At 62.3% G+C, this 56010-nt stretch carries 58 protein-coding genes and 1 tRNA gene (2 of these 59 running past the window's edge); 46 read left to right on the top strand and 13 right to left on the bottom strand.

Going from position 1 to position 56010, the window contains the following annotated elements; translation table 11 throughout:
- Positions 1-1126: the 3' end of a DNA gyrase subunit A gene (gene gyrA, locus AC0L3H_RS08650; RefSeq protein WP_473585170.1), read on the top strand. It extends 1685 nt beyond the left edge of the window; 1126 of the gene's 2811 nt are visible here — the last part of the coding sequence; its start codon lies off the left edge, out of view; the stop codon is at positions 1124-1126.
- A 57-nt stretch (positions 1127-1183) separates the two neighbouring features.
- Here the strand turns inward: gyrA and AC0L3H_RS08645 are convergent, their stop codons facing one another.
- Positions 1184-1336 carry a hypothetical protein gene (locus AC0L3H_RS08645; RefSeq protein WP_473585169.1) on the bottom strand — a complete coding sequence of 51 codons (153 nt, stop codon included), beginning with the start codon at positions 1334-1336 and terminating at the stop codon, positions 1184-1186.
- Positions 1337-1661: 325 nt separating this feature from the next.
- Between AC0L3H_RS08645 and coaD the strand changes: the two genes are divergently transcribed.
- The 20 genes from coaD (at position 1662) to glpK (ending at position 22269) form a co-directional block, all read left to right on the top strand.
- Positions 1662-2162, top strand: coding sequence for a pantetheine-phosphate adenylyltransferase (gene coaD / locus AC0L3H_RS08640; protein WP_027151950.1), 501 nt, complete (start codon positions 1662-1664; stop codon positions 2160-2162).
- A gap of 74 nt (positions 2163-2236) precedes the next feature.
- Positions 2237-2827, top strand: a complete 591-nt coding sequence (locus AC0L3H_RS08635; RefSeq protein WP_473585168.1) for a peptidylprolyl isomerase — start codon at positions 2237-2239, stop codon at positions 2825-2827.
- 29 nt (positions 2828-2856) lie between these two features.
- A complete protein-coding gene (locus AC0L3H_RS08630) occupies positions 2857-3369 on the top strand; it encodes a peptidylprolyl isomerase (RefSeq protein ID WP_091593716.1) in 513 nt (170 codons plus the stop codon).
- Positions 3370-3491: 122 nt separating this feature from the next.
- Complete coding sequence (queA, locus tag AC0L3H_RS08625) at positions 3492-4604, top strand: tRNA preQ1(34) S-adenosylmethionine ribosyltransferase-isomerase QueA (RefSeq protein ID WP_473585167.1); 1113 nt, start codon at positions 3492-3494, stop codon at positions 4602-4604.
- Positions 4601-5731 (top strand): tRNA guanosine(34) transglycosylase Tgt, encoded by a 1131-nt coding sequence (gene tgt, locus AC0L3H_RS08620; RefSeq protein WP_473585166.1) that lies wholly within the window; start codon positions 4601-4603, stop codon positions 5729-5731. Before queA ends, tgt begins: the two co-directional genes overlap by 4 nt.
- A 219-nt stretch (positions 5732-5950) precedes the next feature.
- Complete coding sequence (locus tag AC0L3H_RS08615; protein WP_473490237.1) at positions 5951-6187, top strand: Lrp/AsnC ligand binding domain-containing protein; 237 nt, start codon at positions 5951-5953, stop codon at positions 6185-6187.
- A gap of 171 nt (positions 6188-6358) precedes the next feature.
- A complete protein-coding gene (locus tag AC0L3H_RS08610; protein ID WP_473585165.1) occupies positions 6359-7771 on the top strand; it encodes a circularly permuted type 2 ATP-grasp protein in 1413 nt (470 codons plus the stop codon).
- Positions 7772-7968: 197 nt separating this feature from the next.
- The gene (locus AC0L3H_RS08605) at positions 7969-8910 is read left to right on the top strand and encodes an alpha-E domain-containing protein (RefSeq protein ID WP_473508495.1); all 942 of its coding nucleotides are present in this window, start codon (positions 7969-7971) and stop codon (positions 8908-8910) included.
- 61 nt (positions 8911-8971) lie between these two features.
- Positions 8972-9766 (top strand): transglutaminase family protein, encoded by a 795-nt coding sequence (locus tag AC0L3H_RS08600; RefSeq protein ID WP_023801178.1) that lies wholly within the window; start codon positions 8972-8974, stop codon positions 9764-9766.
- 32 nt (positions 9767-9798) lie between these two features.
- The gene (locus AC0L3H_RS08595) at positions 9799-10530 is read left to right on the top strand and encodes a proteasome-type protease (RefSeq protein ID WP_128172385.1); all 732 of its coding nucleotides are present in this window, start codon (positions 9799-9801) and stop codon (positions 10528-10530) included.
- A gap of 55 nt (positions 10531-10585) precedes the next feature.
- Entirely contained in the window at positions 10586-11995 is a 1410-nt protein-coding gene (locus AC0L3H_RS08590; RefSeq protein WP_473585164.1) for a pyridoxal phosphate-dependent decarboxylase family protein, read from the top strand.
- A gap of 127 nt (positions 11996-12122) precedes the next feature.
- A complete protein-coding gene (locus AC0L3H_RS08585; protein WP_128172387.1) occupies positions 12123-12890 on the top strand; it encodes a DeoR/GlpR family DNA-binding transcription regulator in 768 nt (255 codons plus the stop codon).
- Positions 12891-13029: 139 nt separating this feature from the next.
- Complete coding sequence (gene glpD, locus AC0L3H_RS08580; RefSeq protein ID WP_473520476.1) at positions 13030-14556, top strand: glycerol-3-phosphate dehydrogenase; 1527 nt, start codon at positions 13030-13032, stop codon at positions 14554-14556.
- 28 nt (positions 14557-14584) lie between these two features.
- A complete protein-coding gene (locus AC0L3H_RS08575) occupies positions 14585-15667 on the top strand; it encodes an ABC transporter ATP-binding protein (RefSeq protein ID WP_473585163.1) in 1083 nt (360 codons plus the stop codon).
- Positions 15668-15679: 12 nt separating this feature from the next.
- Positions 15680-16750: an ABC transporter ATP-binding protein gene (locus tag AC0L3H_RS08570; RefSeq protein ID WP_023801184.1), complete on the top strand. Its 1071-nt coding sequence runs from the start codon at positions 15680-15682 to the stop codon at positions 16748-16750.
- A 2-nt stretch (positions 16751-16752) separates the two neighbouring features.
- Complete coding sequence (locus AC0L3H_RS08565) at positions 16753-17619, top strand: carbohydrate ABC transporter permease (protein WP_473585162.1); 867 nt, start codon at positions 16753-16755, stop codon at positions 17617-17619.
- A 43-nt stretch (positions 17620-17662) separates the two neighbouring features.
- Positions 17663-18541: a carbohydrate ABC transporter permease gene (locus AC0L3H_RS08560; RefSeq protein ID WP_473585262.1), complete on the top strand. Its 879-nt coding sequence runs from the start codon at positions 17663-17665 to the stop codon at positions 18539-18541.
- Between the two features lie 67 nt (positions 18542-18608).
- The gene (locus AC0L3H_RS08555) at positions 18609-18890 is read left to right on the top strand and encodes a DUF2160 domain-containing protein (RefSeq protein ID WP_128183044.1); all 282 of its coding nucleotides are present in this window, start codon (positions 18609-18611) and stop codon (positions 18888-18890) included.
- Between the two features lie 72 nt (positions 18891-18962).
- Positions 18963-20687, top strand: coding sequence for an ABC transporter substrate-binding protein (locus AC0L3H_RS08550; RefSeq protein ID WP_473517047.1), 1725 nt, complete (start codon positions 18963-18965; stop codon positions 20685-20687).
- An 88-nt stretch (positions 20688-20775) separates the two neighbouring features.
- The gene (glpK, locus tag AC0L3H_RS08545; protein ID WP_473585161.1) at positions 20776-22269 is read left to right on the top strand and encodes a glycerol kinase GlpK; all 1494 of its coding nucleotides are present in this window, start codon (positions 20776-20778) and stop codon (positions 22267-22269) included.
- Between the two features lie 65 nt (positions 22270-22334).
- Here the strand turns inward: glpK and AC0L3H_RS08540 are convergent, their stop codons facing one another.
- Positions 22335-22940: a BA14K family protein gene (locus AC0L3H_RS08540; RefSeq protein WP_473585160.1), complete on the bottom strand. Its 606-nt coding sequence runs from the start codon at positions 22938-22940 to the stop codon at positions 22335-22337.
- Positions 22941-23203: 263 nt separating this feature from the next.
- On the opposite strand from AC0L3H_RS08540, the gene AC0L3H_RS08535 reads away from it, so the two are divergent.
- A tRNA-Lys gene (locus AC0L3H_RS08535) sits at positions 23204-23279 on the top strand.
- 118 nt (positions 23280-23397) lie between these two features.
- Here AC0L3H_RS08535 and dprA read toward each other — a convergent pair.
- The 4 genes from dprA to AC0L3H_RS08515 all read right to left on the bottom strand — a co-directional run bounded on the left by dprA (position 23398) and on the right by AC0L3H_RS08515 (position 27494).
- The gene (gene dprA, locus AC0L3H_RS08530) at positions 23398-24522 is read right to left on the bottom strand and encodes a DNA-processing protein DprA (protein ID WP_473585159.1); all 1125 of its coding nucleotides are present in this window, start codon (positions 24520-24522) and stop codon (positions 23398-23400) included.
- Positions 24519-25103, bottom strand: a complete 585-nt coding sequence (gene plsY, locus AC0L3H_RS08525) for a glycerol-3-phosphate 1-O-acyltransferase PlsY (protein WP_473585158.1) — start codon at positions 25101-25103, stop codon at positions 24519-24521. The genes dprA and plsY overlap by 4 nt, the downstream gene beginning before the upstream one ends.
- A 145-nt stretch (positions 25104-25248) precedes the next feature.
- The gene (locus tag AC0L3H_RS08520; RefSeq protein ID WP_473585157.1) at positions 25249-26535 is read right to left on the bottom strand and encodes a dihydroorotase; all 1287 of its coding nucleotides are present in this window, start codon (positions 26533-26535) and stop codon (positions 25249-25251) included.
- The gene (locus tag AC0L3H_RS08515; RefSeq protein WP_473490223.1) at positions 26532-27494 is read right to left on the bottom strand and encodes an aspartate carbamoyltransferase catalytic subunit; all 963 of its coding nucleotides are present in this window, start codon (positions 27492-27494) and stop codon (positions 26532-26534) included. Before AC0L3H_RS08515 ends, AC0L3H_RS08520 begins: the two co-directional genes overlap by 4 nt.
- 158 nt (positions 27495-27652) lie before the next feature.
- On the opposite strand from AC0L3H_RS08515, the gene AC0L3H_RS08510 reads away from it, so the two are divergent.
- The 3 genes from AC0L3H_RS08510 to AC0L3H_RS08500 all read left to right on the top strand — a co-directional run bounded on the left by AC0L3H_RS08510 (position 27653) and on the right by AC0L3H_RS08500 (position 30532).
- Complete coding sequence (locus AC0L3H_RS08510) at positions 27653-29281, top strand: DNA alkylation response protein (protein ID WP_473490222.1); 1629 nt, start codon at positions 27653-27655, stop codon at positions 29279-29281.
- A 152-nt stretch (positions 29282-29433) separates the two neighbouring features.
- A complete protein-coding gene (locus AC0L3H_RS08505; RefSeq protein ID WP_473585156.1) occupies positions 29434-29853 on the top strand; it encodes a UPF0158 family protein in 420 nt (139 codons plus the stop codon).
- Positions 29854-30220: 367 nt separating this feature from the next.
- On the top strand, positions 30221-30532 hold the full coding sequence (locus AC0L3H_RS08500) for a DUF6105 family protein (protein WP_023801196.1): 312 nt from the start codon (positions 30221-30223) through the stop codon (positions 30530-30532).
- On the opposite strand, the gene ruvX is transcribed toward AC0L3H_RS08500, so the two are convergent.
- Positions 30499-30984, bottom strand: coding sequence for a Holliday junction resolvase RuvX (gene ruvX / locus AC0L3H_RS08495; protein ID WP_128183032.1), 486 nt, complete (start codon positions 30982-30984; stop codon positions 30499-30501). The two genes, AC0L3H_RS08500 and ruvX, sit on opposite strands and share 34 nt — an antisense overlap.
- 100 nt (positions 30985-31084) lie before the next feature.
- On the opposite strand from ruvX, the gene AC0L3H_RS08490 reads away from it, so the two are divergent.
- The 4 genes from AC0L3H_RS08490 to AC0L3H_RS08475 all read left to right on the top strand — a co-directional run bounded on the left by AC0L3H_RS08490 (position 31085) and on the right by AC0L3H_RS08475 (position 34287).
- Positions 31085-31792 carry a metal-dependent hydrolase gene (locus AC0L3H_RS08490; protein ID WP_473585155.1) on the top strand — a complete coding sequence of 236 codons (708 nt, stop codon included), beginning with the start codon at positions 31085-31087 and terminating at the stop codon, positions 31790-31792.
- Between the two features lie 176 nt (positions 31793-31968).
- Positions 31969-32256 (top strand): Asp-tRNA(Asn)/Glu-tRNA(Gln) amidotransferase subunit GatC, encoded by a 288-nt coding sequence (gatC, locus tag AC0L3H_RS08485; RefSeq protein ID WP_027151920.1) that lies wholly within the window; start codon positions 31969-31971, stop codon positions 32254-32256.
- Between the two features lie 7 nt (positions 32257-32263).
- Complete coding sequence (locus tag AC0L3H_RS08480; RefSeq protein WP_023801201.1) at positions 32264-32722, top strand: GNAT family N-acetyltransferase; 459 nt, start codon at positions 32264-32266, stop codon at positions 32720-32722.
- A complete protein-coding gene (locus AC0L3H_RS08475; RefSeq protein WP_473585154.1) occupies positions 32722-34287 on the top strand; it encodes an amidase in 1566 nt (521 codons plus the stop codon). Before AC0L3H_RS08480 ends, AC0L3H_RS08475 begins: the two co-directional genes overlap by 1 nt.
- Before the next feature lie 34 nt (positions 34288-34321).
- Here AC0L3H_RS08475 and AC0L3H_RS08470 read toward each other — a convergent pair whose 3' ends face one another.
- Positions 34322-35077, bottom strand: a complete 756-nt coding sequence (locus AC0L3H_RS08470; protein WP_473585153.1) for a DUF599 domain-containing protein — start codon at positions 35075-35077, stop codon at positions 34322-34324.
- Between the two features lie 159 nt (positions 35078-35236).
- Here AC0L3H_RS08470 and AC0L3H_RS08465 point away from each other — a divergent pair, with 159 nt between their 5' ends.
- The 4 genes from AC0L3H_RS08465 (at position 35237) to AC0L3H_RS08450 (ending at position 38726) form a co-directional block, all read left to right on the top strand.
- Positions 35237-36640, top strand: a complete 1404-nt coding sequence (locus AC0L3H_RS08465; RefSeq protein WP_023801204.1) for an L-serine ammonia-lyase — start codon at positions 35237-35239, stop codon at positions 36638-36640.
- 121 nt (positions 36641-36761) lie between these two features.
- Positions 36762-37199, top strand: a complete 438-nt coding sequence (locus tag AC0L3H_RS08460; protein ID WP_023801205.1) for a DUF1489 family protein — start codon at positions 36762-36764, stop codon at positions 37197-37199.
- A 97-nt stretch (positions 37200-37296) separates the two neighbouring features.
- Complete coding sequence (locus AC0L3H_RS08455) at positions 37297-38028, top strand: vWA domain-containing protein (RefSeq protein ID WP_027151914.1); 732 nt, start codon at positions 37297-37299, stop codon at positions 38026-38028.
- A complete protein-coding gene (locus AC0L3H_RS08450; RefSeq protein WP_473585151.1) occupies positions 38025-38726 on the top strand; it encodes a DnaJ domain-containing protein in 702 nt (233 codons plus the stop codon). The genes AC0L3H_RS08455 and AC0L3H_RS08450 overlap by 4 nt, the downstream gene beginning before the upstream one ends.
- Before the next feature lie 44 nt (positions 38727-38770).
- On the opposite strand, the gene AC0L3H_RS08445 is transcribed toward AC0L3H_RS08450, so the two are convergent.
- Positions 38771-40093, bottom strand: a complete 1323-nt coding sequence (locus AC0L3H_RS08445; RefSeq protein ID WP_473585149.1) for a D-alanyl-D-alanine carboxypeptidase — start codon at positions 40091-40093, stop codon at positions 38771-38773.
- Here AC0L3H_RS08445 and AC0L3H_RS08440 point away from each other — a divergent pair.
- From AC0L3H_RS08440 to clpA, 7 genes are all read left to right on the top strand, one after another.
- On the top strand, positions 40071-40196 hold the full coding sequence (locus AC0L3H_RS08440; protein WP_280809885.1) for a hypothetical protein: 126 nt from the start codon (positions 40071-40073) through the stop codon (positions 40194-40196). The two genes, AC0L3H_RS08445 and AC0L3H_RS08440, sit on opposite strands and share 23 nt — an antisense overlap.
- A 344-nt stretch (positions 40197-40540) precedes the next feature.
- Positions 40541-40870 (top strand): phasin family protein, encoded by a 330-nt coding sequence (locus AC0L3H_RS08435; RefSeq protein WP_023801209.1) that lies wholly within the window; start codon positions 40541-40543, stop codon positions 40868-40870.
- 157 nt (positions 40871-41027) lie between these two features.
- A complete protein-coding gene (locus tag AC0L3H_RS08430; RefSeq protein WP_473585148.1) occupies positions 41028-42092 on the top strand; it encodes an ABC transporter ATP-binding protein in 1065 nt (354 codons plus the stop codon).
- 115 nt (positions 42093-42207) lie between these two features.
- Positions 42208-43233, top strand: a complete 1026-nt coding sequence (locus AC0L3H_RS08425; protein WP_473508474.1) for an extracellular solute-binding protein — start codon at positions 42208-42210, stop codon at positions 43231-43233.
- 134 nt (positions 43234-43367) lie between these two features.
- Complete coding sequence (locus AC0L3H_RS08420; protein ID WP_473585147.1) at positions 43368-44972, top strand: ABC transporter permease; 1605 nt, start codon at positions 43368-43370, stop codon at positions 44970-44972.
- Positions 44973-45320: 348 nt separating this feature from the next.
- Complete coding sequence (clpS, locus tag AC0L3H_RS08415; protein ID WP_023801212.1) at positions 45321-45647, top strand: ATP-dependent Clp protease adapter ClpS; 327 nt, start codon at positions 45321-45323, stop codon at positions 45645-45647.
- A gap of 6 nt (positions 45648-45653) precedes the next feature.
- Entirely contained in the window at positions 45654-48119 is a 2466-nt protein-coding gene (gene clpA, locus AC0L3H_RS08410; RefSeq protein WP_473585146.1) for an ATP-dependent Clp protease ATP-binding subunit ClpA, read from the top strand.
- An 88-nt stretch (positions 48120-48207) separates the two neighbouring features.
- Here clpA and AC0L3H_RS08405 read toward each other — a convergent pair whose 3' ends face one another.
- From AC0L3H_RS08405 to AC0L3H_RS08390, 4 genes are all read right to left on the bottom strand, one after another.
- The gene (locus AC0L3H_RS08405) at positions 48208-48642 is read right to left on the bottom strand and encodes an HIT family protein (RefSeq protein WP_473585145.1); all 435 of its coding nucleotides are present in this window, start codon (positions 48640-48642) and stop codon (positions 48208-48210) included.
- Positions 48643-48760: 118 nt separating this feature from the next.
- The gene (locus AC0L3H_RS08400) at positions 48761-49978 is read right to left on the bottom strand and encodes a GNAT family N-acetyltransferase (protein ID WP_473585144.1); all 1218 of its coding nucleotides are present in this window, start codon (positions 49976-49978) and stop codon (positions 48761-48763) included.
- A gap of 56 nt (positions 49979-50034) precedes the next feature.
- Positions 50035-50763, bottom strand: coding sequence for a glycerophosphodiester phosphodiesterase (locus tag AC0L3H_RS08395; protein ID WP_473585143.1), 729 nt, complete (start codon positions 50761-50763; stop codon positions 50035-50037).
- Between the two features lie 7 nt (positions 50764-50770).
- Complete coding sequence (locus AC0L3H_RS08390) at positions 50771-51235, bottom strand: RidA family protein (protein ID WP_292398119.1); 465 nt, start codon at positions 51233-51235, stop codon at positions 50771-50773.
- 138 nt (positions 51236-51373) lie between these two features.
- On the opposite strand from AC0L3H_RS08390, the gene AC0L3H_RS08385 reads away from it, so the two are divergent.
- From AC0L3H_RS08385 to tsf, 6 genes are all read left to right on the top strand, one after another.
- A complete protein-coding gene (locus tag AC0L3H_RS08385; protein WP_023801218.1) occupies positions 51374-52201 on the top strand; it encodes a cell envelope integrity EipB family protein in 828 nt (275 codons plus the stop codon).
- 99 nt (positions 52202-52300) lie between these two features.
- On the top strand, positions 52301-53599 hold the full coding sequence (locus AC0L3H_RS08380) for a hypothetical protein (protein ID WP_473585142.1): 1299 nt from the start codon (positions 52301-52303) through the stop codon (positions 53597-53599).
- A 101-nt stretch (positions 53600-53700) separates the two neighbouring features.
- Positions 53701-53979 carry a DUF4031 domain-containing protein gene (locus AC0L3H_RS08375; protein ID WP_473585141.1) on the top strand — a complete coding sequence of 93 codons (279 nt, stop codon included), beginning with the start codon at positions 53701-53703 and terminating at the stop codon, positions 53977-53979.
- Positions 53976-54587: a LysE family translocator gene (locus AC0L3H_RS08370; RefSeq protein WP_473585140.1), complete on the top strand. Its 612-nt coding sequence runs from the start codon at positions 53976-53978 to the stop codon at positions 54585-54587. Before AC0L3H_RS08375 ends, AC0L3H_RS08370 begins: the two co-directional genes overlap by 4 nt.
- Before the next feature lie 177 nt (positions 54588-54764).
- Positions 54765-55562 (top strand): 30S ribosomal protein S2, encoded by a 798-nt coding sequence (rpsB, locus tag AC0L3H_RS08365; protein ID WP_027151898.1) that lies wholly within the window; start codon positions 54765-54767, stop codon positions 55560-55562.
- Between the two features lie 117 nt (positions 55563-55679).
- Positions 55680-56010 carry the start of a translation elongation factor Ts gene (gene tsf, locus AC0L3H_RS08360; RefSeq protein ID WP_023801220.1) on the top strand. 593 nt of this gene lie beyond the right edge of the window, so only the first 331 of its 924 coding nucleotides appear in the window; the start codon lies at positions 55680-55682; its stop codon lies beyond the right edge, outside the window.

The following is a 56010-nucleotide window of genomic DNA, read 5'->3' as shown; positions in this document are numbered from 1 at the left end:
CGGCGGCAAGGGCCGCTCCGGCATGTCGACCAAGGAAGAGGATTTCGTCACCCGGCTGTTCGTCGCCAATACGCACACGCCGGTGCTGTTCTTCTCCTCGCGCGGCATCGTCTACAAGGAAAAGGTGTGGCGCCTGCCGATCGGCAACCCGCAGTCGCGCGGCAAGGCGCTGATCAACATGCTGCCGCTGGAGCAAGGCGAACGCATCACCACCATCATGCCGCTGCCCGAGGACGAGACCAGCTGGGGCGAACTCGACGTGATGTTCGCCACGACGCGCGGCACGGTGCGCCGCAACAAGCTGTCGGATTTCGTCCAGGTCAACCGCAACGGCAAGATCGCCATGAAGCTGGAAGAGGAGGGCGACGAGATACTCGGCGTCGAGACCTGCACTGACAATGACGACGTGCTTTTGACCGCAAGCTCCGGCCAGTGCATACGCTTCTCGGTCAGCGACGTGCGCGTTTTCCAGAGCCGCAACTCGGTCGGCGTGCGCGGCATCGCCATGGCTGCCAGCGACCGGGTGATCTCGATGGCGGTGATCGAACATGTCGATGCGTCGCCGGCCGAGCGCGCCGCTTATCTCAAGCGGGTGGCGGCCGAACGGCGGCTCGCCGCCGGCATTGCGGCGGGCGAGGACGGAGACTTCCAGCTCACCAATGAGGAGGTCGGCGAGGAGACGGAGCTTTCCGACGAGCGCTACGAATTCCTCAAGGCACACGAGCAGTTCGTGCTGACGGTGACGGAATATGGCTACGGCAAGCGCTCGTCTTCCTATGATTTCCGCCAGATAGGGCGCGGCGGCAAGGGCATCCGCGCCACCGATGTGTCGAAAGTGGCTGAGATCGGCCGCCTGGTGGCGACTTTCCCGGTCGGCAATGACGACCAGATCATGCTTGTCTCGGATGGCGGCACCGTCATCCGCGTGCCGGTCAACGGCATTCGCTTCGCCAGCCGCGCCACCAAGGGCGTAACCATCTTCAACACGGCCGACGGCGAGAAGGTCGTTTCGGTGGAGCGGATAACGGAACCGCAGTCGGACGAGGAAGCCGAAGAGAGTGTCGAGGGCGACGCAACTCTGGATACCGGTACTGAAGGCGCTGGCCCGGACAACAACGCCGAGTAGGTCTTGATGGGCGATGCCGGCCCGATGGACCGGCGCCGTCAACCGATAGTGGCCGGTCTAGAAGTGGCGTGAAGGGTTGCGAATACCGAAGCCTCCGAATCGCTTAGCATTGGACTTGGCGCGGACGCGCTCTGCTTCCTGATGCAGCCCGAATACGGTGGCGATCAGCATGGCGATGGTCATTGCGGTGGCGAGCATGTAGATCAGCATGTGCGTGTTCTCCTGCACCTAGCAACGATCAAATGGGGTTTTGGTTTCATCTTCTGAAGCTGCAATCTAATGAACGCTGCGTGAAGCCTTCGTGATCGTCCCATTCATTGGTCGTTCATCTCGGCCAAAAGGTTCACTCAAAGCGCATCGCGATTACCGTGGCTCAGGCGATGCGCTTTGAAACCCCGTTTGGGTGGATGCCGTTGTTCCAAACCGCTGCGCACCCTCGGGTCAGGCCCCAAAGGCAGGCGTTTGCGGCGACTTGCATTGGCGGCTCGCCGATCGGATTTGCCTTTGCGAGAGAGGCTCGCTAGAAGCACCTGCCATGACCGAACGCATCGCCCTTTATGCCGGCTCCTTCGACCCGCCGACCAACGGCCATCTCGACGTGCTGAAGGCGTCGCTGGCTGTGGCGGACACCGTCTATGCAGCGATCGGCATTCATCCCGGCAAGAAACCGCTGTTCTCGTTCGAGGAGCGGGTCGGCCTCATCGAAGCTGCGACGAAGGCCGAATTCGGCCGCGACGGCGCGCGCATCAAGGTCGTCGCTTTCGACGGGCTGGTCATCGACGCTGCCAGGAAGCAGGGCGCCTCGATCATGATCCGTGGCCTGCGCGACGGCACCGATCTCGACTACGAGATGCAGATGGCCGGTATGAACGAGACCATGGCGCCGGAACTGCAGACGGTTTTTCTGCCCGCCAGCCCTTCGGTGCGAACCATTACCGCCACACTTGTCCGTCAGATAGCCTCGATGGGCGGCGACATTCGCCCCTTCGTGCCGGCGGCCGTGGCTGGCGCACTCACCGCCAAATTTGCGAAATAATGCATGTCGCCCAAACGTGGAACCCGGTTTGGGGCAACGACATGCGTGAAACAAAGGTTTTCGGAGAAAGATCCATGCAGCTCAAAAGGCTCGCCACCTGTTTTGTCGTTCTTTTCGGTCTTGTGACCGCCTCCGTTTCGGCGTTCGCCGCCGATCCGGAAAACACGATGATCATCACGCTTAAGGACGGCGACGTGACCGTCGCGCTCAGGCCCGATCTCGCGCCGAAGCATGTCGAGCAGATCAAGAAGCTGGTGCGCCAGGGCGCTTATGACAACGTCGCTTTCCACCGTGTCATCGACGGCTTCATGGCGCAGACCGGCGACGTGAAGTTCGGCAACATGAAGAACGGCTTCAGCGCCGACGCTGTCGGCACCGGCGGTTCCGATCTTCCCGACCTTCCGGCCGAATTCTCGAAGACCGAGCGCTATCAGCGCGGCGTGCTCGGGATGGCCCGCTCGCAGGACCCGGATTCCGCCAATTCGCAGTTCTTCATCATGTTCGCGCCGGCGCCGCCGCTCGATGGCCAGTACACCATCGTCGGCAATGTCGAGAACGGCATGGAGTTGGTGGACAAGATTAGGAAAGGCGACGCGGCGCAGAACGGGGTCGTCACCGATCCCGATCGCATGATCAAGGTGCGCATCGCCGCCGACGGCAAGTAAACCCATTTATTTCAAAAGGATATTCTGACATGGCCGAGATCAAAGACCGCGAGAATGCGCTCATCATGGAAACGACCAAGGGCAAGGTCGTCATCGAACTGTTTCCCGATCTGGCGCCTGGCCATGTCGGCCGCATCAAGGAACTGGCGCGCGAAGGCGCTTATGACGGCGTGGTGTTCCACCGCGTCATCGACGGTTTCATGGCGCAGACCGGCGACGTGAAATTCGGCAATTCCAGCAAGCCCTCTTTCGCACCGGCGCGCGCCGGCACCGGCGGCTCCGACAAGCCCGACCTGAAGGCGGAGTTCTCCAACGCCAACCATGGCCGCGGCACCTGCTCGATGGCGCGCTCGCAGAACCCGAACTCGGCCAACTCGCAATTCTTCATCTGCTTCGACGATGCCGCCTTCCTCAACCGCCAATACACGGTCTGGGGCCAGGTCATCGAAGGCATGGACAATGTCGACAAGATCAAGCGCGGCGAGCCGGTGCCGGATCCCGACAAGATCGTGTCGCTGAAGGTCGCGGCCGACGTGAAATGACCTCCTCGGCTGTCGCGGCTATCACACTGATGCTTGCCGCGGCGGCCGCTCCGGCGCTGGCGACGGGGTCGATCACTGGCGCCCGGGCGGTGACCTGCCCGGGATTTTGAGGCGGGATTTTCTTGCGCGTCGATCTTTTCGACTTCGATCTGCCGGAGGAGCGCATCGCGCTTCGACCGGCAGAACCGCGCGACAGCGCCAAAATGCTGGTTGTCAGGCCGGGTGAAGGTCTCGAAGACCGGACGGTGCGCGAGCTGCCGTCGCTGCTCGAGACCGGTGACGTGCTGGTCTTCAATGACACCAAGGTCATTCCGGCACAGTTGAAGGGCATCAGGCGGCGCGGCGAAGCGGCGGCGCAAATCGAAGCCACGCTGCACATGCGGGTGGCGCCGGACCGCTGGCTGGCTTTCATGCGGCCGGGCAAGCGCATCGCCGCCGGTGACCGCATCCATTTCGGCCATGACGCCAATTCCTGCTTTCTCGGCCAGCTCGATGCCACGGTGATCGAAAAGGGCGAGGCTGGCGAGGCTTTGCTTGGTTTTGACCTCTCAGGTGCGTTTCTCGACGAGGCGCTGCACGCCGTCGGCCACATTCCGCTGCCGCCTTATATCGCTTCGAAGCGCGACGACGACGAACGCGACCGCAGCGACTACCAGACCATCTATGCCAGCGAGGAGGGGGCTGTGGCGGCCCCCACTGCCGGCCTGCATTTCACGCCCGAGCTTTTCGCCGCCCTCGATGCCAAGGGCGTCGAACGGCGCTTCGTCACCCTGCATGTCGGCGCCGGCACGTTCCTGCCGGTGAAAGTCGACGACACCGCCGATCACAAGATGCATGCCGAGATCGGTTCGGTCAGTCCGGAAACCGCCAGGGCGCTGAACGCGGCAAAGGCGCGTGGCGGGCGCATCATCGCCGTCGGCACGACATCGCTGCGCCTGCTGGAGAGCGCCGCGCGGATGGACGGCATGCTGGCTGGATGGTCGGGTCCGACCGATATCTTCATCACGCCCGGCTATCGCTTCAAGGCCGCCGATATGCTGATGACCAATTTCCATCTGCCGCGCTCGACGCTGTTCATGCTGGTTTCGGCGTTTTGCGGTCTGGAAACGATGCGTGCGGCCTATGCGCATGCCATCGAGAACCGCTACAGGTTCTACTCCTACGGAGATGCAAGTCTGCTGTTCAAGGAGGAGAACGATGGACGCGCGCCCGGTAGAGAACAAGGAATTCAATGACTAAAGCGTTCACCTTCAAGGTGCTGGCGACCGACGGCAAAGCGCGGCGCGGCTCCATCACCATGCCGCGCGGAGAAATCCGCACGCCGGCCTTCATGCCGGTCGGCACCGGCGGCACGGTCAAGACCATGTACATGGATCAGGTGCGCGGCGTCGGCTCGGACATTATCCTTGGCAACACCTATCATCTGATGCTGCGGCCGGGCGCCGAGCGTGTGGCGCGGCTTGGCGGTCTGCATGAATTCGCCCGCTGGCCGCATCCGATCCTGACCGACAGCGGCGGCTTCCAGGTGATGTCGCTGTCGAAGCTGAGGAAACTGACCGAAAAGGGCGTCACCTTCCGCTCCCATATCGACGGCGCCGCCTATGAGATGTCGCCCGAGCGCTCGATCGAAATCCAGGGACTGCTCGGCGCCGACATCCAGATGCAGCTCGACGAATGCACCGCGCTGCCGGCCATGGAGAAGGAGATCGAGCGGGCGATGGAGCTGTCGCTGCGCTGGGCCGAGCGTTGCAGGACGGCATTTGGCGACCAGCAGGGCAAGGCGATGTTCGGCATCGTCCAGGGCGGCGACATACCGACCCTGCGGCTGCGCTCGGCGCAGGCGCTGAAAGCGATGGACCTCAAGGGCTACGCGATCGGCGGGCTGGCGGTCGGCGAGCCGCAAGCGGTGATGCTCGAAATGCTCGACATCACCTGCCCGGAGCTGCCGGCGGACAGGCCGCGCTATCTGATGGGTGTCGGCACGCCCGACGACATATTGAAATCGGTGGCGCGCGGCATCGACATGTTCGATTGCGTGATGCCGACACGCGCCGGCCGTCATGGCCTCGCCTATACAAGGCGCGGCAAGGTCAATCTGCGCAACGCCCGCCATGCCGACGATCCGCGCCCGCTGGACGAGGAGAGCGACTGCCCGGCCGCCCGAGATTATTCACGCGCCTACCTGCACCATCTGGTCCGCTCGCAAGAGGCGCTGGGAGCGATGCTGCTGACTTGGAACAATCTTTCCTACTACCAGAAGCTGATGCAGGACATTCGTGCTGCCATCGAAGCCGGCGCGTTCGAGGCGCGGGCGGCGGAAATTTCCGAGGGCTGGGCCAGGGGCGATATCCCGGCGATGTGATCGAGCCCTCAGGTGCTCAGCGACGTGGATGTGCGCAGGCACAGCATGCGCTTGGCGGAGCTCCACGGTTTCAGCACCCCGCGAACATTCGCCGGTTGCCTGCAGTTAAGCTTCTTCCTCCAAGTGGGGTTCCGCCTGAGCGCTGTCCTGATGCTTGAAAGCCGGGCGGCAGTCTGCCACAAGGGCGGCCTAAGCGTGCAAGCTGAGCAGGATCGGGCAATGAAGGCATTTTTCGTGCAGATAAAGTGCGATCTGGGCAAGTCCTATGACGTTGCCGGCGCATTGGCCGATGCCGAGATCGCCTCGGAAATCTACTCGACAGCCGGCGACTACGATCTGCTCGCCAAATTTTATGTCGACGACGATGAAGACATCGGCCACTTCGTCAACGAGAAGGTGCAGACTCTTCCCGGCATCAAGGACACGTTTACGGTGGTCACCTTCCGCGCGTTCTGAGCGGCGCCTGCCACCTGCCCGGGCACAAGGCAAAGCCTGACCCAGGCTTATCGGCGCTGCCCTAATTTTAGGCAGGTCGCGACATACTGATCGCCAACATCCTCCAAATCACCGATTGCGCTTGATTTTCTCCGGTGACGCCAGTGAAATGGCCTCTCAGGGAGTAAGCGATTGGCAGCGTTCGACGAAATGCTTCCGGAAATCTCCGGATTGAGAAAACCGTATTCGGCTTACGATCGCTGGCTGAAGGAGCAGGATCCAGTCAGGCTTACCGAAAAGATGCAGGACGCCGAACGCGTCTTTCGCAAGACCGGCATCACCTTTGCCGTCTATGGCGAGCAGGAAGCCTCCGAGCGCCTAATTCCCTTCGACATCGTTCCGCGCATCATTTCCGGCAATGAATGGCGACGGCTGACGCAAGGCATCGAGCAGCGCGTCCAGGCGCTGAACGCCTTTCTCGACGATATCTACCACCGCCAGGAGATTTTGCGCGCCGGGCGCGTCCCCAAGGAATTGATCGCCAAGAACGAGGCGTTCCTGCCGGAGATGATCGGAGTGCGGCCGCCGGCCGGCGTCTATACCCATATCATCGGCGTCGATATCGTTCGCATCAGCGAGAACGAATTCTACGTGCTGGAGGACAATGCGCGCACGCCGTCCGGCGTCTCCTACATGCTGGAGAACCGCGAGACGATGATGCAGCTCTTTCCCGAGCTGTTCCAGCAGATCAAGGTGCGGCCGGTGGAAAACTATCCGCAGCTCTTGCGCCAGTCGCTGGCGGCAGTGCGGCCGCAAGGCACCAAGGGCGCGCCGACCATTGCCGTGCTGACGCCGGGCAGCTTCAACTCCGCCTATTTCGAACATGCCTTCCTTGCCGACCAGATGGGTGTGCAGCTTGTCGAGGGGCAGGATCTGCGCGTCGTCGATGGCCACGTCGCGATGCGCACGACCGAAGGCTACAAGCAGATCGACGTGCTTTATCGAAGGGTGGACGATTCTTTCCTCGATCCGCTGACCTTCCGCCCCGACTCGGCACTGGGTGTGCCCGGCATCATGGATGTTTACCGTGCCGGCAACATCACCATCGCCAATGCACCGGGAACTGGCATCGCCGACGACAAGGCGATCTATTCCTACATGCCCGAGATCGTTGAATTCTACACCGGCCGCAAAGCGATCCTCGGCAACATCCCGACCTGGCGCTGCTCGGAGCCGGACAGCCTGAAATACGTGCTCGAACATATCGACGAGTTGGTGGTGAAGGAGGTGCATGGCTCCGGCGGCTACGGCATGCTGGTCGGGCCGGCCGCTACCAAGAAGGAATGCGAGGATTTTTCCAAGAAACTTGCGGCAAGACCGTCGAACTACATCGCCCAGCCGACGCTGGCGCTGTCGACCTGTCCGATCCTGACCGACAAGGGACTGGCGCCGCGCCATGTCGATCTCAGGCCCTACGTGCTGGTATCTGATCGCATCCAGATCGTGCCGGGCGGGCTGACGCGTGTGGCGCTGAAAGAAGGCTCGCTGGTGGTCAATTCGTCCCAGGGCGGCGGGACGAAGGATACGTGGGTGCTGGATGATTAGAGTGGGAAGTAGTGAATAGTGAAGAATAGTGAATAGTGAATAGTGAATAGTGAATAGTTAATAGTGAATAGATAAGGATGACATGTCGTTGATCTTGGTGAAATGCCCTGAAATAAAGCACGCGGCGTCGTGCCCTGGAAAAATTTGGCCATTCACCATTCACCATCCACCATTCACCGTCCGAAGGACCGCGTAGAATGCTTCTCGGCCGCACCGCCAACGGGCTCTACTGGATGAACCGCTACATCGAGCGGGCGGAAAACATGGCGCGGCTGGTCGATGCCGGGCTGCGGATGGCGCTGACCCGCACCCAGAACGCCTCCGAAGAGTGGAATTCGGTGCTGCTCAGTGCCGGTTCGGACGCTGCCTTCACGCAGAAATATTCCGACTATACCGCCGCCAACGTCGCCGATTTCCTGCTGCGCGACACATCCAACCCGTCGAGCACGATGACTTCGATCGAAACGGCCCGTAACAATGCCCGCATGGTGCGCACCGCATTGACGCGCGAAACCTGGGAAAGCATCAACGAAGCCTGGATGTCGCTGAAGCGCATGCTGGCCAAGCCGATCGACGAACGCGACCTGCCCAGCGTGCTCGACGCGATCAAGCGCGAAACGGCACTGATCCGCGGCTCGTTCTACGGTACCATGCTGCGCAACGAGATCTTCGATTTCTCGCAGCTCGGCACTTATGTCGAACGCGCCGACAACACGGCGCGCATCCTGGACGTGAAATACTACGTGCTGTTGCCGTCGATCTCGTGGGTCGGCTCCACGCTCGACAACTACCAGTGGGAATCGATCCTACGCTCGGTGTCGGCGCATCGCTCCTATCGCTGGGTCTACGAGGCCGACTACAAGCCGACCAACATTGCCGACTATCTGATCCTCAACGTTCGCATGCCGCGCTCACTGACCTTCTGCTACCGTTTCCTGACGGAGCATCTCAGATTCCTGGGTGATGATTATGGTGAGCGCCATGCCTGTCATGTGACAGCCGGCAAGACCCAGGCCATGCTGGCCGCCGGCTCGATCAAGGACATATTCGACGCCGGCCTGCATGAATTCCTGGCCAATTTCATCCGCGACAACATCAGGCTCGGCGACGAGATCGCGCAGGACTACAGGTTTTATTGAGCATGATCCCGGAAAGTGGAAGCCGGTTTCCGGAAATGATCATGCTCTGGGGACGAGAGCAATGCGGCTGAAGATCACTCACCGGACCGAATACCGCTACGATGCGCCGGTGCACTATCTGTTGCAGCGGCTGCGGCTGCTTCCAGTCAGCGGACCGACACAGACCGTCTTGTCCTGGGCGCTGAAGATCGAAGGGGCGCGCGAAGAAGTGCGCTTCACCGACCATTTCGGCAACGACACGCGGCTTTTGAGCGTCGAAGGCGAGCGCGATTTCATCACTGTCGAGGCATCGGGCGAGGTGGTGACACGCGACACATCAGGCGTCAGCGGGCCACATCAGGGTTTCGCGCCGCTGTGGTTGTTTGGCCAGGAGACGCCGTTGACCACGATCGGCGGCGGTATTCGCGAACTCGCGGCCTCGGTCGGCGAGGGGGCCGATATCGAAAGGTTGCATCGGCTGATGGCGGTGATCGGCGAGCGCGTCGCCTATACGATGGGCACCACCAACGCGGCGACCCCGGCCGAGGACGCGCTGGCGCTCAAGACCGGCGTCTGCCAGGACCACAGCCACATCTTTGCCGCCGCCGCGCGCGCCATGGGGTTTCCGGCCCGCTACGTCAGCGGCTATTTGATGATGGATGCGGCGGTCGAGCAGGCGGCGAGCCATGCTTGGGCCGAAGCGCATGTTGCGGGCCTTGGCTGGGTCGCGTTCGACGTCGCCAACGGCATTTCGCCGGACGAACGCTATGTGAAGGTGGCAACCGGCCGTGATTACCGCGATGCCACGCCCGTATCAGGAATTCGGCTGGGACAAGCGGAAGAACAGCTTGCGGTGACCGTCACCGTGGAGCAGTAATCCCCGGCAAGATTTGCTGCCAAAGGGATTCGATGACCTATTGCGTCGGCTTGAAGATCGATCGCGGGCTCGTGTTCATGTCGGACACGCGCACCAATGCCGGCATGGATTCGATCTCTACCTTCAAGAAGATGCATGTCTGGGAGCAGCCGGGCGAGCGCGTCATCGTGCTGATGTCGGCCGGCAATCTGGCGACGACGCAAGCTGTCGTCAGCCTGCTCGACGAGCGCACCAAGGCGGTGGCCGATCGCCACGCCACGCTGCTTGAAACGCCGTCGATGTACCAGACGGTGCGGCTGGTCGGCGACACCGTCAAGGAAGTCATCGCCAGTTCGTCGCCGGCGGGCGAAAAGGCGGATTCCTACTTCAATGCCTCCTTCATCCTCGGCGGCCAGATCAAGGGCAGCGCGCCGCGGCTGTTCATGATCTATCCGGAAGGCAATTTCATCGAATCGACCGACGACACGCCGTTCTTCCAGATCGGCGAGACCAAATACGGCAAGCCGATCATCATCCGCGCCTATGAGAAGGCGATGAGTTTCGCCGAGACGGTGAAACTGCTGCTGGTGTCGTTCGACTCGACGCTGAAATCGAACCTGTCGGTCGGTCTGCCGCTCGACCTGCTGTTCTACGAAAAGGACGCCTTCAAGGTCAGCCTGAAGAAGCGGATCGCCCAGGACGACCAATATTATCGGACGATCTCGGACGGCTGGTCGAATGCACTGAAGGCTGCTTTTGCCAGCCTGCCTGACTTTCCCGAGTGAAAGCCTCCGTTTTTCGTGCTCTTTGATCGCTGGGCTCGATCTGACGGAGAGCAAGATGAATAGCAACGAATTCCGGGAATGGTCGCTGCGCGCGGCCGAATGGGGTGCCGACTACAGGAGCACACTTCGCGAAAGACCGGTGCGGCCGCTCGTCGAGCCGGGCGAAATCTCCAGAAGCATCGACGTCTCGCCGCCGGAACATGGCGAAACGATGCAGGCAATCTTCGCCGACTTCGAGCGCAAAATCCTGCCCGGCATGACGCATTGGCAGCATCCGCGCTTCTTCGCCTATTTCCCGGCCAATGCCGCACCGGTCTCGGTGGTGGCCGAATATCTGGTCTCGGTTATGGCCGCGCAATGCATGCTCTGGCAAACTTCGCCGGCAGCGACCGAACTCGAGACGCGCGTCGTCGACTGGATGCGTCAGGCGCTCGGCCTGCCGGAAGGGTTTTCCGGCGTCATGCAGGATTCGGCGTCGTCGGCGACACTCGCCGCCGTGCTGACAATGCGCGAGCGCGCGCTCGACTGGCAGGGCAACAAGAAGGGCCTGCAAGGCCAGCCGATATTGCGCGTCTATTCTTCCGATCAGGTCCACACCTCCATCGACCGGGCGATCTGGGTGTCGGGCGTCGGCGAGGACAATCTCGTGCGCATTCCGGTTGGCGGCCGCTTCCGCGCCATGGATGTCGCAGCTCTCGAAGCGGCTGTCGTCGCCGACCGGCAGGCGGGCATGCTGCCGGCCGGCATCATCGCCTGCGTCGGCGGCACCAGCACTGGCGGCACCGATGATATCGCCGGCGTCGCCGCGGTGGCGAAACGGCACGGCCTCTATCTGCATGTCGATGCCGCCTGGGCCGGATCGGCGATGATCTGTCCGGAATACCGGCATTTCTGGGCGGGCGTGGAGCAGGCGGATTCCATCGTCTTCAACCCGCACAAATGGCTGGGCGCGCAGTTCGACTGCTCGATGCAGTTCATCCGCCGGCCGGAAGACCTGGTGCGGACGCTGGCCATCAAACCGGACTACCTGGAGACGCATGGGCGCGACGGCATCATCAACTATTCCGAATGGTCGGTGCCGCTCGGGCGGCGCTTTCGCGCACTGAAACTCTGGTTCCTGCTGCGCGCCCACGGGCTGGAAAATCTGCGGACCATGATCCGCAACCATGTCGCCTGGAGCAAAGGGCTGGCCGAGCGGCTGGCCAGGGAACCGGATTTCGAGATCGTCTCGGAGCCGATGCTGTCGCTGTTCTCGTTCCGGCATTTGGCGGCCGGCACCGATTCGGACGAACACAACCTGCGGCTGGTCAACGCGATCAACGACGATGGCCGCATCTATCTGACGCAGACACGGGTGGACGGGCAGGTCGCGATCCGCTTTCAGATCGGTCAGTTCGAGACGACGGCGGCGGATGTCGACATCGCTTTCGAGGTGATCACCGAAATCGCCCGCCGGCTGACCTGAAAATTGGTCGGCAAAGTTGCGTCGAGGTTTGCTTTTGGACGTATGCAAATTTCGTTAGCCGCCCCATGCCTTTTCACCGCTTTCGTTTTTCGCTATAGACCAGGAAAACGAAAACGGGAGGTCACCGATGTATCTGTCGCCGCGTCATTCCGAGATCATCCAGATGGCGAAGGACAATGGCCGCGTGCTGGTCGAGGATCTGGCAACGCATTTCAACGTGACGCCGCAGACCATCCGCAAGGACCTCAACGATCTGTGCGACCAGCGCCTGCTTTCCCGTATCCATGGCGGGGCGCTGTTCCCGTCCGGCATCGAGAACATGGAATACGAGGCGAGGCGCAAGATCGCCGCCGACGAGAAGGAGGCGATCGGCCGCGCCGCAGCCAGGCTGATCCCGGACAACGCCTCGCTGTTCATCAATATCGGTACCACGACGGAGTCGGTCAGCAAGGCGCTTCTCGATCATGCCGGCCTGATGGTCATCACCAACAATATCAATGTTGCCAACAGGATGCGCATATATCCTTCCATCGAAGTTGTTATTGCCGGCGGCGTCGTGCGTGGTTCCGACGGCGGTGTGGTCGGCGAGGCGGCGGTCGATTTCATCAGGCAGTTCAAAGTCGACTACGCGGTGATCGGAGCCTCGGCGATCGACCATGACGGTGCGTTGCTCGATTTCGATTTTCGCGAGGTGAAGGTGGCGCAGGCGATCATCGCCAATGCCCGGCATGTCATCCTCGTTTCCGACCAGACCAAGTTCGAGCGGACGGCGCCGGTTCGCATCGGCCACCTGTCGCAGGTCAACACCTTCATCACCGACCGCTGCGACATCCCGTCGGTGCGCAAGATCTGCCAGGAAGCAGAGGTTCAACTGATCGAAACCTCGCTCTCCTAGATGGGACCGTTGATGGTGCCGTTGCGGCAACTCCCGCTGTTTATATTTCGTTTGACATTCGTTCCTATTTCGAAATAATCCCGACACGGTTTCGTAAAAACCTGAAAATGCTGCAATGCGAAATCCGGGAGGACTTTTTGTGAGCGCATCCCCGATCCATGACATCTTCGTCATCGGTGGCGGTATCAACGGCTGCGGCATTGCCCGCGATGCGGTTGGGCGCGGCTTCTCGGTGTTCCTTGCCGAGATGAACGATCTGGCCAGCGGCACGTCCTCGGGCTCGACCAAGCTGATCCATGGCGGCTTGCGCTATCTGGAGTTCTATGAGTTCCGCCTGGTGCGCGAGGCGCTGATGGAGCGCGAGATCCTCTGGAAGAACGCGCCGCACATCATCTGGCCGATGCGCTTCGTGCTGCCCTATGCCAAGGGCCTGCGCCCGGCCTGGCTGATCAGGCTCGGCCTTTTCCTCTACGACCACATTGGGGGGCGCAAATTGCTGCCGGCGACCAAGACGCTGGACATGGCAAACGACCCAGCCGGCAAGCCGCTGAAGCCGTTGTTTCGCAAGGCCTTCGAATATTCCGACGGCTGGGTCAACGATGCGCGGCTGGTGGCGTTGAACGCCCGCGACGCCGCCGATCGCGGCGCAACGATACGAACCCGCACGAAAGTCGTCGACGCACGCCGTGAAGGCGAGTTCTGGACGGTCAGGCTGCAAAACACGCAGACCGGCGACACCGAGGAGGTCAAGGCGCGGCTTTTGGTCAACGCCGCCGGCCCATGGGTCGACCACGTGCTGTCGGCTACGGTCGGGTTGAACGACGTGCACAATGTCCGGTTGGTACAGGGCAGCCATATCGTCATCAGCAAGAAATTCGACGATCCGCGCGCCTATTTCTTTCAGAACAAGGATGGCCGCATCATCTTTGCCATCCCCTACGAGGAAGAGTTCACCCTGATCGGCACCACCGACCAGGACTTTTCCGGCGACCCACGCGACGTGAAGATCAGCGATGCCGAGATCGATTACCTCTGTGCTGCGGCGAGCGAATATTTCGCGCAACCGGTCAAGCGTTCGGACATCGTCTGGACCTATTCCGCCGTGCGCCCGCTTTATGACGACGGCGCCTCGAAGGCGCAGGAAGCGACCCGCGATTATGTGCTGAAGACCGACGGCGGCGAAGGCACGGCGCCGATCGTCAACACCTTCGGCGGCAAGATCACCACCTATCGCCGGCTGTCGGAATCAATGCTCGAGAAGATCGAGGGTTTTCTCGGCAAGCGCGGCAAGCCGTGGACGGCAAACGCGCCGCTGCCGGGCGGCGATTTCCCGGCGAGCGGCTTCGACGCCGAAGTGGCGAAACTGAAAACGGCCTATCCGTTCCTCGATGCGCGTCTGGCGCGCCGCCTGACCCGGCTTTACGGGACTCGCGCAAGGATGCTGCTGGGCCTCGCCAGGTCGAATGCCGACCTTGGCCGCAACTTTGGCGCCGATCTCTACGAGGCCGAGGTACGCTACCTCGTTCAAAATGAATGGGCGATGACGGCCGAAGATGTATTGTGGCGCAGGACCAAGCGCGGCCTGCAACTGAGCCGCGAGCAGGCGGCAGCGCTCGACGAATTCATGCGCGGGATAAGCCGGCGCCATGTCGCGGCTGCCGAATAGTCATGCAGAAAGCCTGGGAGGAGGCATCATGCTGGAACTGAGAAACGTGTCGAAGACGGTCGGCGCGGCGGAGCACATACGCGTCGTGTCGCTGACGCTTCAGCATGGCTCGCTCAACGTCCTGCTCGGGCCGACGCTTTCCGGCAAGACCAGCCTGATGCGGCTGATGGCCGGCCTTGACGTGCCGACATCCGGCTCGGTCTGGTTCGATGGCAAGGATGTCACCGGCATCCCGGTGCAGAAGCGCAACGTCGCCATGGTCTACCAGCAGTTCATCAACTATCCGGCGATGACCGTTTACGAGAATATCGCCTCGCCGCTGAGGGTGGCCGGTGCCGAGCGAGCGAAGATCGACAAGGAGGTGCGCAATGCCGCAGCCCTTCTCAAGCTGACGCCCTTTCTCGACCGCACGCCGCTCAGCCTCTCCGGCGGCCAGCAGCAGCGCACCGCGCTGGCGCGCGCCATCGTCAAGAACGCCAGCCTCGTGCTGCTCGACGAGCCGCTCGCCAACCTCGACTACAAGCTGCGCGAGGAGTTGCGCGCGGAATTGCCGAAGATTTTTGCGGCAACCGGCACCATCTTCGTCTACGCCACGACCGAGCCGCACGAAGCCTTGCTGCTCGGCGGCAACACGGCGACGCTTTCCGAGGGCCGCATCACCCAATTCGGCCCGACGATCGACGTCTTCCGCAGGCCGAACGACCTCGTCACGGCCAGGACGTTCGCCGATCCGCCGCTCAACACGATCGTGCTGAAGAAGAGCGGTTCGAGCTTCCTTCTTGAAGGTGGGGTGAGCCTCCCGGTGCCGGCTGAACTCGTCGGTATTGCCGATACGAGTTACACGATTGGCTTCCAGCCCCACCATCTCTCCCTTGCCCGGCCGAGCCCGTCGGCGGTGGCGGTGAGAGCCAAGGTCTCGGTCACCGAGATCACCGGTTCTGAAAGTTTCGTGCATCTCGATTTCGCCGATGTCCGCTGGGTGATGCTTGAGCACGGCATCCTAGTGTTCGAGCCGGACCAGACCATCGAGGTGTTCATCGACCCGCGGCACATCATGGTGTTCGACGCGAACGGCCGCTCGGCCGCGCCGCCACAGATGCTGGCGGCTTGAGGAGGAGGGCACATGGCGCGCATCGACTGCAATCACATCCGCCACGCCTACGGGCCGCATCCGAAGTCGGACAAGGACTATGCGCTGAAGGAGGTGCATCACGCCTTCGAGGACGGCGGCGCCTATGCGCTGCTGGGGCCGTCGGGCTGCGGCAAGACCACGCTGCTCAACATCATTTCCGGCCTGTTGTATCCGTCGCACGGTGAGCTTCTGTTCGACGGCAAGGACGTCACCAATCTGTCGACGCAGGAGCGCAACATAGCTCAGGTGTTCCAGTTCCCGGTCATCTACGACACCATGACCGTCTACGACAATCTGGCCTTCCCGCTGCGCAACCGCGGCGTTGCGGAACCCGACGTCGACCGCAAGGTGCGTGAAACCCTTGACATGACCGGTCTGGCCGACATGGCCAAGCGAAAGGCGAGGGGGCTGACCGCCGACCAGAAGCAGAAGATCTCGCTCGGACGCGGGCTGGTGCGCTCCGATGTCAACGCGATCCTGTTCGACGAGCCGCTGACCGTCATCGACCCGCATATGAAATGGGTGCTGCGTTCGCAGTTGAAGCAGTTGCACAGGCGCTTCGGCTTCACCATGGTCTATGTCACGCACGACCAGACCGAGGCGCTCACCTTCGCCGAAAACGTCGTCGTCATGTATGAGGGCGAGATCGTTCAGATCGGCTCTCCAGCCGAACTGTTCGAGCGCCCCAAGCATACTTTCGTCGGCTATTTCATCGGCTCGCCGGGCATGAACGTCATGCCGGTCGCGGTCGAAGGCAGGAGCGCGCGGCTCGGCAGCCAGACGATCGAATTGCCGGGCGCGCCCAAGGCCGGGATCACCGGTGCGATCGAACTCGGCATCCGCCCCGAATATGTCAGGCTTGGCGCCAGCGGCATGCCGGTTTCAATCCGCAAGGTCGAGGATATCGGCCGCCACAAGGTGGTGCGCGCCAGTTTCGAAGGCCGCGACATCGCGGCGATCATCGGCGAGGACGAGGACATTCCCGCCGACCCGAAGATCGCTTTCGACCCGGCCGGCATCAACATCTATGCCGATTCCTGGCGCGTCGAGATGGGAGGCTGAGCATGGAAAGGACCTGGAACAACAAGGCCTGGTTCATGGTGCTGCCGGTGCTGTTGCTGGTGGCTTTCTCGGCGATCATCCCGCTGATGACGGTCGTAAACTATTCGGTGCAGGACACTTTCGGCAACAACGTCTTCTTCTGGGCGGGCGCGGAATGGTTCGAGGAAATCCTGCATTCCGACCGGTTTTGGGAAGCGATGGCCCGCAACCTGGCCTTCTCGGCCATCATCCTGATCATCGAGATTCCGCTCGGCATCTTCATTGCGCTCAACATGCCGAAGAAGGGCTGGGGCGTTCCGGTCTGCCTGGTGCTGATGGCGCTGCCGCTGCTTATCCCGTGGAACGTCGTCGGCACGATCTGGCAGGTGTTCGGCCGCGTCGACATCGGCCTGCTCGGATATTCGCTGCGGGCGCTCGGCATCGACTACAATTATGTCAACGACCCGTTCGATGCCTGGATCACCGTCATCGTCATGGATGTCTGGCATTGGACGAGCCTCGTTGTCCTGCTCTGCTACGCAGGGTTGGTCTCGATCCCCGACGCCTATTACCAGGCGGCCAAGATCGACGGCGCGTCGCGCTGGGCGATCTTCCGCTACATCCAGCTGCCGAAGATGAACCGTGTGCTGCTGATCGCGATTCTGCTGCGCTTCATGGACAGTTTCATGATCTACACCGAGCCGTTCGTCGTCACCGGCGGCGGGCCCGGCAACACCACCACTTTCCTGTCGATCGACCTGGTCAAGCTGGCAATCGGCGAGTTCAACCTGGGTGAGGCGGCGGCCATGTCGATCGTCTATTTCCTGATTGTCATGCTCCTGTCCTGGGTGTTCTACACCGTCATGACAGCCTACGATGCGGAGCGGTGAGATGGCACGCCTCGAGGAAACCACGGCCAACGAACGAACGCTGATGCGGCAGACCCCCGCCACAGCGGAAGCGCAGACGGCGAACGCCGCGCTGGCCCGCAAGATGCGGCGGCGCGGCGAGGAGTCGCGGTTCTGGTGGCTGGTCCCGACGATCTACATCATCTTCCTGATGCTGCCGATCTATTGGCTGGTCAATATGAGCTTCAAGACCAACCAGGAGATCCTCGGCGCCTTCTCGCTTTGGCCGAGAGACCCGACGCTTGCCAACTACGCGGTCATCTTCAACGATCCGTCCTGGTACAGGGGCTACATTAACTCGATCATCTATGTGGTTATGAACACGGTGATTTCCGTCACCGTAGCGCTTCCGGCAGCCTATGCCTTCTCGCGCTACCGGTTTCTCGGCGACAAACACCTGTTCTTCTGGCTGCTGACCAACCGCATGGCGCCGCCGGCGGTGTTCGCGCTGCCGTTCTTCCAGCTCTATTCGGCTTTCGGCCTGATCGACACCCACATCGCCGTGGCGCTGGCGCACTGCCTGTTCAACGTGCCGCTGGCGGTCTGGATCCTTGAAGGCTTCATGTCGGGCGTGCCGAAGGAAATCGACGAGACCGCCTATATCGACGGCTATTCCTTCCCGCGCTTCTTCCTCAAGATATTCATGCCGCTGATCGCGAGCGGCGTTGGCGTGGCGGCCTTCTTCTGCTTCATGTTCTCGTGGGTGGAGCTGCTGATCGCGCGGACGCTGACCACGACCGCGGCAAAACCGATCGCCGCGATCATGACGCGCACGGTCTCGGCCTCGGGCCTCGACTGGGGCGTGCTGGCCGCAGCCGGCGTGCTCACCATCATACCGGGCGCGCTCGTCATCTGGTTCGTGCGAAACTATATCGCCAAGGGCTTTGCCCTGGGGAGGGTGTGATGAAACGAACGCAAGAGTTCATGCGCAACACTATCGCCAAGGGCTTTGCCCTGGGGAGGGTATGATCATGAGCTTCACCTGGATGGCCTGGACCTGGCCGACCGCCGCCTTCTTCGGCACCATCTTCCTGCTGCTTTGCGGCATGGCGGTCTGGGAATACGCCTCGCCGGGCGGCAATCCGCGCATCGGCGTCTTGCGCTTCGAGACGACGCGCGGCGACCGTCTCTTCCTATCGCTGCTTGGCAGCGCCTTTATCCATCTCGCTTGGCTGGGTCTTGTCGGACCCAACCTGTGGTGGGCTCTCGCTCTCTCCGTGGTCTACGCCATCGGCGTGTTCCGCTACGTATAGAGGGGGAAACTGTTGGAGCATGCCCGGGGGCTGCTCCAGATAGCACTTGGAACTGAACAGTGGAGGAAACACATGCGAAGGCAATTTCTGACGTCAACGACCGCTCTGGTCCTGCTCCTTGGAGCGGGCCAGGCCTATGCTGGAATGGACGAAGCCAAGGCGTTTCTCGATGCCGAGATCAAGGACATGTCGACGCTCGATCGTGCAGCCCAAGAAGCAGAGATGCAATGGTTCATAGATGCTGCAAAGCCCTTTGCGGGCATGGACATCAAGGTCGTCTCGGAAACCATCGCGACGCACTCTTATGAATCGGCGACGCTGGCCAAGGCGTTCACCGACATCACCGGCATCAAGATCACCCATGATCTGATCGGAGAAGGCGATGTTGTCGAAAAGCTGCAGACGCAAATGCAGTCGGGCGAAAATATCTACGACGCCTATGTCAACGACTCCGACCTGATCGGCACCCATTGGCGCTACCAGCAGGCACGCAGCCTGACCGACTGGATGGCGAACGAGGGCAAGGACGTCACCAACCCGAACCTCGACCTCGCCGACTTCATCGGCACCAAGTTCACGACGGCTCCGGACGGCGACCTTTACCAACTGCCCGACCAGCAGTTCGCGAACCTTTACTGGTTCCGCTACGACTGGTTCAACGACGAGAAGAACAAGGCGGACTTCAAGGCGAAGTACGGCTACGACCTCGGCGTTCCCGTCAACTGGTCGGCCTATGAGGACATCGCCGAATTCTTCACCGGCCGCGAGATCGACGGCAAGAAAGTCTACGGCCATATGGACTACGGCAAGAAGGACCCGTCGCTCGGCTGGCGCTTCACCGATGCCTGGCTTTCGATGGCCGGCAATGGTGACAAGGGGCTGCCGAATGGTCTTCCGGTTGACGAATGGGGCATCAAGGTCGACGAGAAATCGCGGCCGGTCGGCTCCTGCGTGGCTCGCGGCGGTGACACCAACGGTCCAGCGTCGGTCTATGCCATCCAGAAATATCTCGACTGGATGAAGGCTTACGCTCCGGCCGCTGCCCAGGGCATGACCTTCTCGGAATCCGGGCCAGTTCCGGCGCAGGGCGAAATTGCCCAGCAGATGTTCATGTACACGGCCTTCACCGCCAACATGGTGGAGGACGGCCTTCCCGTCGTGAACGAGGACGGTACGCCGAAATGGCGCTTCGCTCCGTCGCCGCATGGCGTCTACTGGAAGGACGGGATGAAGCTCGGCTACCAGGACGTGGGTTCCTGGACGCTGCTCAAGTCGACGCCTGACGACCGCGCCAAGGCAGCCTGGCTCTACGCGCAGTTCGTCACCTCGAAGACAGTCGACGTTAAGAAAGCCCATGTCGGCCTGACGCTGATCCGCGAGAGCACGATCCAGCACAAGAGCTTCACGGACCGCGCCCCGAAGCTCGGCGGCCTGATCGAGTTCTACCGCTCGCCGGCCCGCGTCCAGTGGTCGCCGACGGGTACGAACGTCCCTGACTATCCGAAGCTGGCACAGCTTTGGTGGCAGGCGATCGGCGACGCCTCGTCGGGTGCCAAAACTCCGCAGGAGGCGATGGACTCGCTCTGTGCCGAGCAGGAAGAGGTGCTTGAGCGCCTCGAGCGCGCCGGCGTGCAGGGCGACATCGGACCGAAACTCGCCGAGGAAAAAACCCTCGAGGAGTGGAACGCCGATGCGGTCGCCAAGGGCAATCTCGCGCCGCAGCTGAAGATCGAGCCGGAGAAGGACAAGCCGCAGACCATCAACTACGACGAGCTGGTCAAGAGCTGGAGCAACTGAGCATCGGTCCGGGCGTTCGCGCCCGCATCGCACCAATCGGGGGAGGCGGCATCTTGCCGTCTCCCCTGTTTGCGCCGAGGGAGTGAGAATGACTGGCTTTATCCTAGCAATCGACCAGGGGACGACGTCGAGCCGGGCGATCCTGTTCGACGGTGACATGAAGGTCGTAGGCAGCGGCCGGAAGGAATTCACCCAGCATTATCCGGCCTCCGGCTGGGTAGAGCATGATCCGGAGGAAATCTGGTCGAGTGTTTTGGCGACGACGAAAGCTGCGCTGAAGAGCGCTGGCCGCGATGCATCGGATGTCGCGGCAATCGGCATCACCAACCAGCGCGAGACCGTCGTCATCTGGGACAGGGCGACCGGCAGGCCGATCCATAACGCGATCGTCTGGCAGGACCGCCGCACCGCGCCGCTGTGCCAGAAATTGAAGAAGCAGGGACTGGAGAAGAAGTTCACCAGGAAGACCGGCCTGCTGCTCGATCCCTATTTCTCCGGTACCAAGATCGCCTGGATGCTGGACAAGGTGAAGGGCGCCAGAAAACGCGCCGAGAAAGGCGAATTGCTGGCTGGCACCATCGACAGCTTTCTGATCTGGCGGCTGACCGGCGGCAAGGTGCACGCAACCGATGCCACCAATGCCTCGCGCACGCTGGTCTACAACATCGAAAGGAATGTATGGGACGACGAACTCCTGGCCATTCTCGGCATACCGGCAAAAATGCTGCCGCAGGTGAAGGATTGCGCCGACGACTATGGATTCACGGAGAAAAGCCTGTTCGGCGCAGAGATAAAAATCCTCGGTGTTGCCGGCGACCAGCACGCGGCGACTATCGGCCAGGCCTGTTTCGAGCCAGGCATGATGAAATCGACCTATGGCACCGGCTGCTTCGCGCTGCTCAACACCGGCAGCGATCTGGTGCGTTCGAAGAACCGTCTGTTGACGACCATTGCCTACAGGCTGAACGGCAAGACCACCTATGCGCTGGAAGGGTCGATCTTCATCGCCGGTGCTGCCGTGCAATGGCTGCGCGACGGCATCAAGGTGATCGGCAAGGCCGAGCAGAGCGGCGTGCTGGCGGCGAGCGCCGACCCGACCCAGCAAGTCTATCTGGTGCCGGCTTTCGTCGGGCTTGGCGCGCCGCATTGGGACGCCGAGGCGCGTGGCGCCATCTTTGGGCTGACCCGCAATTCTGGCCCGGCGGAATTTGCCCGTGCCGCACTCGAATCCGTCGCGTTCCAGACGCGCGACCTGCTCGACGCGATGCGCAGGGACTGGAAGGGCGCGTCGGCGAAGACCGTTCTCAGGGTCGATGGCGGCATGGTGGCGTCGGACTGGACGATGCAGCGGCTTGCCGACATTCTCGATGCGCCGGTCGACCGTCCGACCATCCTGGAGACGACGGCGCTCGGCGCGGCATGGCTGGCCGGCTCGAAGGCGGGCGTCTGGCCGAAGACAAGGGAATTCGCCAGGAGCTGGGCGCTGGAGCGACGGTTTCGACCGGACATGGATGCATCGGTCCGTTCCGCAAAGCTGGCGGGTTGGCGCCATGCTGTGCGCCGGACACTGAGCACGCTGTAGATTCGCACAGCAAAGAGCCTGCGCCGTTACCGGCGCAGGCTCTTTCAACAACCCGTTCCTTGTTATCAATAGGGCGAGATGCACTGCCGGCGGGGGCCGTAGTAAGGCTTAAACGTGTTGTCGTAGGCCCGGTAAGATCTGTAGCGGCTGTAGCACCACTCCACGTGCGCATCGCCGCGATAGATGCGGCGGCTCTGGTTGTTGATGATTGCGCCGGTGATCAGCGCGCCGGTAGCGAAGGCCGCCAGCGGGAACCAGAAGTCGTTGTAGCGGCGATAGCCAGGACGATAGTAGCGATAGCCGCGATAGCCGCGCCAATACCTGAAATCGTCGTTACGGGCGAAACGACGAAAATCGCGGCGGGAAAAATCGCGGCGGGAGAAATCGCGACGGAACTCGCGGCGAGAAAAATCGCGACGGAAATCACGGCGAGAGAAATCGCGACGGAAATCACGGCGAGAGAAATCGCGACGGAAATCACGGCGGAAATCGCGACGCGAGAAATCCCGGTTCCTCCACCTCCACCGTTCATCCTGAACGGTCTGGACATCCGACGAGACGTTCTGACCCAGCGGCACGTAGATGGGCTGGGCGTTGACGGGCACGATCTGCGCTACAGCGAATGATGCTGACAGCACGGTCGCCAGCAAGCCCGACATGATCCTGTTCATGGCCTTCTCCTTGATAGCGTCGTCCCTTGTAGCGACAAAAACGGGCAGGTTGCGCAATTGTTCCGCGAAAAATAGCAAGCTGCTGATTTGTAATACGTCTCGGCATTTGTGCGAGACAGCCGCTCCGATCTTGTCGAGACGGTTTGCGAGGCGTCATGAGACCGCGAAAAGTCCGGCTCGCGGGGCCTCTTTTTCCGGTTGACCGTTCGTGACACTCTCCCTATGTTCCGCGCAATTTCGAGGGCGGCATCCTGAGCCCGCGGGAGCGCGTAGCTCAGCCGGTAGAGCAACTGACTTTTAATCAGTAGGTCCAGGGTTCGAATCCCTGCGCGCTCACCATTTTTTTCTCTGAAAATCAACAGGTTAGCGTTCTTGTTCCCGGTCTAAAGCGAGATGCTTCATGACGCCTTGGGTTTTCCAGCAGCGTCGAGCCAGGTTCTCTCAAGAATCGTCTCGATCACACCAGCGAGACATTGCCGCCGGCGTGGCGCTCCAGCCGGCCGGCGAGGTCGAGTTCCAGCAGCACCATGAAAACCTGGGCGGGATGCAGGCCGGTGTGGCGGATGATTTCGTCGATCGCCACCGGCGTTGGGCCGAGCGCTTCGATGACGCGGGCGCGGTCGTCTTCGCCGGGTGGCGGTGTTGCCGAAAAGTCGGGCGGCTCTTCGAGCAGCGGCGTCCTTGGCGCCAGTTTGCCGACCAGCGGCGCGATCGCACCGGTAATGTCCGATGCCTCGGTGACCAGGGTGGCGCCGTCCTTGAGCAAGGCGTTGGCGCCGGCGGCGCGCGGATCGAGCGGCGAGCCGGGGACGGCGAAGACCAGCCGGCCCATCTCGCCGGCAAGCCTGGCGCTGATCAGCGAGCCGGAGCGCAGCGCCGCCTCGACCACGACCAGCCCCAATGCCGCACCGGCGACAAGGCGGTTGCGGCGCGGGAAATCCTGGGCGCGCGGCTGCCAGCCGAACGGCATCTCTGAAATGATGACGCCGCCGCGCTCGGCAATCTCGTCGCACAGTGCGGCATTCTCGGGCGGGTAGGGCTGGTCGAGGCCGCCGGCCAGCACACCGATCGTGCCTGACGCAAGGCTGCCCTGATGTGCTGCCGTGTCGATGCCGCGCGCCAGGCCGGAGACGATGCCGAAGCCGTCGCGGCCGAGTTCGGCGGCGAGCGTCCGCGCCATCTTGATGCCGGCCAGCGAGGCATTGCGGGCGCCGACTATGGCGACCGCCGGCAGCCGGAACACCGCGCCTTCGCCCTTGACCGCGAGCAGCGGCGGCGGATGGTCCATGCTTTTCATCAGCGGCGGATAGTCGGCCTCGCCAATGCCGACGAAGCGGGCGCCGGCGCGCCGTGCGGTCTCCAGTTCCGCCTCGGCCTCGGCCATCGTCGGGATGCGGACGGTCTTTCTGGCGCCGCCCGAAACCATCAGCTCGGGTAGCATCTCGAGCGCCGTCTCGGCCGAGCCAAAACGGTTGATCAGGTCGCGAAAGGTGGCGGGGCCAACATTCGGCGTGCGGATCAAACGAAGCCAGCTCAACCGCTGCCGGTCGCTGAGCCGCGTCCCGGCGGCGCGCTGGCTCACTCCCTGGTTCCGATCTTGTTCTCGGTGCCGGCCAGCAGCCGGGTAATGTTGGCCCGGTGTTTTATGATGACGATCAGGCTCATCAGCGCGAACGGCCCGGCAATCTCGGGCGTGCTGAGGACATAGAGCGCGATCGGCACGACGATTGCTGCCGTCAGCGCCGCCAGCGAGGAATAGCGGAACAGGAAAGCCATGGCCAGCCAGACGACGGCAAAGATCAGCGCCACCTGCCAGGCAGGAGCGATCAGCACGCCGAGATAGGTGGCGACCCCCTTGCCGCCCTTGAAACCGAGCCAGACCGGGAAGAGATGGCCGAAGAAGGCACCTAAGCCTGCCCAGAGCCCGAGCTCCGGGGCAAAGTAACCGGCGATCAGCACCGCCGCCGTGCCTTTCAGCGCGTCGAGCAGCAGCGTGGCGGCAGCCAGGCCCTTGTTGCCGGTGCGCAGCACATTGGTGGCGCCGATATTGCCGGAGCCGATGTTGCGGACGTCGCCAAGGCCGGCGGCACGGGTGATCAGGAGGCCGAACGGGATCGAGCCGAGCAGATAGCCGAACACCAGTGCCACGATGCCGTAAGCCATTGTTCCCCCGGATATGCCCTAAAGCGCGTCGCGTTTGACCGGCCTTATGCGACGCGCTTTAGGTTGCTGTTTATGCATGTCGTTATCGCAAAACCGCTGCGCACCCTCGGGTCAGGCCCGAGGGCATGCTTTTGCGCGACATGCATTAGGCTGAAAACACTGTGCGGCCCGCCACCATCGTTTGCAAGACCTTGCCCTGCAGCCGCGCGCCTTCGAAACAGGTGTTTTTCGAGCGCGAACGGATGCCGCTTTCGCTGACGATCCATGGCTCGTCGAGATCGACCAGCGCAAGGTCGGCGACCGCACCCGGCTTCAGCGTGCCGCCGGGCAGGCCGAACAGTCTTGCCGGCGCAGTGGACAACGTCTCAACCAACCTGAGCAGCGTCATTTCGCCATTGTGGTAGAGCCGCAGCGCCGCGCCGAGCAGCGTTTCCAGTCCGATGGCACCGGCCGCGGCGTCGGCGAAAGGCAGCCGCTTGGTGTCGACGTCCTGCGGGTCGTGCGAGGATACGATGATGTCGATGGTGCCGTCCTTGACCGCCTCGATCATCGCCAGCCGGTCCTCCTCGGCGCGCAGCGGCGGCGTCAGCCGGAAGAAGGTGCGGTATTCGCCGACATCGTTCTCGTTGAGCGACAGATTGTGGATCGAGACGCCTGCTGTGACTTTGGCGCCGTCGGCCTTGGCCCTCGTTACCGCGTTTGCCGCCATCGCAGTCGAAATCTTGGCCGCGTGATAGGCGCCGCCAGTCAGCCGCGCCAGCGCAAGGTCGCGTTCCAGCGGAATGGACTCGGCCTCGCGCGGAATGCCGGCAAGGCCGAGCCAGCTGGCATAGAGGCCTTCGTTCATGACGCCTGACGAAGCGAGTTCAGCGTCCTGGGTTTCATGCCCGATCACGCCGCCGAAATCGCGCGCATAGGTCAGCGCGCGGCGCATCACCAGTGCGCTTGCTATGGTGTGCCGCCCGTCGGTGAAGGCGATCGCGCCGGCCTCGCGCAGCAGGCCGAATTCGGTCATCTCGCGGCCTTCGAGCCCCTTGGTGATCGCCGCCGCCGGAAAGATGTTGACGACGGCCGTATCCTTGGCGGTGCGCAGCACGAATTCGACCAGCGCGACATTGTCGATCACCGGTTCGGTGTCGGGCATCATGACGATGGAAGTGACGCCGCCGGCGGCCGCCGCCACGCTGGCCGAGGCGATGGTCTCGCGGTGCTCGCCGCCCGGCTCGCCGATGAAGACGCGCGCATCGATCAGGCCGGGAATGATTGCCTTGCCGGCGCAGTCGATGACGGTAGCATCTTGCGGGGCGCCCTGGTTCAAGGCTGCCTTGCCGGCTGCGACGATCTTGCGGCCCTCGACAATGACAGTGCCGACCTCATCGATGCCGCGCGACGGATCAACGATGCGGGCCCGGCTGAAGACCGTTGTGCTCATCGGGCAAGTTCGCGATTGCGGCGGGGATCGAGCAGCGCTTCCATCACCGCCATGCGCACGGCAACACCCATCTCCACCTGTTCCTGGATGACGCTCTGCGGACCGTCGGCGATTTCCGAGGCGATCTCAACGCCGCGGTTCATCGGGCCGGGATGCATGACCAGGGCGCCGTCCTTGGCCGCCTTCAGCTTCTCGGCGTCGAGGCCGAAATAGTGGAAATACTCACGCACCGAAGGCACGAAGGCGCCTTCCATGCGCTCGCGCTGCAGCCGCAGCATCATCACCACATCCGCGTCCTTGAGCCCTTCGGCCATCGAACGGGTGACGATCACGCCCATTTTCTCGATGCCGGCGGGCAAAAGCGTCGACGGCGCCACGACGCGCACCTGCGCGCCGAGCGCATTGAGCAGCATGATGTTGGAACGCGCCACGCGCGAATGCAGGATGTCGCCGCAGATCGCCACGATCAGCTTCGACAGCGGGCCCCTGGCGCGGCGGATGGTCAGCGCGTCGAGCAGCGCCTGCGTCGGGTGCTCATGGGCGCCGTCGCCGGCATTGATCACCGAGCAGCCGACCTTTTGCGCGAGCAGCGCGGCGGCACCCGCCGACTGGTGGCGGATGATCAGGATGTCGGGATGCATGGCGTTCAGCGTCATCGCCGTGTCGATCAGCGTCTCGCCCTTCTTCACCGAAGAACTGGCCACCGACATGTTCATGACGTCGGCGCCGAGCCGTTTTCCGGCCAGTTCGAACGACGATTGGGTACGGGTCGAAGCTTCGTAGAACAGATTGATCTGGGTGCGGCCACGCAGCGTCGAGGCCTTCTTCTCCGACTGCCGCGAGATCGCGACCGACCGGTCCGCCCTGTCCAGCAAAAGCTCGATGTCGGCGGGGGAAAGATCGCGGATGCCCAGAAGATGGCGGTGAGGGTAGAGTGGCAGGGACGAAGCGTCGGTCATCTCAAGGCGCTGCTATAGGGTGGAGGACCTTTGGCTGCAAGCACCAGCTTTGGATTGCGGCCGTTCTCCCCGGTATTTTCGTCGCGCGCGTTGCGCGGCTTGGGCTATATCTAGCTGATGGCTTCGGATTCGTGGCCTTGTGATGATAAGGACAGTGTGTGACCGACGACGTGACGAACCAGCCGCCGCCGCTGGCAGGCGGCAACGCCTGGCGAGGCGATCCGTTGCTGATCCAGCTTGCCGAGCGTTTTTCCGATCCGGTGCGCAAGGATATCGATGGGCTTGGCCGTTTCGTGCTGACGCAGGAGGCGCAGGAACTGGCTCGCCTCGCCAATGTCGAGACGCCGAAGCTCAGGACCCATGACCGCCAGGGCCGGCGCATCGATCTGGTCGAGTTCCATCCAGCCTATCATGCGCTGATGCGCCGGTCGGTGGCGAACGGACTGCATTCGTCGGTCTGGGAAAATGGCGATGCCGAGATCGGCCGCCGTCATCAGGTGCGGGCCGCCCGTTTCTACCTGACGGCGCAGCTCGAAACAGGGCATCTCTGTCCCATCACCATGACCAGCGCCTCGCTGGCAGCGCTGATGGCAAGCCCAAAACTGTTTCGCGAATGGGCGCCACGGGTGACGACACGCAAATACGACCAGAGCCAGAAGCCGCCGGTCGAAAAAGCCGGGCTGACGCTCGGCATGGGCATGACCGAGAAGCAGGGCGGCACCGACGTCCGCGCCAACGTCACCAGGGCCGAGCGCGCCGGCAGCAGCTTCTATCGGCTGACCGGCCACAAATGGTTCATGTCGGCGCCGATGTCGGATGCGTTCCTGGTGCTTGGACAGGCGCCGGAAGGACTTTCGTGCTTTCTCGTTCCGCGCATTCTCGGCGATGGCTCGGGCAACGGCTTCCGCTTCCAGCGGCTGAAGGACAAGCTTGGCAACCGCTCCAACGCCTCGTCCGAAGTCGAGTTCGTCAATGCCATCGGCGAGATGGTCGGCGAGCCCGGGGCAGGCGTCAAGACGATCATGGATATGGTGACGCTGACCCGGCTCGACTGCGCGATCGCCTCGTCGGCGATCATGCGAGCCGGGCTGGCCGAAGCCGTCCACCACACCCGTCACCGCCAGGTGTTTGGAACCAATCTGATCGAGCAGCCGCTGATGCAGCGCGTGCTGGCCGACATGGCGCTCGACGTCGCCGCCGCCACCGCGCTGTCATTCCGACTGGCGCGCTCTTTCGACGAGGCGGCCGGCGATCGCGGCGAGGCGGCTTTTGCGCGCGCCATGACGCCGGTCGTCAAATACTGGGTCTGCAAGATCGCACCGCCGCTGCTCTATGAGGCGATGGAGTGTCTCGGCGGCAATGGCTATGTCGAGGAGGCCCCGCTCGCCCGCTACTATCGCGAAGCTCCGGTCAACGCGATCTGGGAGGGATCCGGCAATGTCATGGCGCTCGATGTGCTGCGCGTGCTGGGGCGTGCACCCGGCCTGTTCGAGGAGGTGCTGTCCGGCATCGATCGCGATCTCGGCGCCGGCGGACGCGGCACCGTCGGTGTGCTCAAGGCAGCCATGCAGGTCGCGGCAACCGACGAGGGCTCGGCGCGTCTGCTCACCGAGCAACTGGCGCTGTCGGCGGCGGCGGCGGAGCTTCGCAGGCTGGGGGCAGGGCGGATCGCCGACGCCTTCGTCGAGACGCGCCTCGCCGGCCAGTGGCGCAACACCTATGGCATGCTCGATTCACGCCATGACGCGCGCATGATCATCGACACGCTGTACCCACCGGTCACCTGAAGCGACTTCGGCAAGGTTTCTCGTCGTCTGTCACGCCGCTAGATGATTGCGAGCGCGGCGCAAACAATCTGAGACTGTGGGAACTCCCACGTTCGCGCCCGATTAGATAGGGTTTATACGGCGACGACAGGCTCATGCGCAGCGAGATGGGAATGGCAGTCAATTTCAGCGAGCTTCTGGACGCGTTCGAATTCGTGAACTCCGGCGGAGCCGGCGAAAATCAGGCCTATCTGTGCAAGGAGACAGGCAAGATCTACTGGCATTCTGACTGGGCGGACAATGTTGAAGAACTGCCTGACGACGTCGAGGACAGCGAGAGATACATCGCCATCCCGGACAAGCGCGAGCTCGATCTCGGCAAACCGCTGGTGCTGGCATTCGCGCGCCACCACCTGCCCGACGAATACGACAAGGTTCGAGAGATCTTCAGCCGGTCGGGTGCCTATGCCCGCTTCAAGGATCTTTTGGAGCACAGGGGCGCCAATGATCGATGGTACGAGTTCGAGCAAAAAGCCACGGAAGAGGCGTTGAAGACCTGGTGCGCGGATAACGACATCAAGGTCAGCAGCTGAAGTTGAGGTATCAAGCGTCTGGTGGTGTCAGGATCGTTCCGATGACTGGCCCCAGGGCCTATTGGGGAGCGGGCGAAATCCACGTCCAAGCCACGGTATCAGGCGAGATAACGCTCACCGCCGCTGTGGATGACCGTTAACCTTAACAAATGGTTTCCATTGCGGCGGCAAGCCGCAAAGCCCACTGTCCTGTCTACGGAAGCAGGAACGCTATGCGGCATATATTGAGCTCCTTGACGGCGAACGCGGCGGCGCACAACTCGGCGCTCTCGCGCATTTCAGGCAGCCTGGACACGAACCTGGGGCTGGACACGAACTTGAGGCCGGACACGCCCTTGAGGCCGGACACGCCCTTGAGGGACAGCTGATGCGCACCTTGTTCGCGCTATGGGCGACGCCGCTCGCCCTGTTCTGGGGCTGGTTCTTCCTGTCGCTCAACGACATCAATTTCGGCTATGTCATGCTGAGCCGCCAATTGCATGACCTCGTTTTCCAGCTCTATGGCGAGATGCTTGGCATCGATCCGGCGCTCATCCCCGGCATGGTGGCGAAGGCCTGCATCCTCGACAGCCTGCTGCTCATGGCGTTCTGGGCGTTTCGCCGGCGCCGGGTGATCGGTGGCTGGATCAGGATAATGCGCGACCGCTATTTCGACCAGGCGTCGACGCCGAGCGCCTGAAGCCGGTCGAGCGCGCCTTGCAGAATGAAGGCCGCCGCGGCCGAATCGATCTTGCCGGCGCGTTTGCGGCGCGAAAAATCCATCTCGATCAGCGTCCGCTCGGCCGCCACCGTCGACAGCCGCTCGTCCCACAAGACGAAGGGCAGGTCGGTCACACCAGCCATGTTACGGGCGAAGGCGCGGGATTTCTGGGCGCGCGGGCCTTCCGACCCGTCCATGTTGACCGGCAGGCCGAGCACCACGGCCCCGACATTCTCTTTCTCCAGCAAGGCGAGCAGCACTGCGGCATCCAGCGAGAATTTCCTGCGCATGATGACGGGACGCGGGTGGGCGAAGGCAAAGCCCCGGTCGGAAACCGCCACGCCAATCGTCTTGTCGCCAAGGTCGAGCCCGGCCAGCGTCTTGCCGCCGCCGAGCCGCGCCGGCAACTCCTCGATGGTGATGATGCTCAACGGCTTTCCTCGGACTACACGCCGCAAAGGACGCTGTGGGACTTTAATTTCACTGCCGGCGTTCTATCCTTTGGCGAAGCAAAAATCGAGGAAGGCATTCATGAAACTGACCTGGTACGGACATTCCGCATTTCGCGTCGAAACCGCCGAGGCGAAAATCCTCATCGATCCCTACCTGATCGGCAATCCGTCATGGACGGGCGGCTGGGAAGAGCCGGCGGAAGGGGTCACCCATGTTCTGTTGACCCACGGCCACAGCGACCACATCAGCGGTGCGCTTGAAGTGCTCGGGAAAAGCGGCGCCATGCTGGTCGCCAATTTCGAGGTCTGCATGTACCTGGTCGGCAAGGGTGTCAGCGACAAGAAGATCAATCCGGGCAATATCGGCGGCACGATCGATTGCGGCGGCTTCACCACCACCTTCGTCCAGGCGCTGCATTCCTCGTCGTTCCCGGGCGACAAGGGCCAGAACACCTATCTCGGCAACCCCGGCGGGCTGGTGCTGCATTTCCAGGAAGACAAGACGCTCTATCATATGGGCGACACCGACATCTTTTCGGACATGGCGCTGATCAACGAACTGCACGAGCCGAAGATCGGCATCGTGCCGATCGGCGACCGCTTCACCATGGGCGGCGCGGTGGCAGCCCTTGCCTGCCGGCGCTTCTTTCAGTTCGAGACGGTCATTCCCAGTCACTTCGGCACGTTTCCGATCATCGACCAGACAGCCGACAAGTTTGTCGCGGGGCTGGAGGGTTCCGGCGTGAAGGTGGCATTGCCGGAGATCGGCGGGACGATCACCTTGTAGACTATGCACCCTGCAGAGCATGCACCTTGTAGAGCATGCCGAAGGCGCCAGCTGTTCGCTGCGACGGCGTTGCGCTGCCCATCGACCTTCCGGGCCGGTTCTGGGCACGATGCATGTTGCGCGGCACGCGCCGCGCCGCTATAGCGCGGACTGGTTTTCCCGAGGCACAAGCGAATATGTCCGTTGATCTGCAGACAGTGAAGCGCGTCGCGCGTCTCGCCCGCATTGCGGTGAGCGAGGCGGATGCCGAACGCATGACCGGCGAGTTGAACGCCATTCTCGGCTTTGTCGAGCAGTTGAACGAGGTCGACGTCTCCGGCGTCGAGCCGATGACGTCGGTCATTCCGATGGAGATGAAGAAGCGCCCGGACGTCGTCACCGACGGCAGCAAGGCGGCCGACATCGTCGCCAACGCACCGGCGACCGAAGAGAATTTCTTCCTCGTTCCGAAGGTCGTGGAGTAGCGGGCCGATGGCAATCGAGATCGCCATCGAAACGCCGCTGCAGGACGACGTGCGCGGGCTGGTCAAGGAGCTCAACGACACGCTGCTGGAACTGACGCCGCCGGAGCACTGCTCCCACATGACCGTCGAGCAGATGGCCGACAACGACACGACTGTCTTCATCGCTCGCGACAACGGCCTCGCCATCGGCTGCGGCGCGCTGAAACGCCATGACGGCGCCGTCGGCGAGGTCAAGCGCATGTACACGCGGCCTTCGCATCGCGGGCAGAAGATCGGCGCCGGGATCGTCGAGCGAATCGAGGCGCTGGCGCGCAATGAAGGACTGAAGCGTCTGGTGCTGGAAACCGGCGACCGCCATCCGGCTGCGTGGACCGTCTATGAACGCGCCGGATTTTCGCGCTGCGGCCCGGTGCTGGACTATCCCGATTCCGGGTGGTCGGTGTTTTACGAAAAGAGCCTTGCCTGATGAGCGACCTGACCCACCTGACGATTTCGCAGGCCCGCGCCAAGCTGCGCGCCCGGGAAATCACCGCAACCGAGATCACCGAAGCCTATCTCCAGGCAATCGAGCGGGCCAATCCGGCGCTCAATGCCTATGTCGTCGTAACCGATGACAAGGCGCGCGACATGGCCAGGGCCTCGGACGCAAAGCTTGCGAAGGGCGAGGGCGGGTCTCTCGAAGGCATTCCGCTCGGCGTCAAGGACCTGTTCGGCACCGAAGGCATCCACACCCAGGCCTGCAGCCATGTGCTGGACGGCTTCAAGCCGCACTACGAATCGACCGTCACCGTCAATCTGTGGGCCGACGGCGCCGTCATGCTCGGCAAGCTCAACATGGACGAGTTCGCCATGGGCTCGTCCAATGAGAGCTCCTACTACGGCCCGGTCGTCAATCCATGGCGGCGTTCGCGCGTCGACACGATGGTGATGCCGACCACGCATCAGGGCGATGGCGGTTTTGTCTCGGCCGGCGGCACCAGGACCGCGCGCACGCTGGATAACGCCCAGCTCGTGCCGGGCGGCTCGTCGGGTGGCTCGGCCTCCGCCGTTTCGGCGTTCCTGTGTGCCGGCGCTACCGCCACCGACACCGGCGGCTCGATCCGCCAGCCCGCCGCCTTCACCGGCACGGTCGGCATCAAGCCGACCTACGGCCGCTGCTCGCGCTGGGGCATCGTCGCCTTCGCTTCGTCGCTCGACCAGGCCGGTCCGATCGCCCGCGACGTGCGTGACGCTGCGATTCTCTTGAAATCCATGGCCTCGGTCGATCCGAAGGACACCACCTCGGTCGACCGCCCGGTGCCGGATTACGAGGCGGCGATCGGCAAGCCGATCAAGGGCATGAAGGTCGGCATCCCGAGGGAATACCGCGTCGACGGCATGCCCGACGAGATCGAGGCGCTGTGGCAGAAGGGCATTGCCTGGCTGAAAGATGCCGGCGCCGAGATCGTCGACATTTCGCTTCCACATACCAAATATGCGCTGCCGGCCTATTACATCGTCGCGCCCGCCGAAGCCTCGTCGAACCTAGCCCGCTATGACGGCGTCCGCTATGGGTTGCGCGTGCCGGGCAAGGACATCGTCGACATGTACGAGAAGACCCGCGCCGCCGGCTTCGGCCGCGAGGTCAAGCGCCGCATCATGATCGGCACCTATGTGCTCTCCGCCGGCTACTACGACGCCTACTATCTGCAGGCGCAGAAGGTGCGCAACCTCATCAAGAGGGATTTCGAAAATGCATTCACTGCCGGCGTCGACGTCATCCTGACGCCGGCGACGCCGTCGGCGGCCTTCGGCATCGCCGACGAGGACATGGCCGCCGACCCGGTCAAGATGTACCTCAACGACATCTTCACGGTGACCGTGAACATGGCCGGACTGCCGGGCATCGCCGTGCCCGCAGGGCTTGACGCCAAGGGCCTGCCGCTCGGCCTGCAGCTCATCGGCCGGCCGTTCGACGAGGAAACCTTGTTCCAGACCGCCCATGTCATCGAACAGGCTGCGGGTACGTTCCAGCCGGAAAAGTGGTGGTAGTGTCGTCTCCCACCTAAAGGGGTGGGGGCGTCGCCTACCGGCTGTCGGGCCGCATCGATCGGCTTTTTCCCGGACCGGGTGTCGGCTCGGGCGGCTGACCGATCACGGCTTGCCGCGCCGCCGAGAAGAACTGGCGACGCACCAGAACCGCCAGCAACAGCAGCGTCGACAGCACGAATACTTTTGGGTCGACGAACCAGCCGAGATAGCCGATCGAGAAGAACACGCCGCGCATGCCGGAATTGAAATGTTTTCCGGCCAGCATGTTCATGCGCGCCGCCCGCCATACCGCCGTCTCGCTGACCGGGTTGCGTGAAGCCTCGCCGTGCGGGATCGGCACCGCACCGATCAGGATCGAGCAATAGTTGAACAGCCGGTAGGCCCAGCCGAACTTGAAAAAGGAATAGGCAAGGATCAGCACCAATCCGAACACCTTCATCTGAAAGGCGGAGCGGGACGACGTCGCGCCGAGCGGCAGGTCGCTCAGCACCGAAACAACCTGATCGGAGGCGCCGAGCAGGGCAAAACAGCCGCCGATCGCAATCAGCGAACTGGAGGCAAAGAAGGCGGTTCCCTGTTGAAGGCCGGCCATGATGGCGGTGTCGACAATGCGGACCTCGCGTTCGGCCATGTTCCGCATCCAGGCATGACGCTGGACGTTCATCGCCGTCGTCAGCGACATGCGCCTGACCAGCTTTCCGTCGGAGGCGAGCGTATGCAGCACCCACACGAAAACGAAGAAGGCAAGCGCAACGAGGTCTGCCGTCGACAAATGGAAGGAATCGCCCATGCAACCCTCTTACCACAAGCGGTGGCGGCGCTTCGATGGCGGAACGCAACGATGTCGCTGCCGGAGCAAACAAGGTCGGCAGGTGCAGCGCCGCAATCTTCGAAAGAGCGGAAACATCACAAGAATTCCTATATGTAAATTCCAATAGGAGAGCGACGCGTGTTCCTTTCGGTTTTCGACCTGTTCAAGATCGGCATTGGACCATCGAGTTCGCACACGATGGGACCGATGACGGCTGCGCGGCGTTTTCTCGACGAGGTCGCGGGAGATGACTGGCCACGCCCGGTCGGCGCCAAGGTCGACCGCATCGCCGCCAGCCTGCACGGCTCGCTCGCCTATACCGGCATCGGCCATGGTTCAGATCGCGCCGTCGTGCTCGGGCTTGCCGGCCAGACGCCGCAGACGGTAGACCCCGATCAGGCCGACAGCATCGTCGACCGTATCGCCGCCGAGAAGCGGATTTCGCCGCCCGGCCATCCGTCTTATCGCTTCGACCCGGCCACGGATCTGGTGCTGGATCGCAAGACGCCGCTTTCCGGCCACGCCAACGGCATGGCTTTCTCCGCCTATGATGCCGACGACCGCCTGCTGCTCAAGCGCATCTACTATTCGATTGGCGGCGGCTTCGTGGTTTCCGAAGAAGAACTGCAGCGGATGAAGGCGAAGGGCTCGGTGACGAGCGAAGGCAAGAAGGTTCCATACCCCTTCAAGAATGCTGTCGAGATGCTGTCGATGGCCGCGAAAAGCGGTCTTTCCATCGCCGACATGAAGCGCGTCAACGAAGAGACGCAGATGTCGCGTGAAGAACTCGACGCCGGCCTCGACGGCATCTGGAGCGCCATGAAGAGCTGTATCGAGCGCGGCCTGTCGCAGGACGGCATCATGCCGGGCGGCCTGAAGGTGCGCCGACGTGCGCGTCAGTTGCATGACAAGCTGCAGGAGCAGTGGCGGCAGAACCGACCCAATCCGCTGCTCGCCAACGACTGGCTGTCGATCTATGCCATGGCGGTGAACGAGGAGAACGCCGCCGGCGGGCGCGTCGTCACCGCGCCGACCAATGGTGCTGCAGGCACGCTGCCGGCGGTGCTGCGCTACTGGCTGCATTTCCATCCCGAGGCCGACCAGCCAAGCATCCGCGATTTCCTGCTGACCGCAGCAGCGGTCGGCGGCATCATCAAGACCAACGCTTCGATCTCGGGTGCCGAGGTCGGCTGCCAGGGCGAAGTCGGTTCGGCCTCGGCGATGGCGGCAGCGGGGCTGTGCGCTGTGATGGGCGGCACGCCTGAGCAGGTCGAGAACGCCGCCGAGATCGCGCTTGAGCATCATCTCGGCATGACCTGCGATCCGGTCGGCGGGCTGGTGCAGGTGCCTTGCATCGAGCGCAACGCGCTCGGCGCCGTCAAGGCGGTGACTGCCGCGTCGCTGGCCATCAAGGGCGACGGCGTTCATTTCGTGCCGCTCGATGCCGCGATCGAGACCATGCGCCAGACCGGCCTCGACATGAACGAGAAATACAAGGAAACCAGCCTCGGCGGACTGGCCGTCAATATCGTGGAATGCTGAGCCAAACTTGCACTGTGGATTGGCGCCGTGGAGAACAGCGGCACTGTGGAGAAAGTCGGCACTGTGGAGAAAGTCGATTGGGCCAGTTGACGCCTTCGCGCGCCGGACTAAACCTTGATCCATGTCCCTCAATCTCATAAAGCTCTGCGTTGGCTGCGACAGCGTCGAAGATCTCGAAGAGTGGATCGCGTTCCGCCTCGACGAACGGCGGCGCGCCGGTGAACCGGTCGAGCACTACCACACCACCCGCATGACGCCGACGCGCAGCGCCGAGGTCACCGATGGCGGTTCCCTCTACTGGGTAATCAAGGGCAACGTGCAGTGCCGCCAGTTGATCACCGAAATCCGTCCTTTCACCGATGACGAGGGTATCGGCCGCTGTCACCTGATCCTCGATCCCGCGGTCGTGCCGACTGAATGGCAGCCGCGCCGCGCCTTTCAAGGCTGGCGCTATTTGAAACCGTCGGACGCACCGGCCGATCTCTCCAAGGGCAAAGCGGGATTGGTCGAAATGCCGCCAAAACTCAGGCGCGAGCTTGCCGATCTCGGCCTTCTCTAGGAAGGCCCCAATATTCAAAGCTGCGGTGATCGCCGGCCCTCCAGATAGCCTCATGCTGGGCTTGCAAGCTGTGCGACAACGCCACATCTTGAATGTCATGAGCGACAAGAAGCAGCCCGTGCCCGCAAAGGCCAATCCTGCGCCGGTCGAATCCCAATCGAGCAGCGGCGAGATCGACGCGTTTATCCGTCAGGCAAGGACGCTGGCTGCGTCCGCGACCGGTACTGGCAGGCTGATCCTTTCCCTCGACGCGACCATGAGCCGCCAGCCGACTTGGGATCTCGCCTGTGCGCTGCAGGGCGAGATGTTCGACGCCGTCGGCAAGGCCGGGGCGCTCAAGGTCCAACTGGTCTATTTTCGCGGTTTTGGCGAGTGCCGCTCATCCGCATTCGTCACCGATACGAGCGCGCTGAAGCAGCTGATGACGCGGATCGAATGCCGCAGCGGCCACACCCAGATCGGCAAGGTGCTCGCCCATGCGCTGAAACAGACGGCGGCCGCCAAGGTCAACGCGCTGGTCTATATCGGCGACGCGATGGAGGAAAATATCGACGATCTGGCGGAAAAGGCCGGCAGCCTCGGCCTGCACGGCGTTCCTGTCTTCGTCTTTCAGGAGGGCCATGATGCCGGCGCGGAAAAGGCGTTCAAGGAAATTGCGCGGCTGTCCAAAGGCGCCTGGTTCCGATTTGATCGGCGGGCCGCCGCAACCTTGGCCAGCCTGCTATCGGCGGTTGCGGTGTTTGCGACGGGCGGGCTGAAGGCTCTGGAGGCCAGGGGCAGGCCGGAAGACCGGCTGATGATCGAGCATCTGCGGAGCGGCAGGAAATGATGGGCGCGACTATCGCATTCGTGGCGTTGCTTTTGGTGCTGCTCGGCGTGGCCATGGTGTTTCTGCGCTCCGACCCCGCGAAACTCGCAAGCTGGATGAGGACGCTTGGGCCTGTCCTGCTGGCGCTGATCGGCGTCGCCGCGCTTCTGGTTGGACGGGCAGGCATCGGCGGCTTGATCCTGTCGACGGCGCTCGCCTGGTATGGCTCGATGCGGATGAAGCGGCCGACGGCGAAACTGGAGCCGGGCAAGTATTCGACGGTGCGCACCGCGGCCCTCGAAATGGAGCTTGATCACGATACTGGCAATCTGGAGGGGCTCGTGCTCGCCGGCTGCCATGAAGGCAAGATGCTAGGCACGATGAGCCTTGCGGAATTGCAGCAGCTTTATCGCGAACTCCCCGGCGACCCGGAGAGCCGCCAGCTGCTAGAGACGTATCTTGACGGCAGATTTCCCATCTGGCGCAAAGACGCGGAGGCGAATGGTGGCGACGGGCTGGGTGTTTCGCCAGGTTCGGGCGCCATGACTAAGGAGGAGGCCTACAAGATCCTTGGTCTTGAAGCGGGGGCCGCCGCGGCGGATGTCCGCAAGGCGCACCGCCGCCTGATGCAGCGCCTGCACCCCGATCTCGGCGGCACTTCGTTTCTGGCGGCGCGGATCAACGAAGCCAAGGACGTCTTGCTCTCCAATCACAACTAGTCTCCTTCGACGCAGAATTCTTCCGGGAGATGTTTCGACGCCGCCTACTGGTGGACGGCGTAGCACTCGATTTTCTTCTTCTTCAGGGCGTTGCAGGCTTTCGAGGCGGCAGTCTTCGAGCCAAAGCCGAACCGGGCGCGGTAGTAGGTGACGCCGCCCTTCTCGAAGGCGACGGTGAAGCCCACAGCATCGGCCAGGACCGAAGGCGCCTGTTTGCTCGTCTCGTCCAGGAGAGCCTGGGCTTCGGACTGTTTTGGCGAAGAGGCGACCTGGACTGCCCAGCCGGACGGCACCGATGCCGTGTTGACGGGATCGACCGTTGCCGGTTCGCCATAGGCTGCTGCGACCCGTGCGGTCGCCACATCGTCCGCCGTAGCCGCGGCCACTGTTTCGACCTTCTTGGTCTGGGAGACGGGCCTGGTCTCAACGACGGGGGTGGCTTCTTCAACGACGGGCTCGGCCTCCTCGACCAGGGAGGCAATGGCATCGCCGTCCGGGGCCTCGTTGTACGCCGCATCGTCTTCCGGCCTGCTGTCCGGCGTCGGCGCGTCGCGCTTGGGCAGGAATACTTTCGCCAGAGCGGTGATCGGGTTGCCGCCGCCAGCCTTGGCGATCAGCATGCCGCTGCCGCGCGACGACGCCTTCGGCAGGTAGGCTTTGATCAATGCGGCCATCTGGTTGTCGCGGCTGCCGCCGGATTTCCCGCCTATGACCACCGCGACGATGCGGCGATCGCCGTCGTCGACCGAGGAGACGAGATTGTAGCCGGAGGCGCGGGTGTAGCCAGTCTTAATGCCGTCGACGCCCTTGATGCGTCCAAGCAGCCGGTTGTGGCCGTTGATGCGCCTGCGGCCGTAGAGAAAGGAACGCTGCGAGAAATAGCTGTAATACTGGGGAAAATGCTCCCGCAGCGCGATGCCGAGCACCGCCATGTCGCGCGCGGTGGTGAACTGACCGGGATTTGGCAAGCCGTGGGCGTTGCGGAAAACGGTCCCCTTCATGCCCAGTGCCCGCGCCTTGGCAGTCATCATGTGGGCGAAATTGGCTTCATTGCCGCCGAGAAGTTCGCCGATTGCGGTTGCCGAGTCGTTTGCCGACTTGGTCACCATCGACAGGATCGCGGTCTCGACGGTGATCGCGCCGCCCCGTTTGACGCCGAGTTTGGTCGGCGGTTCGGCAGCAGCATTGGCCGAGAAGACGACGCGGGAGTTCTTGCCGATCTTGCCGTTCGCCATGGCCTCGAAGGCCAGGTAAAGCGTCATCATCTTGGTGAGCGAGGCGGGATAGCGTCGGCCATCGGCGTTCGAAGAGTAAAGCACCTTGCCGGTCTTGGCGTCGATGACGATGGCCGCCGACCTCGCCGCCATGGACGAAGCAGCTCCGGCAACGACGAATGTCATCGCCAAAGCGAGGATCATGATCGTTTTCAAGGAGGACGCGGATTTGGAGAGAATGCCCGACAACGCCTGACGCACCGATGGTTCCTTTGAATTTTTGTTGCGGTGGAGGCGGCAAAGGGGTCCTGCCTCACTTCAAGCCAAGCTATCGCGGCCAGCGTTACCAATCCGTTTATGGTAACCGCAGCGTTCACCATTTTCTTCGAGCTTGAGCTTTTCTTTATTCGAATCTTAGCCATTTCCCGACGGTTGCGCCGATCTGCTGGCCGGATGGCCGGGGCCGCACCCGGTGAAACCCGCACTCGGTAAAAAACTTGACTTTTGTGCAGTGCACAATATATTATTTGCATTGCACAACGCGGCCCCGGGAAAAGGCCGCGTCCACCGCTCAAGGACAACTGGCAAGGGATTGCGTGAATGACCCAGACCTATGAAGATTTCAGCAAATACGGCAAGGAGTTTGCGGATAGCGGCTTGAAGAGCTTCGCATCCCTTTCCAAGGGCGCGCAGGCCATCGCCACCGAGGCGGGCGAGTACACCAAGAAAAGCTTCGAGGCGGGCAGCGCAGCAGCCGAGAAACTTTTGTCGGCCAAGTCGCTGGAGAAGGCGATCGAGATCCAGTCCGATTTTGCCAGGCAGTCGTACGAAGCCTTCGTCACCGAAGCCACCAAGATTGGTGACCTCTATGCCGAACTCGCCAAGGAAGCCTACAAGCCGTTCGAATCGATCGTCGCAAAGGCGAAATAATCTCGCTACAAGATGTGAACACGGCCCTTGGGCCAGCAAGACGGACCCGGTCGCGAACGTGCGGCCGGGTTTTTTTCATGGCAATTAAGTTTCCAGCCGATCGACGCTGATCTAAACAGCAATGAGCCAGCTTGTCGGTTTAGCTTAAGGGCGAATGATGCATGGGTCGATAAATGATGCCGGCGCTCCGCTAACGCTGGAACACATCAGCCGAAGCTTCGGCGACACCCGGGCGCTGGATGACGTTTCGCTTTCGATTGCGCCTGGAGAGATCGTCTGCCTGGTCGGCCAGTCCGGTTGCGGCAAATCCTCGCTTTTGCGGATCATTGCAGGCGTCGATACGGCCGACAGCGGAAGAATTCTGCTCAATGGCATTGAGATCGAGGGCGCGAACAGCTTTGTCGAGCCCGAAGACCGCAACATCGGATTCATGTTCCAGGATTATGCCCTGTTCCCGCACCTGACCGTCGAGGAGAACGTGGCCTTCGGCCTCAAGCGGCTGTCGCGGCGCGAGGCGAGCGCCCGTGCGGCCGAGGTGATCGCCCGAATCGGCATCCAGGCGCTTTCCGGCCGTTACCCACACACGCTTTCAGGTGGCGAGCAGCAGCGAGTCGCACTGGCGCGGGCGCTTGCCCCAAAACCCGTCATTCTGCTGATGGACGAGCCTTTCTCCAACCTTGATCGTGGCCTGCGGGAGCGGGTGCGCGAGGAGACCATTTCGACGTTGAGAGCCTTGGGGACGACGGCGATCCTCGTCACGCACGACCCGGAGGAGGCCCTTTCCGTCGGTGACCGGGTTGTGCTGATGCAGGAGGGGCGGGTTGTGCAGGTCGGGACGGGCTACGATATCTATGATCATCCCAACTCACTCTACGCCGCCGAATTCTTGTGCCCGTGCAACAGGGTAGAGGGCATCTACCGCGATGGCCGGGTCGAAACGGTGCTGGGCAGCTTTCCAGCCCGGCTCGATCTTCCGGAAGGCGGCAAGGCGTTTGCCTGCATCCGCCCGCAGGCCGTCTCCCTTTCAGGTCCCGAGGAAGGTCTGCCGGCGCTTGTCGTCAACCGCTCTTTTCTGGGTGAGATCGAACAATTGCTGGTCAGGATCGAGGGCGTTGCTGACCTCTTGCGCTTGCGCACCACCAGCCGGATCGATGTAAAGCCGGGTGAGCCGATCCACCTGACCGTAGATCCAGGCGGCGTCCTGATATTCGCTGCGGCATAAGTCGCAAGCGCTTTGGTCGCAAAGTAACTTGACTAAATTAGTCACATATGATCGAGCAATTCCTGGGCTGTCAACCAATGCCGGCCGCACCAATCAATTAATGGAGGACCGCTTCATGAAGAGCCTTTCCACATTGCGACTCGCCCTGGTGGGCGGCGTCTTCGCCCTCGCTGGCGGGGCCAGCGCCATGGCGGCCGAACTGAACATCTACACCACGCGTGAGCCTGGGCTGATCCAGCCGCTGCTTGACGCCTTCACCGCCTCGAGCGGCGTCAAGGTCAATACAGTCTTCATGAAAGATGGTCTTGCGGAGCGTGTGGCCTCGGAAGGGGAAAGCTCACCTGCCGATATTCTCATGACGGTCGATGTCGGCAACCTCGCTGACCTGGCCGAAAAAGGCCTGACGCAGCCGGTCGTATCAGATGTTCTGAAAGCCGCGGTCCCGGAGAACCTGCGTGACCCGGCCAACAACTGGTTTGCTCTGTCGATGCGGGCCCGCGTACTCTACGCGGCCAAGGATCTCGATCTTGCCGCGTTCAACTACGAGGACCTGTCCGATCCAAAATGGAAGGGCAAGGTCTGCATCCGGTCCGGCCAGCATCCCTACAACACCGCTCTTTTCGCCGATTACATCGCACATAACGGCGCCGAGGCGACGGAAGCATGGCTTGCCGCCGTCAAGGGGAATCTCGCCCGCAAGGCGGGCGGCGGCGACCGCGATGTAGCCAAGGACATCCTCGGCGGCATTTGCCAGATAGGCATCGCCAATTCCTACTACGTCGGACTGATGCGCTCCGGCAAGGGCGGTGAGGAGCAGGTCGCCTGGGGCGACGCGATCAAGGTCGTCCTGCCAACGTTCAAGGATGGCGGCACGCAGGTCAACGTCAGCGGCGCGGCAGTCGCAAAGCATGCGCCGAACAAGGGTGAGGCGGTCAAGCTGCTGGAATATCTGGTCTCCGACGACGCCCAGACACTCTATGCCAAGGCAAATTTCGAATACCCGGTCAAGGCCGGCGCTCCGATCGACCCGATCATCGCCTCGTTCGGCGCGTTGAAAGTCGATCCAGTGCCGATGACGGAAATCGTCAAGCATCGCAAGCAGGCAAGCGAACTGGCCGAGAAGGTCGGCTTCGACAACTGATGGGCGATCCGGGCGTGGGCAGTGCTGCGCCCGGTGATCTCCCGATGTCGGATGTCGACCTGCCTAAAGCCTCCACTATGCCTAAAGCCCCCATTGTGAAGGTCGCCCGGTACAGGTCCGGGCGACTGTGGTTCATGGCGACCGCGCTTATCGCTGTGCTGGTGGCGATCCCGGTTCTCGCCCTTATCTGGCAGGCGCTGCGGGGATCGAGCGGACTCTGGCCGCATCTCCTCGCCTATGTGCTGCCACAGGCCTTCCAGCAGACCACGGCGCTGCTCGTCGGCGTCGGTGTCCTCGTCACGCTTCTTGGCACCTCGACGGCCTGGCTTGTCACCGCTTATGACTTTTCCGGCCGCAGGTTTTTAGAATGGGCGCTGCTCCTCCCGCTCGCAGTGCCGACCTACATAATCGCCTACGTCTATCTCGATCTTCTCCATCCGATCGGCTTGGTCCAGGGTGCGGTCAGAGCGGCCCTTGGCTACACCAGCCCACACGAATTCCGCCTTCCCGACATCCGGTCGATGGCCGGCTGCATCGTGCTGCTCGGCTTCGTGCTCTACCCCTATGTGTACCTGACGACGCGGGCGATGTTTCTCACCCAGGCGGCCAATCTGGTCGAGGTGTCGCGCACGCTTGGAAGTGGCAAAGGCGGCGTCTTCTGGCGCGTTGCGCTGCCGCTGGCACGTCCGGCGATCGCCGTCGGCGTCAGCCTCGCGCTGATGGAGGCGCTGAACGACATCGGTGCCTCGGAGTTCCTGGGCGTGAAGACACTGACGGTCTCGGTCTACACGACATGGGTGACGCGGTCCGACCTGCCGGGCGCGGCGCAGATTGCGCTCGCCATGCTGTCATTGGTGGTCGCGCTCGTCACTATCGAGCGTTGGGCGCGCCGTCGTCAGCGTTATTGGTCGAGCGCACAAAAGGCGCGGAATTTCACACCGCATCGTCTCGGCACCGTTTCCGGTCTGCTGGTTTTTGCGCTCGGCCTTTTGCCGGTGTTCATCGGGTTCATCGCCCCGGCGAGCTATCTTGCCGTCGAGGCGTGGAAGCGCGTCCGTTTCGCAGGGCTGTCGCCCCGGCTCTTGTCGGAAACGCTCAACACCGTCACCCTGTCGGCCATGGCCACGCTCGCCATCCTTCTCTTCGGCGTGGTCATCGCCTATACGGCGCGCTCGCTTCCCGGCCGTGTCACGGCGGCTTTGCAGCGGATTTCCACGGTCGGCTATGCGATGCCCGGCACCGTGGTGGCCATCGGAATATTGTTGCCCGTCGCGGCCCTCGATCAGATGATCGACCGAACCGCGCTCGCATGGCTGGGCGCGCCAACCGGCCTGCTGCTGATCGGGTCGGGAGCAGCGCTCGGCTACGCCTATGTCGCACGCTTCCTGGCGATTGCGGTCGGTTCGGTCGAGGCGGGCTTCAGCCGCATTCCGCGCTCGTTCGATCACGCCGCGCGCAGCCTCGGCCAGAATGTGACTGGCACATTCCGGCATATTCATCTGCCGCTTTCGAAACCGTCGCTCGTCGCTGCGGGCTTGCTCGTGTTTGTCGATTGCATGAAGGAGTTGCCGGCGACGCTTCTGTTGAGGCCGCTTAATTTCGAGACATTGGCGACGCATCTCTACGGCGAGGCGGCGCGCGGGACCTACGAGGAAGCCTCGATCGCGGCATTTGCCATAGTTCTCGTCGGCATCTTGCCTGTCGCTGTTCTCGCTCGTGTTGGACGATGGAAATCCTGAGTGTGTCCGGCCTAAACAGACTCGCTGGCACCTAAAGCGCGTCTGAAGGGTTCATGCGACTCCAGGTTATTCATATGCATGTTGTTTCGTTAGCTGACGCATCTACGATAGACCGTAAGTGCTCCACGCCTATCGGATCGTCCCGATGCCCTCGATTTTGAAATCAGGGGCTCTGCTGCCTTCACGATTTCGAAAAATCGGTCAAGTTTGGCCACCTAGCCATATTGTCAGCTAAACAGAAGGGCTTAAAATCATTCATCGAACACCTACATGTCGAACGCGCATGGGGATTCGAAAAGGCAGGGTTACGTGACGACAGGTTTGACTGCCACAACAGATGTGGTGCGGATGCAAAACGGCAGCGACGGCAACGAGACCGGTCGCGGCACGGCCGTCATCACGCGCACCAAAACCAAGACCAAGAAGCCTAGCTTATATCGGGTCCTCATTCTCAACGACGACTACACGCCCATGGAATTCGTGGTTCACGTGCTGGAGCGTTTTTTCCAGAAGGACCGTGAAGCCGCCACACGCATCATGCTTCATGTTCACAATCATGGAGTGGGCGAGTGCGGGGTCTATACATTCGAGGTGGCCGAGACCAAAGTGTCTCAGGTCATGGATTTCGCCCGACAGAATCAGCATCCGCTGCAATGCGTGATGGAGAAGAAGTGAGGTAACATGCCGGCTTTCTCCCAAGGCCTGGAAAAGGCGCTTCACCAGGCGCTGACGCTCGCCAATGAGCGGCACCACGAATACGCAACCCTTGAACACTTGCTGCTCGCGCTCATTGACGACACCGAGGCGGCCGCGGTCATGCGCGCCTGCAACGTCGATCTCGACGAGTTGAAGCATACGGTTCTCACCTACATCGATACTGAGCTCGACAATCTCGTTACCGGCTATGACGAGGATTCCAAGCCGACGGCCGGTTTCCAGCGCGTCATCCAGCGCGCGGTGATCCATGTGCAGTCGTCCGGCCGCGAGGAAGTCTCCGGCGCCAACGTGCTCGTTGCCATCTTCGCCGAGCGCGAGAGCCATGCCGCCTATTTCCTGCAAGAGCAGCAGATGACCCGCTACGACGCGGTCAATTACATCTCGCATGGCATCGCCAAGCGGCCCGGCGCATCCGAGACGCGGTCGCCGCGTGGCGCCGATGACGAGCAGGGCCAGAGCGGCGCCGAGCCGCAAGAGGACAGCGGCAAGAAAAAGCAGCAGCAGGACGCGCTGACCGCCTATTGCGTCAATCTGAACAACAAGGCCAAGGCCGGCAAGATCGATCCGCTGATCGGCCGCGAGTCCGAGATCAACCGCACCATCCAGGTGCTGTGCCGCCGCTCCAAGAACAATCCACTCTATGTCGGCGACCCCGGCGTCGGCAAGACGGCGATCGCCGAGGGCCTCGCCAAGCGCATCGTCGAGGGCGACGTGCCGGAAGTGCTGCATAACGCCACCATCTTCGCGCTCGACATGGGGACATTGCTGGCCGGCACCCGCTATCGCGGTGATTTCGAGGAGCGGCTGAAGCAGGTCGTCAAGGAGCTCGAGGATTATCCGGGCGCGGTTCTGTTCATCGACGAGATCCACACCGTGATCGGGGCAGGGGCGACGTCTGGCGGCGCCATGGATGCGTCGAACCTGTTGAAGCCGGCGCTGTCGTCGGGAACGATCCGCTGCATCGGCTCGACCACCTACAAGGAGTTCCGCCAGTTCTTCGAGAAGGACCGCGCCTTGGTGCGGCGCTTCCAAAAGATCGACGTCAACGAACCGACCATCGAGGATGCCATCGAGATCATGAAGGGTCTCAAGCCGTATTTCGAGGAGTTTCACAAGGTTCGCTACACGGCTGAGGCGATCAAGGCGTCGGTCGAACTGTCGGCGCGCTACATCAACGACCGCAAGCTGCCGGACAAGGCGATCGACGTGATCGACGAGACCGGCGCCTCGCAAATGCTGGTGCCGGAGGCCAAGCGCAAGAAGACCATCGGCATCAAGGAGATCGAAGCGACGATCGCCACCATCGCCCGCATTCCGCCGAAGACGGTTTCCGCCGACGACGAGAAGGTGCTGGCCGGTCTCGACATCGAGCTGAAGCGCGTCGTCTACGGTCAGGACACCGCGATCACGGCTTTGACCTCGGCGATCAAGCTGGCGCGGGCCGGCCTGCGCGAACCGGAGAAGCCGATTGGCTCCTACCTGTTCTCGGGGCCGACCGGCGTCGGCAAGACCGAAGTGGCAAAGCAGCTCGCGGCCTCGCTCGGTGTCGAGCTGATCCGCTTCGACATGTCCGAATATATGGAACGCCACACCGTCTCACGGCTGATCGGTGCGCCTCCCGGCTATGTCGGCTTCGACCAGGGCGGCCTGTTGACCGACGGCGTCGACCAGCATCCGCATTGCGTGCTGTTGCTGGACGAGGTCGAGAAGGCGCATCCGGATCTGTTCAACATCCTGTTGCAGGTCATGGACCATGGCAAGCTGACCGACCACAACGGCAAGCAGATCGACTTCCGCAATGTCATCCTGATCATGACCACCAATGCGGGCGCCTCGGATGCGCAGCGCGCGGCTATCGGTTTCGGCTCGACCAAGCGCGAAGGCGACGATGTCGAGGCGATCAACCGGCTGTTCACGCCGGAGTTCCGCAACCGTCTCGATGCGATCATCCCGTTCGGCTCGCTGCCGGTGCCGGTCATCCACCAGGTGGTGCAGAAGTTCGTCATGCAGCTCGAGGCCCAGCTCTCCGAGCGTGGCGTCACCTTCGACCTGTCGCAGGAGGCGATCGCCTGGCTGGCCGAGAAGGGCTATGACGAGCGCATGGGAGCACGGCCGCTCGGCCGCGTCATCCAGGAGCACATCAAGAAGCCGCTGGCCGACGAGGTGCTGTTCGGCAAGCTCAAGAAGGGCGGCACGGTGCGTGTCACCGTCGACAAGAAGGAGACCGGCGAAACCGGGCTGAAGCTCGAGTCACTCGCCGACGAGGCGCCGGTCAAGCCGAAGAAGGAAGAACCGGACGACACGCCGAAGCCCAGGAAAGCTGCCGGCAAGAAGCCGGCTGCGAAAAAGGCGGTCACGCAGAAGGCGGAGCCCAAGGGCAAGGACGGCAGCAAGCGCAGCCTGGTGCCGCAACTCCCCCGCAAGGGATGATGGCCCTGAAAGCTAAAAAAAAAGCCCCGGAAACGGGGCTTTTTTGCTTCGAGGGGCTGGTGGGCGGCCGGACCCGCGACGCCCGGCATCAGTTTGTCAGCGCCGTCCGTATCTTGCCAGCATTCTCAGCCAACACTTCCGGCTTCTCCATCTGCCCGCTATGCGGCTTCAAAGGGATGCCCTCGAAGCGTGGAATGACATGGATATGGAGGTGGTAGACGGTCTGGCCCGAAGCGGGCTCGTTGAACTGCAGGATGGTGACACCATCGGCGCCGAATGCCTTCTTCACCGCCACCGCCACCTTTTGCACGACGGCGAAGAGTGGGCCGAATGTTGCCGGATCCGCGTCAAGCAGGTTGCGCGACGGCGCCTTCGGTACAACCAGCGTATGACCCGGCCCTTGCGGCATCACATCCATGAAGGCGACAACCGCGTCATCTTCATAGACGCGATGCGACGGGATTTCACCGCGCAGGATTTTCGCGAAGATATTGTTGCTGTCGTATGTGGTTTGTTCGGCCATGGCGTGCGCTCCGGATTGTGTGTTGCTCCTACCGCATCGACCCGACAATCGGAATCGATCTTCGGAAACTACGATGCTTTCGAGCGTACTTTGTGCGTCCAATTGGACGCACGTCGCTCTAATCGTCCGCCAGATCCTTGCGGAACGGGGTGTGCTCTTCGAGATAACCGGCCATCCGCTCCACTTCGCGGCGCTCGCGCCTGAGATAGTCGGCGACCGCGTTACGCAAGCCGGGATGCGCAATGTAATGCGCCGAATGCGTGGTCACCGGCCTGTAGCCGCGCGCCAGCTTGTGCTCGCCTTGTGCGCCGGCTTCGACCACCTTCAGCTTACGGTCGATGGCGAAGTCGATCGCCTGGTGATAGCAGACCTCGAAATGCAGGAAGGGGTGGTCCTCGATGCAGCCCCAGTTGCGCCCGTAGAGGGCATCGGAACCGATGAAATTGATGGCACCGGCAATGTAGCGTCCATTGCGCCTGGCCATCACCAGCAGGATGTCGTCGGCCATGCGCTCGCCGATCATCGAGAAAAACGCGCGGCTGAGATAGGGCCGCCCCCATTTCCTGCTGCCGGTATCCATGTAGAAGGCAAAGAAGTCGTCCCAGACCCTTTCGGTCAGGTCCTTGCCGGTCAGCCAGTCGATCGAGATGCCGTGAGCGAGCGCCTCGCGCCGCTCCTTCCTCATCGCCTTGCGCTTGCGCGACGCCAGCGTGGCGAGAAAATCGTCGTAGGTCGAATAACCCTCATTGAAGAAGTGGAACTGCTGGTCGGTGCGGTGCAAAAAACCCGCCGCTTCCAGCGCTTCGACATCCCTCAGCTGCGCGAAAGTCACATGCGCGGAGGAAACGCCGAGTTTTTCCGTCACCGCCTTCAGGCCGGCCGCCAGGCCGGCCTTCACGGCACCACTGTCCTCGCCCTTGTTGACCAGCAGGCGAGGGCCGGTGACCGGCGTGAACGGCACGGCGCATTGCAGTTTTGGATAGTAACGCCCGCCGGCGCGCTCGAACGCGTCCGACCAGCCGTGATCGAATACATATTCGCCCTGGCTGTGCGATTTCAGGTAGCAGGGAATGGCACCGAGCAGCTTTCCCTGCGCTGTCTCGAGCCTGAGATGATGGCCCTGCCAGCCGGTGCGCCGCACGGCGCAGCCGGAATCCTCAAGCGAGCTCAGAAAAGCGAATGAAACGAGTGGGTTGTATCCGTTTTCTGTATCGCAGCGTGAGGTCCCGCCGAGGCCATCCCATTCGGCGCAGGTGAAGGCTCCGATGCCAGAGGCAACCCGGATCGCATACGCTCCATTCGCCGTTTGCCCGTCGCCTTCATCGCCTTGATCCATGAGGCCTATTTAAGCTCCGTGCCGGTCCATGCAAGCTCAGTTCATGCAAGCTCGGTTCAGGCGACCTGCACAAGATCCGGCTCAAATCCTTCGAACGTCATCTGGTCGGCATATCTGAAGGTCAGGTCGACCGCCGGTTGGTCGAGCACGGTCCAGGTGATGACCGGCATTTTGAGCCTTTCGCGCACGAAACTGACAAACTGGTTCGGCAGGTCGCCGGCGGCGTAGGAGGCGAAGGCGATATCGTGCGCCAGCATGGCGAAATGCGCCTCGATCAGCTTGACTTCGTTGCCATAAGCGGTCAGCCCGCCCGGAATGCCGGGCGCGTGTTTTGGGAAGTCGCGGATCAGCCAGTGGTCGAACGACATGATCGCCGCCTTGCCCCTGTAGTTCTTGAGCATCTTGCCGACGCTTTCCACCAAGCCTTCGTCACGGCCGGGAACCCCTTTCAGTTCGACGATCACCGGCACGCGGCCATCGACCAGGTCGAGGGCCTGCTGCAGCGTCGGCAGACGATCTGATGTGTCGCCGATCTTGAGGGCCGTCATTTCTGCTGCCGTGCGCTGCCAGACGAAACCGTCCTGGCCGGTCAGCCGCTTCAGATCGCCATCGTGTATGATCACCGGGATGCGGTCTGACGACAGATGCACATCGCATTCGATCGCATAGCCGCGTTCAGCCGCAGCGGCAAAGGCGGAAAGCGTGTTCTCCCAGCGCGTCTTGTTCATGTCGTGGAGGCCGCGATGGGCAATGGGTCGGGCGGTCAGCCAGGAAAGGTCGGTCATGCCGGGCTCATTCGACTTCGAAGATGGCTTCGATTTCCACTGCGGCATTAAGCGGCAGGGAGGCGGCACCGACGGCGGCGCGAGCATGCTTGCCGGGATCGCCGAGCACTGCAACCAGTAGATCCGAGGCGCCGTTGGCAACCAGGTGCTGCTCGAAAAAATCCGGCGCCGAGGCGACGAAGACGGTGATCTTGACCACGCGGCGGATTTTCTCGAGATCGCCAAGTGCTGCCTTGGCCTGCGCCAATATGTTGATCGCGCAGTATTTTGCCGCTTCCTGGCCGGTTGCGATGTCGACATCACGGCCGAGCAGGCCGCTCGCCTGCAGCTTGCCCTGCTTGAGCGGCAGCTGTCCGGCGATGAACAGCAGATTGCCTGATCTGCAATAGGGCACGTAGTTGGCGGCGGGCGCGGCAGCGACCGGAAGCGTCACGCCGAGATCGCTTAGCCGCTTTTCGATTGTTTCACTCATGGTATTTCCCTATTGCTTGGTGACGCTGCGCAGGCCGGGCCGAAATTGCAATTTTTGCCTCGCTTCCGCCACGACTTTTTTTAAGCTGGATCCTCTTTCCCTGCGGCCTGCCATCAGGCGCGATGATCGGAGCCCCTCATGCGCGCAACACGCCTCGCATTCCACGCTGTCCTGCTGCCAGCGGTGTTCTCGATGGCGCCGGCTTTTGCCGTACCGGCGCTGCAGGCGCATCGCGCGGTTTACGATCTGACCCTGGACAAGGCCTCCGACCGCTCCGGCATCACCGGCATTTCCGGCCGCATGGTCTATGAGTTCAACGGCTCGCCTTGCGAAGGTTATACGGTGAAGTTCCGTTTCGTCACCCAGATCGTCACCAACGAGAATACAAGGCTGACCGACCAGCAGACGACCACTTTCGAGGACGCCGAAGGCAAGACCTTCTCGTTCGTGACAAAATCCTTTGTCGACCAGACTCTCGACAAGGAGGTCAAGGGCACCGCGACGAAGGAGACAAACGGCCTCAAGGTCGACATCGACAAGCCGGAGAAGAGCAGCGTCGAACTGCCGGCCACACAGTTTCCGACGCAGCATCTGGCCGAACTGATCGACAAGGCCGAAAAGGGCGAAAATTTCTACGAAACCAACCTGTTCGACGGTTCGGAAGATGCCAACAAGGTGATGACCACCACCGTCGTCGTCGGCAAGAAAGCCGATGCCGACAAGACCGATCCGGAAGTGCCGGCACTGGCAAAACTCGCCACCGACAAATACTGGCCAGTCGACATCGCCTATTTCGACAGCACCGACAAGTCAGGCGAGGAGGTGCCGGAATACCGGATCAGCTTCAAGCTGCATGAGAACGGCATCACGCGCGACCTGCTCATGGACTACAACGACTTCTCGATGACCGGCAAGCTGGTCAATCTTTCGCTGTTCGATCAGACGAAACCCTGTCCGCCGAAATAGAGCCCTGGGTTAGCCACGCCCGCAAGGCGGCGGCGAATGACTTGAACACGCCGCAATTGCATTTCAACCTCTACGCCGAGGGATCGATCGGGGGATGGGTTGAGCAAAATCGATGTGTTCGTGGCGCCGACGCCCAATCCGGCGCTGATCAGGATCATGACTGTCGTCAACCGGGTCGTCATGCTGCGTGGCATTCCCGGGTTTCGCGACCTGTTGCCGTTCAACCGCGTGGCCGGATTGCGCGGTGTCGCCAATGTCCGCCATATCGACTTTCCCGACGACGACCGGCAGCGGCTGAAGGCCTGTTGCGGCGCAGGCAAGGCAACGTTCATCACGCCCAACCATCCGGAATTCTTCACCGACTGGATGATCGACAAGGAGATCGTCTCGACGGTCAGTCCGCTCGCGGCATCCTGGGCCACGCATGGCGTCGTCAACGGCCTCGGCCGGATCACGCAGAAATTCTGGCTGGCCAACAATCTGATCGCCCAGATACCCGGCAACAGCGGCGCTGCCAAGGAACACTCGATCGCCTGGGCGCTGAAAGGGCATGGCGTTCTCTTGCATCCCGAAGGCGGCGTCGGCTGGCATGGCAATGTCGTCGCTCCGCTTCTTCCGGGGGCTGTCGAGATGGGGTTCGAAGCGCTCAAGCGCGGTCGCGTCACGGATCAGGATTTCAAAGTCTGGATCGCGCCGGTTGTCTGGAAGCTCGCCTTCACCAAAAATGTCGAGCCGGCGCTGGCGCAGGAATGCGCCTATGTCGAGAAGAGCCTGAAGATTGAGCGTCGTGCCGTCGATACGCTGCCGGAGCGCGTCCACCATATCTATGCGACGCTGCTGTCGCGCGATGAGATTGCCTGCGGCATGGCGCCCGACGAACGGGCTTCGTATGCTACGCGGCACAAGCAATTGCTGCGCGAATTGAGCCGGCGCCTGGGGGAGGGTATTTCGGTCGATCCCGGCGCCAGCGAGATCGCCGAGCTTTTGCGCCGGGCGCGCCGCTGGCTGCGGGAAGGCACCGGCGACGCCGAGCGACAAAAACAGATCCGCTCGCTGGCGGACACGATCCAGCGTCTCCAACGCGTCGGACCGTGGGCCTCAGCCAATCCGCGCATTGCGCAAGAGGAGATCGCAGAGCATCTGAAGCGTATCCGCAACGATTATTGCAAGGGCACGCTGCGCGACACGGTCAATTGCTTCGTACCGCAACCGGCCGGGCCGCGCTGCGCGCATATCCGGGTGCCGGAGCCGTTGGGATTGCACGCCTTTCCGGGCTCTATCGACGATGCCCTCGCCGAACTGCACCGGCGCATGCAGGAGACCACCACCACGACCGTGGCCGAACTCGAAGCCGCCGGCAGCTTCATTTTCTATCCGAATCCCTTCTATCATCGCTAGGGTTGGCATCTCTAGCATTGGCATCGCTGACGTTGGATTTCGGCTGCGGGTGAGCTGCGGCTCCGCTGGTCGGCGCAAGATGAAGGAGTGCGGCAAGCCTCATGGCGGTCTATGTCGACGCGGCGATCTGGAAATGGGTCGGCCACCGCTGGTGTCACCTGCTGGCCGACGACACCGACGAGCTGCATCGTTTTGCGGCACAGCTCGGCGTCAAGCGCTCGTCCTATCAGGCGCCGCCGAAGACATCGGCGCCGCATTATGACATAACCGGCTTCGAGCGCGACCGCGCGGTGCGGCTAGGCGCCGTCGAATGCAGCCGCGAGGAGATCGTTGCTGTTTTCCGGCGGGTCCGGGTGCCGAAGGGGAAGATACGACCATGACGTTGACGGCATTTCTGGCTTACTGCGCTGCGATCACATTTGCCGCCGCCACGCCTGGCCCGGCGGTATTCACGGTCATTGCCAACGGCGTTTCGCGCGGGTTCGTTCGCGCGTTCCTGGCTGGCCTCGGTATCGCCGCCGGCGACGCGGTGCTGGTGACTTTGGCGCTGCTCGGTCTGGTGGCACTGGCACAGACCTTCGAATGGGTTTTTCTCATCCTGAAATATGCGGGTGCAGCCTATCTGATGTTTCTTGGCGTCAGGATGTGGAGATCGGCTTCCGCGCGATCGAATGGACTGGAGGTTACGCAGGCAAGACTGTCTCGATCGTTTTACCTCGGCATCTCCATCGCATTGGGCAATCCCAAGGCGATCCTGTTCCACGCCTCCATCATGCCGTTGATCCTCGATCTCAATGCAATGAACTTCGCTGAGGGGCTGCTCGTGGTTACGGTCGTGGTCGGCGTCAACATTATCACTATGGGCGTCTATGCGGTGCTTGCCGGGCAGGCTTCGGGCTGGTTCAAGACGCCAAGGCGGATGCGCTTGATGAACAGGTTTGCCGGCGGCGCCATGATCGGCACCGGTGCGCTGATCGCCGCACGCTGAGCCGCAAGACACCGCAGCGCTTGCGTTTGCCGCGCATCCCCTCTATATGCGCGCTCATTCCACACACGGACTTTGGTGTCTGCCCGGGAGAAATCCGGCTGAAACCTCCGGTGGCGTTCGAGGACAAAGTCCAGAAATGCCTGTGTCCGTGGAGGCTAACCGGAAAAGGACATAACAATGGCTCTGCCTGATTTCAGCATGCGCCAGCTTTTGGAAGCTGGCATTCACTTCGGCCACCAGACCCACCGCTGGAACCCGAAGATGGCGCCCTATATCTATGGCGCCCGCAACAACATCCACATCATCGACCTCTCGCAGACGGTGCCGCTGCTGCACCAGGCGCTGAAGCAGGTTTCGGACACCGTCGCCAAGGGTGGCCGCGTGCTGTTCGTCGGCACCAAGCGCCAGGCGTCCGACATCGTCGCCGACGCCGCACAGCGCTCGGCCCAGTACTATGTCAACTCCCGCTGGCTCGGCGGCATGATGACCAACTGGAAGACGATCTCGAACTCCATCCAGCGCCTGCGTAAGCTTGACGAGATGCTGGCTGGCGAGGCCCAGGGGCTCACCAAGAAGGAGCGCCTCAACCTCGACCGCGAGCGCGAGAAGCTCGACAAGGCGCTGGGCGGCATCAAGGACATGGGCTCGACGCCAGACCTGATGTTCGTGATCGACACCAACAAGGAAGCGATCGCCATCCTCGAGGCCAAGCGTCTCGGCATCCCGGTCGTCGCCATCATCGATTCCAACTGCGACCCGGACAAGATCGATTTCCCGATTCCGGGCAATGACGACGCGGCCCGCGCCATCCAGCTCTATTGTGATCTGATCGCCAAGGCTGCAATCGACGGCATTGCTCGCCAGCAGGGCGCGCTTGGCGTCGACGTCGGCGCTTTGGCCGAGGCTCCGATCGAGCCGGCACTCGAGCCGACGCCGGCCGCCGAGACACCGGCCGCCCAGACACCGGAAGCGTAACAGCGAAGGCCGGTTTCGGCCTTCATCTTTCTCATATTTTGGCGCGCTGAGCGCTGGCGCCAGGCGCATCATCGAGGACCGGTGGTGCGTCGGTGCATTTTAAACAAAGAGGCGACAATGAGCATTTCGGCTGCACAGGTCAAAGAACTCCGCGACTTGACCGGCGCGGGCATGATGGACTGCAAGATGGCGTTGAACGAGACCAACGGCAACATGGAAGAGGCCGTCGACTGGCTGCGCAAGAAGGGCATCTCCAAGGCCGACAAGAAGGCCGGCCGTACCGCGGCCGAAGGCCTCATCGGCGTCGATTCCGGCGTGCGTGAGGCGGCGGTCGTCGAGGTCAATTCCGAGACCGACTTTGTTGCCCGCAACGCTGCCTTCCAGGAGATCGTCGCCAACGTCGCCAAGGTGGCGCTCGCCTATGGCGGCAAGACCGAGGCCGTCGCAG

This window comes from Mesorhizobium sp. WSM4816 (genome assembly GCF_055811535.1).
The sequence above is the reverse complement of the archived record's forward strand: the minus strand, read 5'-3'. Positions and strand labels throughout refer to the sequence as shown.

Excerpts from the sequence above, each read along its gene's own strand:
- AC0L3H_RS08460 (WP_023801205.1), top strand. The coding sequence starts at position 36,762 with ATGTCCCTCAATCTCATAAAGCTCTGCGTTGGCTGCGACAGCGTCGAA.
- AC0L3H_RS08600 (WP_023801178.1), top strand. The coding sequence starts at position 8,972 with ATGCGGCTGAAGATCACTCACCGGACCGAATACCGCTACGATGCGCCG.
- plsY (WP_473585158.1), bottom strand. The coding sequence starts at position 25,103 with ATGGCTTACGGCATCGTGGCACTGGTGTTCGGCTATCTGCTCGGCTCG.
- AC0L3H_RS08425 (WP_473508474.1), top strand. The coding sequence starts at position 42,208 with ATGAAGAGCCTTTCCACATTGCGACTCGCCCTGGTGGGCGGCGTCTTC.
- glpK (WP_473585161.1), top strand. The coding sequence starts at position 20,776 with ATGACTGGCTTTATCCTAGCAATCGACCAGGGGACGACGTCGAGCCGG.
- AC0L3H_RS08515 (WP_473490223.1), bottom strand. The coding sequence starts at position 27,494 with ATGACCGACGCTTCGTCCCTGCCACTCTACCCTCACCGCCATCTTCTG.
- gatC (WP_027151920.1), top strand. The coding sequence starts at position 31,969 with ATGTCCGTTGATCTGCAGACAGTGAAGCGCGTCGCGCGTCTCGCCCGC.
- AC0L3H_RS08420 (WP_473585147.1), top strand. The coding sequence starts at position 43,368 with ATGGCGACCGCGCTTATCGCTGTGCTGGTGGCGATCCCGGTTCTCGCC.
- AC0L3H_RS08395 (WP_473585143.1), bottom strand. The coding sequence starts at position 50,763 with ATGACCGACCTTTCCTGGCTGACCGCCCGACCCATTGCCCATCGCGGC.
- AC0L3H_RS08590 (WP_473585164.1), top strand. The coding sequence starts at position 10,586 with ATGAATAGCAACGAATTCCGGGAATGGTCGCTGCGCGCGGCCGAATGG.
- AC0L3H_RS08370 (WP_473585140.1), top strand. The coding sequence starts at position 53,976 with ATGACGTTGACGGCATTTCTGGCTTACTGCGCTGCGATCACATTTGCC.
- AC0L3H_RS08480 (WP_023801201.1), top strand. The coding sequence starts at position 32,264 with ATGGCAATCGAGATCGCCATCGAAACGCCGCTGCAGGACGACGTGCGC.
- AC0L3H_RS08470 (WP_473585153.1), bottom strand. The coding sequence starts at position 35,077 with ATGGGCGATTCCTTCCATTTGTCGACGGCAGACCTCGTTGCGCTTGCC.
- AC0L3H_RS08450 (WP_473585151.1), top strand. The coding sequence starts at position 38,025 with ATGATGGGCGCGACTATCGCATTCGTGGCGTTGCTTTTGGTGCTGCTC.
- AC0L3H_RS08475 (WP_473585154.1), top strand. The coding sequence starts at position 32,722 with ATGAGCGACCTGACCCACCTGACGATTTCGCAGGCCCGCGCCAAGCTG.
- AC0L3H_RS08375 (WP_473585141.1), top strand. The coding sequence starts at position 53,701 with ATGGCGGTCTATGTCGACGCGGCGATCTGGAAATGGGTCGGCCACCGC.
- AC0L3H_RS08385 (WP_023801218.1), top strand. The coding sequence starts at position 51,374 with ATGCGCGCAACACGCCTCGCATTCCACGCTGTCCTGCTGCCAGCGGTG.
- rpsB (WP_027151898.1), top strand. The coding sequence starts at position 54,765 with ATGGCTCTGCCTGATTTCAGCATGCGCCAGCTTTTGGAAGCTGGCATT.
- AC0L3H_RS08645 (WP_473585169.1), bottom strand. The coding sequence starts at position 1,336 with ATGCTGATCTACATGCTCGCCACCGCAATGACCATCGCCATGCTGATC.
- AC0L3H_RS08490 (WP_473585155.1), top strand. The coding sequence starts at position 31,085 with ATGAAACTGACCTGGTACGGACATTCCGCATTTCGCGTCGAAACCGCC.
- AC0L3H_RS08560 (WP_473585262.1), top strand. The coding sequence starts at position 17,663 with ATGCGGCAGACCCCCGCCACAGCGGAAGCGCAGACGGCGAACGCCGCG.
- AC0L3H_RS08455 (WP_027151914.1), top strand. The coding sequence starts at position 37,297 with ATGAGCGACAAGAAGCAGCCCGTGCCCGCAAAGGCCAATCCTGCGCCG.
- AC0L3H_RS08585 (WP_128172387.1), top strand. The coding sequence starts at position 12,123 with ATGTATCTGTCGCCGCGTCATTCCGAGATCATCCAGATGGCGAAGGAC.
- AC0L3H_RS08505 (WP_473585156.1), top strand. The coding sequence starts at position 29,434 with ATGGCAGTCAATTTCAGCGAGCTTCTGGACGCGTTCGAATTCGTGAAC.
- AC0L3H_RS08575 (WP_473585163.1), top strand. The coding sequence starts at position 14,585 with ATGCTGGAACTGAGAAACGTGTCGAAGACGGTCGGCGCGGCGGAGCAC.
- AC0L3H_RS08390 (WP_292398119.1), bottom strand. The coding sequence starts at position 51,235 with ATGAGTGAAACAATCGAAAAGCGGCTAAGCGATCTCGGCGTGACGCTT.
- AC0L3H_RS08555 (WP_128183044.1), top strand. The coding sequence starts at position 18,609 with ATGAGCTTCACCTGGATGGCCTGGACCTGGCCGACCGCCGCCTTCTTC.
- AC0L3H_RS08605 (WP_473508495.1), top strand. The coding sequence starts at position 7,969 with ATGCTTCTCGGCCGCACCGCCAACGGGCTCTACTGGATGAACCGCTAC.
- AC0L3H_RS08405 (WP_473585145.1), bottom strand. The coding sequence starts at position 48,642 with ATGGCCGAACAAACCACATACGACAGCAACAATATCTTCGCGAAAATC.
- tgt (WP_473585166.1), top strand. The coding sequence starts at position 4,601 with ATGACTAAAGCGTTCACCTTCAAGGTGCTGGCGACCGACGGCAAAGCG.
- AC0L3H_RS08615 (WP_473490237.1), top strand. The coding sequence starts at position 5,951 with ATGAAGGCATTTTTCGTGCAGATAAAGTGCGATCTGGGCAAGTCCTAT.
- AC0L3H_RS08570 (WP_023801184.1), top strand. The coding sequence starts at position 15,680 with ATGGCGCGCATCGACTGCAATCACATCCGCCACGCCTACGGGCCGCAT.
- clpS (WP_023801212.1), top strand. The coding sequence starts at position 45,321 with ATGCAAAACGGCAGCGACGGCAACGAGACCGGTCGCGGCACGGCCGTC.
- AC0L3H_RS08500 (WP_023801196.1), top strand. The coding sequence starts at position 30,221 with ATGCGCACCTTGTTCGCGCTATGGGCGACGCCGCTCGCCCTGTTCTGG.
- AC0L3H_RS08635 (WP_473585168.1), top strand. The coding sequence starts at position 2,237 with ATGCAGCTCAAAAGGCTCGCCACCTGTTTTGTCGTTCTTTTCGGTCTT.
- clpA (WP_473585146.1), top strand. The coding sequence starts at position 45,654 with ATGCCGGCTTTCTCCCAAGGCCTGGAAAAGGCGCTTCACCAGGCGCTG.
- AC0L3H_RS08440 (WP_280809885.1), top strand. The coding sequence starts at position 40,071 with ATGGCCGCCGACCTCGCCGCCATGGACGAAGCAGCTCCGGCAACGACG.
- AC0L3H_RS08400 (WP_473585144.1), bottom strand. The coding sequence starts at position 49,978 with ATGGATCAAGGCGATGAAGGCGACGGGCAAACGGCGAATGGAGCGTAT.
- AC0L3H_RS08630 (WP_091593716.1), top strand. The coding sequence starts at position 2,857 with ATGGCCGAGATCAAAGACCGCGAGAATGCGCTCATCATGGAAACGACC.
- AC0L3H_RS08445 (WP_473585149.1), bottom strand. The coding sequence starts at position 40,093 with ATGGCGGCGAGGTCGGCGGCCATCGTCATCGACGCCAAGACCGGCAAG.
- AC0L3H_RS08595 (WP_128172385.1), top strand. The coding sequence starts at position 9,799 with ATGACCTATTGCGTCGGCTTGAAGATCGATCGCGGGCTCGTGTTCATG.
- AC0L3H_RS08550 (WP_473517047.1), top strand. The coding sequence starts at position 18,963 with ATGCGAAGGCAATTTCTGACGTCAACGACCGCTCTGGTCCTGCTCCTT.
- coaD (WP_027151950.1), top strand. The coding sequence starts at position 1,662 with ATGACCGAACGCATCGCCCTTTATGCCGGCTCCTTCGACCCGCCGACC.
- AC0L3H_RS08520 (WP_473585157.1), bottom strand. The coding sequence starts at position 26,535 with ATGAGCACAACGGTCTTCAGCCGGGCCCGCATCGTTGATCCGTCGCGC.
- AC0L3H_RS08435 (WP_023801209.1), top strand. The coding sequence starts at position 40,541 with ATGACCCAGACCTATGAAGATTTCAGCAAATACGGCAAGGAGTTTGCG.
- AC0L3H_RS08565 (WP_473585162.1), top strand. The coding sequence starts at position 16,753 with ATGGAAAGGACCTGGAACAACAAGGCCTGGTTCATGGTGCTGCCGGTG.
- AC0L3H_RS08430 (WP_473585148.1), top strand. The coding sequence starts at position 41,028 with ATGCATGGGTCGATAAATGATGCCGGCGCTCCGCTAACGCTGGAACAC.
- AC0L3H_RS08540 (WP_473585160.1), bottom strand. The coding sequence starts at position 22,940 with ATGAACAGGATCATGTCGGGCTTGCTGGCGACCGTGCTGTCAGCATCA.